This is a genomic window from Mesonia maritima (assembly GCF_042433895.1).
Classification (GTDB): domain Bacteria; phylum Bacteroidota; class Bacteroidia; order Flavobacteriales; family Flavobacteriaceae; genus Mesonia; species Mesonia maritima.
In genome coordinates this window covers 1-48,511 of sequence record NZ_JBHLUA010000013.1, presented here as the reverse complement: position 1 = coordinate 48,511, position 48,511 = coordinate 1, and the positions used below count along the sequence as shown (strand labels likewise).

Annotated in this window: 43 protein-coding genes and 1 pseudogene; 21 read left to right on the top strand and 23 right to left on the bottom strand. The window is 32.6% G+C overall.

Going from position 1 to position 48,511, the window contains the following annotated elements; genetic code table 11:
• Positions 1-41 precede the first annotated feature (41 nt).
• Positions 42-2,027: a putative porin gene (locus tag ACFFGL_RS12055; RefSeq protein WP_309730658.1), complete on the bottom strand. Its 1,986-nt coding sequence runs from the start codon at positions 2,025-2,027 to the stop codon at positions 42-44.
• A 97-nt stretch (positions 2,028-2,124) separates the two neighbouring features.
• On the opposite strand from ACFFGL_RS12055, the gene ACFFGL_RS12050 reads away from it, so the two are divergent.
• Entirely contained in the window at positions 2,125-2,724 is a 600-nt protein-coding gene (locus tag ACFFGL_RS12050) for a ribonuclease HII (protein WP_309730659.1), read from the top strand.
• A gap of 71 nt (positions 2,725-2,795) precedes the next feature.
• Complete coding sequence (locus ACFFGL_RS12045) at positions 2,796-5,270, top strand: ribonuclease HII (RefSeq protein ID WP_309730661.1); 2,475 nt, start codon at positions 2,796-2,798, stop codon at positions 5,268-5,270.
• Between the two features lie 27 nt (positions 5,271-5,297).
• Here ACFFGL_RS12045 and lipB read toward each other — a convergent pair whose 3' ends face one another.
• Both lipB and ACFFGL_RS12035 read right to left on the bottom strand, forming a co-directional pair.
• Positions 5,298-5,996 carry a lipoyl(octanoyl) transferase LipB gene (lipB, locus tag ACFFGL_RS12040; protein WP_309730662.1) on the bottom strand — a complete coding sequence of 233 codons (699 nt, stop codon included), beginning with the start codon at positions 5,994-5,996 and terminating at the stop codon, positions 5,298-5,300.
• 132 nt (positions 5,997-6,128) lie between these two features.
• On the bottom strand, positions 6,129-7,244 hold the full coding sequence (locus tag ACFFGL_RS12035) for a T9SS type A sorting domain-containing protein (protein ID WP_309730664.1): 1,116 nt from the start codon (positions 7,242-7,244) through the stop codon (positions 6,129-6,131).
• 144 nt (positions 7,245-7,388) lie between these two features.
• On the opposite strand from ACFFGL_RS12035, the gene lysS reads away from it, so the two are divergent.
• The 4 genes from lysS to ACFFGL_RS12015 all read left to right on the top strand — a co-directional run bounded on the left by lysS (position 7,389) and on the right by ACFFGL_RS12015 (position 13,025).
• The gene (gene lysS, locus ACFFGL_RS12030) at positions 7,389-9,083 is read left to right on the top strand and encodes a lysine--tRNA ligase (protein WP_309730666.1); all 1,695 of its coding nucleotides are present in this window, start codon (positions 7,389-7,391) and stop codon (positions 9,081-9,083) included.
• Between the two features lie 98 nt (positions 9,084-9,181).
• Positions 9,182-9,919 (top strand): hypothetical protein, encoded by a 738-nt coding sequence (locus ACFFGL_RS12025; protein WP_309730669.1) that lies wholly within the window; start codon positions 9,182-9,184, stop codon positions 9,917-9,919.
• A gap of 24 nt (positions 9,920-9,943) precedes the next feature.
• Positions 9,944-10,483, top strand: coding sequence for a hypothetical protein (locus tag ACFFGL_RS12020; protein ID WP_309730671.1), 540 nt, complete (start codon positions 9,944-9,946; stop codon positions 10,481-10,483).
• A 52-nt stretch (positions 10,484-10,535) separates the two neighbouring features.
• A complete protein-coding gene (locus ACFFGL_RS12015; RefSeq protein ID WP_309730674.1) occupies positions 10,536-13,025 on the top strand; it encodes a zinc-dependent metalloprotease in 2,490 nt (829 codons plus the stop codon).
• A 122-nt stretch (positions 13,026-13,147) separates the two neighbouring features.
• On the opposite strand, the gene ACFFGL_RS12010 is transcribed toward ACFFGL_RS12015, so the two are convergent.
• Complete coding sequence (locus ACFFGL_RS12010; protein WP_309730677.1) at positions 13,148-14,086, bottom strand: transporter substrate-binding domain-containing protein; 939 nt, start codon at positions 14,084-14,086, stop codon at positions 13,148-13,150.
• Here ACFFGL_RS12010 and ACFFGL_RS12005 point away from each other — a divergent pair.
• On the top strand, positions 14,085-14,267 hold the full coding sequence (locus ACFFGL_RS12005) for a hypothetical protein (RefSeq protein ID WP_309730679.1): 183 nt from the start codon (positions 14,085-14,087) through the stop codon (positions 14,265-14,267). The genes ACFFGL_RS12010 and ACFFGL_RS12005 overlap by 2 nt on opposite strands.
• Positions 14,268-14,288: 21 nt before the next feature.
• Here ACFFGL_RS12005 and ACFFGL_RS12000 read toward each other — a convergent pair whose 3' ends face one another.
• Positions 14,289-15,251 carry an endo alpha-1,4 polygalactosaminidase gene (locus ACFFGL_RS12000; protein WP_309730681.1) on the bottom strand — a complete coding sequence of 321 codons (963 nt, stop codon included), beginning with the start codon at positions 15,249-15,251 and terminating at the stop codon, positions 14,289-14,291.
• Positions 15,252-15,774: 523 nt separating this feature from the next.
• Between ACFFGL_RS12000 and ACFFGL_RS11995 the strand changes: the two genes are divergently transcribed.
• The 5 genes from ACFFGL_RS11995 to ACFFGL_RS11975 all read left to right on the top strand — a co-directional run bounded on the left by ACFFGL_RS11995 (position 15,775) and on the right by ACFFGL_RS11975 (position 21,944).
• The gene (locus tag ACFFGL_RS11995; protein ID WP_309730683.1) at positions 15,775-17,145 is read left to right on the top strand and encodes a tyrosine-type recombinase/integrase; all 1,371 of its coding nucleotides are present in this window, start codon (positions 15,775-15,777) and stop codon (positions 17,143-17,145) included.
• A gap of 899 nt (positions 17,146-18,044) precedes the next feature.
• The gene (locus ACFFGL_RS11990; RefSeq protein WP_309730686.1) at positions 18,045-20,189 is read left to right on the top strand and encodes a catalase; all 2,145 of its coding nucleotides are present in this window, start codon (positions 18,045-18,047) and stop codon (positions 20,187-20,189) included.
• 177 nt (positions 20,190-20,366) lie between these two features.
• Entirely contained in the window at positions 20,367-20,795 is a 429-nt protein-coding gene (locus ACFFGL_RS11985; protein WP_309730689.1) for a hypothetical protein, read from the top strand.
• 11 nt (positions 20,796-20,806) lie between these two features.
• Positions 20,807-21,331: a DUF421 domain-containing protein gene (locus ACFFGL_RS11980; RefSeq protein ID WP_309730690.1), complete on the top strand. Its 525-nt coding sequence runs from the start codon at positions 20,807-20,809 to the stop codon at positions 21,329-21,331.
• A 61-nt stretch (positions 21,332-21,392) separates the two neighbouring features.
• On the top strand, positions 21,393-21,944 hold the full coding sequence (locus ACFFGL_RS11975; protein ID WP_309730693.1) for a hypothetical protein: 552 nt from the start codon (positions 21,393-21,395) through the stop codon (positions 21,942-21,944).
• A gap of 1 nt (position 21,945) precedes the next feature.
• Here the strand turns inward: ACFFGL_RS11975 and ACFFGL_RS11970 are convergent, their stop codons facing one another.
• Together ACFFGL_RS11970 and ACFFGL_RS11965 are read right to left on the bottom strand one after the other, a co-directional pair.
• The gene (locus ACFFGL_RS11970) at positions 21,946-22,956 is read right to left on the bottom strand and encodes a helix-turn-helix domain-containing protein (RefSeq protein ID WP_309730696.1); all 1,011 of its coding nucleotides are present in this window, start codon (positions 22,954-22,956) and stop codon (positions 21,946-21,948) included.
• 263 nt (positions 22,957-23,219) lie between these two features.
• Positions 23,220-24,368, bottom strand: coding sequence for a zinc-dependent alcohol dehydrogenase (locus ACFFGL_RS11965; protein WP_309730699.1), 1,149 nt, complete (start codon positions 24,366-24,368; stop codon positions 23,220-23,222).
• 233 nt (positions 24,369-24,601) lie between these two features.
• On the opposite strand from ACFFGL_RS11965, the gene ACFFGL_RS11960 reads away from it, so the two are divergent.
• The 4 genes from ACFFGL_RS11960 to ACFFGL_RS11945 are packed head-to-tail and all read left to right on the top strand — an operon-like array spanning position 24,602 to position 29,010.
• A complete protein-coding gene (locus ACFFGL_RS11960) occupies positions 24,602-26,041 on the top strand; it encodes a glycosyltransferase family 2 protein (RefSeq protein WP_309730702.1) in 1,440 nt (479 codons plus the stop codon).
• A complete protein-coding gene (locus ACFFGL_RS11955; protein ID WP_309730704.1) occupies positions 26,038-27,120 on the top strand; it encodes a glycosyltransferase in 1,083 nt (360 codons plus the stop codon). The genes ACFFGL_RS11960 and ACFFGL_RS11955 overlap by 4 nt, the downstream gene beginning before the upstream one ends.
• Position 27,121: 1 nt before the next feature.
• Positions 27,122-28,150, top strand: coding sequence for a glycosyltransferase (locus ACFFGL_RS11950; RefSeq protein WP_309730706.1), 1,029 nt, complete (start codon positions 27,122-27,124; stop codon positions 28,148-28,150).
• 5 nt (positions 28,151-28,155) lie between these two features.
• Positions 28,156-29,010 (top strand): glycosyltransferase family 2 protein, encoded by an 855-nt coding sequence (locus ACFFGL_RS11945; protein ID WP_309730708.1) that lies wholly within the window; start codon positions 28,156-28,158, stop codon positions 29,008-29,010.
• Between the two features lie 367 nt (positions 29,011-29,377).
• Here ACFFGL_RS11945 and ACFFGL_RS11940 read toward each other — a convergent pair.
• The 14 genes and pseudogenes from ACFFGL_RS11940 to ACFFGL_RS11875 all read right to left on the bottom strand — a co-directional run bounded on the left by ACFFGL_RS11940 (position 29,378) and on the right by ACFFGL_RS11875 (position 43,996).
• Positions 29,378-30,644: pseudogene (locus tag ACFFGL_RS11940) on the bottom strand (chloride channel protein).
• Positions 30,645-31,234: 590 nt separating this feature from the next.
• Positions 31,235-31,468 (bottom strand): 2-dehydropantoate 2-reductase N-terminal domain-containing protein, encoded by a 234-nt coding sequence (locus ACFFGL_RS11935; protein WP_309730710.1) that lies wholly within the window; start codon positions 31,466-31,468, stop codon positions 31,235-31,237.
• A 445-nt stretch (positions 31,469-31,913) separates the two neighbouring features.
• Complete coding sequence (locus ACFFGL_RS11930; RefSeq protein ID WP_309730712.1) at positions 31,914-32,297, bottom strand: hypothetical protein; 384 nt, start codon at positions 32,295-32,297, stop codon at positions 31,914-31,916.
• Between the two features lie 8 nt (positions 32,298-32,305).
• Entirely contained in the window at positions 32,306-32,692 is a 387-nt protein-coding gene (locus ACFFGL_RS11925; protein ID WP_309730713.1) for a hypothetical protein, read from the bottom strand.
• Positions 32,693-32,694: 2 nt separating this feature from the next.
• On the bottom strand, positions 32,695-33,120 hold the full coding sequence (locus tag ACFFGL_RS11920; protein ID WP_309730714.1) for a GreA/GreB family elongation factor: 426 nt from the start codon (positions 33,118-33,120) through the stop codon (positions 32,695-32,697).
• Positions 33,121-33,131: 11 nt separating this feature from the next.
• Positions 33,132-34,433, bottom strand: coding sequence for a Glu/Leu/Phe/Val family dehydrogenase (locus ACFFGL_RS11915; RefSeq protein ID WP_309730716.1), 1,302 nt, complete (start codon positions 34,431-34,433; stop codon positions 33,132-33,134).
• Between the two features lie 305 nt (positions 34,434-34,738).
• On the bottom strand, positions 34,739-36,064 hold the full coding sequence (locus tag ACFFGL_RS11910) for a sigma-54-dependent transcriptional regulator (RefSeq protein ID WP_309730718.1): 1,326 nt from the start codon (positions 36,062-36,064) through the stop codon (positions 34,739-34,741).
• A 6-nt stretch (positions 36,065-36,070) separates the two neighbouring features.
• Positions 36,071-37,144, bottom strand: coding sequence for a sensor histidine kinase (locus ACFFGL_RS11905; protein ID WP_309730720.1), 1,074 nt, complete (start codon positions 37,142-37,144; stop codon positions 36,071-36,073).
• Between the two features lie 300 nt (positions 37,145-37,444).
• Positions 37,445-40,441, bottom strand: coding sequence for a DNA polymerase III subunit alpha (locus tag ACFFGL_RS11900; protein WP_309730722.1), 2,997 nt, complete (start codon positions 40,439-40,441; stop codon positions 37,445-37,447).
• Between the two features lies 1 nt (position 40,442).
• A complete protein-coding gene (gene dinB, locus ACFFGL_RS11895; protein ID WP_309730725.1) occupies positions 40,443-41,660 on the bottom strand; it encodes a DNA polymerase IV in 1,218 nt (405 codons plus the stop codon).
• A 151-nt stretch (positions 41,661-41,811) separates the two neighbouring features.
• A complete protein-coding gene (locus tag ACFFGL_RS11890) occupies positions 41,812-42,207 on the bottom strand; it encodes a hypothetical protein (RefSeq protein WP_309730727.1) in 396 nt (131 codons plus the stop codon).
• A gap of 1 nt (position 42,208) precedes the next feature.
• The gene (locus ACFFGL_RS11885; protein ID WP_309730728.1) at positions 42,209-43,084 is read right to left on the bottom strand and encodes a relaxase/mobilization nuclease domain-containing protein; all 876 of its coding nucleotides are present in this window, start codon (positions 43,082-43,084) and stop codon (positions 42,209-42,211) included.
• Positions 43,068-43,391 carry a plasmid mobilization protein gene (locus ACFFGL_RS11880; protein WP_309730730.1) on the bottom strand — a complete coding sequence of 108 codons (324 nt, stop codon included), beginning with the start codon at positions 43,389-43,391 and terminating at the stop codon, positions 43,068-43,070. Before ACFFGL_RS11880 ends, ACFFGL_RS11885 begins: the two co-directional genes overlap by 17 nt.
• Before the next feature lie 314 nt (positions 43,392-43,705).
• A complete protein-coding gene (locus ACFFGL_RS11875) occupies positions 43,706-43,996 on the bottom strand; it encodes a helix-turn-helix domain-containing protein (protein ID WP_309730732.1) in 291 nt (96 codons plus the stop codon).
• Positions 43,997-44,302: 306 nt separating this feature from the next.
• On the opposite strand from ACFFGL_RS11875, the gene ACFFGL_RS11870 reads away from it, so the two are divergent.
• From ACFFGL_RS11870 to ACFFGL_RS11855, 4 genes are all read left to right on the top strand, one after another.
• Positions 44,303-45,037: a hypothetical protein gene (locus ACFFGL_RS11870; protein ID WP_309730734.1), complete on the top strand. Its 735-nt coding sequence runs from the start codon at positions 44,303-44,305 to the stop codon at positions 45,035-45,037.
• A 2-nt stretch (positions 45,038-45,039) separates the two neighbouring features.
• On the top strand, positions 45,040-45,534 hold the full coding sequence (locus ACFFGL_RS11865) for a hypothetical protein (RefSeq protein WP_309730735.1): 495 nt from the start codon (positions 45,040-45,042) through the stop codon (positions 45,532-45,534).
• 15 nt (positions 45,535-45,549) lie between these two features.
• Positions 45,550-46,089: a hypothetical protein gene (locus tag ACFFGL_RS11860; RefSeq protein ID WP_309730737.1), complete on the top strand. Its 540-nt coding sequence runs from the start codon at positions 45,550-45,552 to the stop codon at positions 46,087-46,089.
• A gap of 76 nt (positions 46,090-46,165) precedes the next feature.
• Complete coding sequence (locus ACFFGL_RS11855; protein WP_309730740.1) at positions 46,166-46,624, top strand: hypothetical protein; 459 nt, start codon at positions 46,166-46,168, stop codon at positions 46,622-46,624.
• An 89-nt stretch (positions 46,625-46,713) separates the two neighbouring features.
• Here ACFFGL_RS11855 and ACFFGL_RS11850 read toward each other — a convergent pair whose 3' ends face one another.
• Together ACFFGL_RS11850 and ACFFGL_RS11845 are read right to left on the bottom strand one after the other, a co-directional pair.
• The gene (locus ACFFGL_RS11850; protein WP_309730743.1) at positions 46,714-47,286 is read right to left on the bottom strand and encodes a GIY-YIG nuclease family protein; all 573 of its coding nucleotides are present in this window, start codon (positions 47,284-47,286) and stop codon (positions 46,714-46,716) included.
• A gap of 196 nt (positions 47,287-47,482) precedes the next feature.
• Positions 47,483-48,037, bottom strand: a complete 555-nt coding sequence (locus ACFFGL_RS11845; protein WP_309730745.1) for a hypothetical protein — start codon at positions 48,035-48,037, stop codon at positions 47,483-47,485.
• 57 nt (positions 48,038-48,094) lie between these two features.
• Here ACFFGL_RS11845 and ACFFGL_RS11840 point away from each other — a divergent pair, with 57 nt between their 5' ends.
• Complete coding sequence (locus ACFFGL_RS11840; RefSeq protein ID WP_378928504.1) at positions 48,095-48,328, top strand: helix-turn-helix domain-containing protein; 234 nt, start codon at positions 48,095-48,097, stop codon at positions 48,326-48,328.
• Positions 48,329-48,511 lie beyond the last annotated feature (183 nt).

The following is a 48,511-nucleotide window of genomic DNA, read 5'->3' as shown; positions in this document are numbered from 1 at the left end:
GAAACAACCTTCTGGAAAACAAACTCCTAAACCCTTATTTTTTATAAAAAGAAATTCCAGACCAAACCAAAACGGATCGCAAAATCACGGTAAGGATGCAAAGGAGCTACGTAATTGGTATTCTGATCCAATAAGGATTGCGCATTCTCCAACTTGAAAAAAATACGGGTCTGACGGATTTTGGCGTTCACTATAAAATCTAAAATTGGAAAATTCCCGATCTCTTGTTCATCTTGTACAAAAAATTCAGCTAAAACAGGATCGTATGCATTTGCATTATAAGATGTGAAATATTTAAAGATAAAACCAGTTTGCAAATAAAGGTTTCTATCAAAAAAATGATTATCGTAATATAATGCTTGACGAGTAACCAAATCTGGCACCCTAAATACATCTTCACCATTTAGCACTCGTTGATACATAATTGTATTATCTAACGAAAAATGCCCCACAGTGAATTTTCTTTTCAGTTTAAATTTAGAGTAACTTACACTTCCATTATGTTGATAAGGTGTAACCAGCGAATCAAGAGCACTATTTTCAGGTAAATTAGTTCGAGTTCCGAAGTATGTATAATTATTTATTTGAGTAAAATCGGCTTGAAATTCAGCTATTTTTTTGGCGTTTAAGTTGATGTGAATATTTTGTGACTGAATATTATCGAAATTATTCCGCCAATTATAATTTACATAATCACTTTGAAAAAGCAAAAAATTAAAATCTGGTGTTCTAGAATTTATAGTTAAACCGGCATCTAACTTATAATTTTCATTTAAATTGTAACCTGCGTTTGCTTTTAAATAATTCCCAGATATTTCATCACTGAGATTAATCATCGCATCAGCGTTGAAATATACTTTTCCTATTTTTTTTTCATAAGCGCCACCTACCGAAAGAAAATTTCCTGTTAAACGATTTGGAATAACTCCGCTTTCAAGAATAAGTTTTGATCGGTATCCATAATTATAATCGGTAAATCGTGTTTTAAAAGTAAGATCGCCCAGTAAATTATTTTTATATCTTCCGTAGAAAGTATTGCTTACATTTTGATATTCTACTTCATCTCTAAGCGAAGTATTTTCATAAGTTGCGCCATAACCTGCAAACGCTGTTTCTTGACTAAAGCGAAATTCTTTATCGGTGAAGTTTAAAATATGCCCGACTCTTAATTGATTGTTTCCGGTGGAATCATTTCCTTTTGCGATTTTGTAATGATGCTTCAGAAAAAATCGCTTGGTATATAACATGGTTTCAGCATCTTCATAATTCACTTCTAATACTGAACGATCACCAAATTGATCATCGCCCGATTTATATTGTTGATTTGCCAGCGGAGTTAATCCACCGTTTTCTTCAGTATTTAAATCTTGCGAAACAAAATGTGTTTTTAAATCGTAGCGATTATTTTTTGTTTGGTAATTAACCGTAAAACGGAAACTACCTTGACTTGTCATTATATGCTGATATTTCCCCAATGAACGCAAACCACGATAAGCAATCGAAAAGTTTAAACGCGGTGTCATATTAGTAGTAAAAAAAGCATCTACATTTTGCCCTTGCTCGAAAGTGGTTTTAAAAAATAATTCGGTTAATGGCGTAGGAACGTGATAGTAATAAATATCGCCTACTTCATAATATGCAAAATGTTTTCCGCGCGCTCCAATATCGGGTAATAAAGAAACTTCGTTAAATGAATAGCCAAGTTGCGTATACGGTTGACCAACATTTGAAAATGGTATTAATTCAAAATTGTCTTTCCGCAGGTAATTATATTTGTAATCTTTATAAATACTTAATGTAGTATCGACATGCGTGGTATCATTTTCAACAGAAATAATTTTATAATCTTCAATAGGTGGTTTTTCTCGATTATCGACTACCGTTTTATTATCTCCTCTTCTATTATTGAGCGATTGATTTCTGGCATCTAATTGCCTAGAACTATTTCGATCTTGAAGTCCACGATTTTGCGCGAGTAAACTCAGCGGTAAAATTAATAGTAAAAATACAAATAGATACTTCCTCATTTCATCGTTTAATGCCACAAAAGTATAATTTTTTACTGAATGTAATTTTCATACGCAATCTATTCTAAGCATTGTTACAAAATAGTACCTTTACAGCATGTTACAACTCCAATTTGCAACCAATTTAATTGAATGCGGAACCGACGAAGCCGGAAGAGGATGCTTAGCCGGACCGGTAACTGCGGCGGCAGTAATTCTGAAAGACGATTTTTCGAATGAAATTTTAAACGACTCCAAACAATTGTCTTTAAAAAACAGAGATTTATTACGGGAAATTATTCAGCGAGAAGCGGTAAGTTTTGGTGTTGCACATATAATGATGGAAAAAATTGATGAAATAAACATTTTAAATGCTTCCATTTTAGCGATGCACAAAGCGATAGAAAAACTTCAGCATAAACCGGAACATATTGCGGTTGATGGAAATAAATTTAAACCTTTTGGTGAAGTTCCCCATAAATGCATTATTAAAGGTGACGGAAAATATTTGAATATCGCGGCGGCTTCCATTTTGGCAAAAACCCATCGCGATGAATTTATGGCAAAAATTCACAAAGAATTTCCGGCTTATAATTGGAAAAAAAATAAAGGTTACCCAACCAAAGAACATCGCGCGGCTATTAAAGAATTTGGCCCCACAAAATACCATCGGAAAAGTTTTAAGCTTCTACCCGATCAGCTTTTATTAGATCTTTAATTTCGGTTACTTTTTTTAATTTTGTTTAACATAAAGTAGAATTCAATACACGTATATTTGAGTAAGCAGCTATGAAAAAAATTATATTCTTATTACCCTTTCTACTTCTCTTGTTTTCTTGTGAAAGTGAAACGCAAGAAAAATCTGAACTGTTGAGTTTTGTTCCGCCAAAAACCGCAGCGATTATAAAAACAGATAATCTCGAAAAATTAAAAAAACAGTTTCATAAGAATAAACTTTTTGCCGAAAACAAAGATATTTCGCCTATTCAATTTTTTGCTGAAAATTTAGCGCTGCTCGATTATATTCAGCTAAAAGAGGAAAGTTTAATTTGTTACACCAAAAATGGAAGAAACGATTTCGGATTTACTTTAATTACTGAAGGAAAACCGAATATGGTAAATACCGATTCTATCGCAAATAAAAAAGTAGAATCGTTTACCTACGATGGTCAAGAAGTAAAAAAATACACTTTAGAAAATAAAATTGGCTATGCAACAACGTTGAATTCAATTTTCATTCTCAGCGATTCAAAATTGGTTTTAGAAAACATTATCCGGGTTTTTAATAATAAGTTACCGCAAAACGAACAACTCACCGAAATTTATAGCGTTGCCGGAAAAAATTCGTCTGCAGTTTTTATAAATCATCCACAATTACGAGAAATTTACGGCGAACTCACGCCAAATCGATCGGCTAGCTATTTAGCTAATTTTTCAGATTGGACCGCAGTGGACCTTGACATTCGAGAAAACGGCATTCATCTAAATGGGGTTTCAAAAGCGAATCCCCAAGAAAACAGAATTCTGAATATTTTTAAAGGAAACAAACCTCAACAAAACGACATCGCAAATATTACACCGGTAAATGCTTCAGGAATGTATTCGTTTACCTATAAAGATTATGAAAAACTACGCGAGAATATTTCCACTTATCGCGAAAAAGAATTACCTCCTGTTGAAAACGAACCACTTTTAAATTCAGCTAAAGAAATAGGCGCCATTTACGCTAATAACAGAACTGCGATTGTTTTAAATTCTATTGAAAATAGTCTCACGCAAGACGCGCTTTTGGCGAATCAAAAAATTGCAGAAGAATTTCGAGGTGTTTCGGTTTTTGAATTCGATGCGCCAAACTTCTTTTTCGATTCCTTTTTCCCGCTTATCAAACAAAAGAAATTAAATTATTACACGCAACTTGATCACTTTTTTGTCTTTGCTGAAGAAATGCAAGTTTTAGAAAATATAATTGCGAATTATCAAAACCGAAGCGTGCTCGGAAATCAAGCTTATTATGAAGCTACACGAGAAAAACTGAGTGATGAATCTTCCCTTTTATTTATTGGCATCAACAAAAACATTAAAACGATTTTAGCTGAAAGCGTTGAAGGAAAATACCAGAAAGAATTCGAAGAAATTAAGTTAGCAGAAAATCAATTAAGCGCATTACAATTTGTGTACGACAATAATTTTGCACACGTAAACGCGATAATTGAAAAAGCGGAAGCGGAAGAAAAAAGTGGCGGAAGTTCACAATTACTAAGCATAAAAGTGGAAGAAAAATTAGCCACACGCCCACAATTTGTGACCAATTGGCGAACAAAAAATGAAAATATTGTTGTGCAAGGCGTTTCTAATACTTTATATATTTTTAATCCTGAAGGAAAATTACGCTGGAAAAAACAATTAGACGGAAGAATTTTAGGCGATATTCAACAAATCGATATTTTTAATAACGGTAGATTGCAACTGGTTTTCAATACCCAAAATAGTTTCTACCTTTATGATATCGATGGCGATACGGTAAAACCATTTCCAAAGGAATTTTCTGAAACTATTACGCAACCGCTCGCCGTTTTCGATTACGATAATAATAGCAAATACCGTTTTATTGTTACCCGCGGAAATAAACTTACCATGTTTAATAAAGATGGAAAAGAAGTAAAAGGCTTTACCTTTAATAAAACAAAAAGCGAAGTTTCGCAAAGCCCAAAACACATTAGAATCGGTAGAAAAGATTATATTTTAATTCCTGAAGAAAACGGACAACTTCATATTTTAGACCGCGTTGGCAAAACTCGGGTAAACGTTGAAAAGCAAATCGATTTTACTGATAATGAATGGTATTTGTACGATAATCAATTCACTTCAACTACCAAAGAAGGAAAATTGATTCAAATTTCTGAAAGCGGGAAACAATCGACAAAAAATGCAGATCTTTCTGAAACGCATGCGATAGATGCCACAGCAAAAACTTTGGTTACTTTTTCTGAAAATATACTTCGTATAAAAGGAAAAAAAGTAGAATTAGATTTTGGTTTATATACCAATCCTAAACTATTTTATATCGATAATAAAATTTACGTGAGCATAACCGATACTCAAGCAAGCAAAGTTTATCTTTTTGATAGCAACGCGAATTTGCTTTCCGGTTTTCCGGTTTACGGAAATTCTACAATTAGTTTAGCAAATCTAGATAACCGCGGAGGTTTAGAATTTTGTGTTCAAGGTGAAGAGGATAGCGTTCTGATTTATTCACTGGAATAGATTTAAAGTTTAATTTCGGAAAATAATTTAAGTAGTTTCCACCTCAAATAATTCAACAAAATGTTTGAGTAATTTTTCTTTTACCTCGGTAATGGGAATTTCTTTTTTTCCTAATTCAACATTTAAGGAAGTTACCGCTTTATCTTTTATTCCGCAGGGAACAATATTGTCGAAATAGCCTAAATCGGCATTTATATTTAAGGCAAAACCGTGCATCGTTACCCAGCGACTCGCCCGAACGCCCATTGCACAAATTTTTCTGGCGAATGGCGTACCAACATCTAACCAAACGCCGGTTTCACCTTTGCTTCTTTCGGCTTTTAAACCATATTCCGCCAAAGTTAAAATCACCATTTCTTCTAGCAAGCGCAAGTATTTATGAATATCGGTAAAGAAATTTTCTAAATCTAGAATTGGATATCCAACAATTTGCCCCGGACCGTGATACGTAATATCGCCGCCACGATTAATTTTATAAAACGTTGCTCCTTTTTTTTCTAGTTCGGCTTCATTTAAGAGAAGATTTTTAAAATCGCCACTTTTTCCTAAAGTATAAACGTGCGGATGTTCTACAAAAAGTAGATGATTTTGTGTAGGTAATTCAAGTTCTTCTCTCCTATTTTTAATTTTCGTTTGTAAAATAGCCTGAAAAAGTTCCTCTTGAAAGTCCCAAGTTTCTTTATAATCTTTAACGCCTAATTCTTGTACTTTTATTTTTTTATTCATCACCAATAATTTGACGCTACAAAGTTACAATTATTATTAGCTGAATATAAAAAAGCCACAATCAAATACGATTGTGGCTTTTTCAACAAATCAACTCCACTCTACAAACGAGTTTTAAAATTTTAAAATGCTTTATTTAATCGAAAGTTTTTTTATGATACTTTCTTTTTTAGTTGAAATTTTTAAGAAATAAACACCCGTAGAAAATTCTGAAATTGAAACTTCTTGTTTTCGTGAAGCATTTTGGAATGAAAATTCTTTTATTAATTTTCCGTTCATATTAAAAAGTTGCATTTTTTCAACTTCAGTATTATTTAATTGAATTGTAATATTATCTTGAGCTGGATTTGGATAAATTGAAAAATCTATCGTTTCAAAATTCCCGGTAGAAAGTGCCACGCTTTGTTCTAAATAATCGGGCACATTGTTCGAATTAGTATCGTCATCTGTTGGGTCTCCATTTCCATTATAATCTTCATCCGCGGTTAAAACGCCATCACCGTCATCATCCTCATCTAAATAATTAGGGATATTATCGCCATCGGTATCGTCATCGTTTAAATTGCCATTGGTGTTTAAATCTTCGACAGAAGTCACTACTAAATCACTATCGGTATCTTGACTACAGTCTGTAGTTGAAATAGTAAAACTTGTCATTGCATAACAATTGGAATTGGCATTTTGTACTCGTACATAAATTGTTTGTGGATCATTTGTATTAGTAAAAGCTGAGGAATTTACTATTTCGTTGGTTTCTGCATCGGCATCTGACTGACTCAAATAAAAAGAAACATCAAACATACTAGGGTTTTGACTTCCTAACACGATAGATTCATTAAAGGTTAAATCAAACGTTCCGAAACCTTGATTTCCACAGACCACAATATCTTGAGCTGGATTAGCTATAGCTTCTTCTCCAACTTCTAGAAAAAGTAGTGATGTTTCAAAATTTCCGTTTCCTAGCTCTTCAACTCGAGCGTATAGTGTCTCGTTAAAAGGAGTTGTGTTTGTATAAGTTGGTAGTACTGGATTTACCGCATCTTGAGCATCATTTATTGTAACATGGTAACTCACTTGAAAATTCGATGCCGATTGACCGTTTAATACATCATTATCTGCTTGTGTTAAATCGAATGTGGCGAAACCATCTGTATTTACTTCACAGACAGTTAATGTAGCATCGCTTGCGGTAACTTGCGCAAATGTTGTGCTAGCCACTAGGCTAAATAATAGTAATAGTTTTTTCATGATATTGGTTTTTCGTTTTCATATATAAAACAAATCAACTAAAAAAAATCCTACTTTGCTATTAATTTAAAAAGCTTTTCCTTGCTTTTTTGATTGCTAACTTCTTTGTAATTATCTTTGCGCCTTTAAAAATAGAAATGACTTATGCAATTATCTGAACAAGAACTTGTACGAAGAGAAAAATTAGCTTCGCTTAGAAAATTAGGCATCAATCCGTATCCGGCAGATTTATTCCCGGTAGATCATACTTCTGCTAAGATTAAACAGGAATTTGAAGAAGGAAAAAAAGTGATTATCGCAGGTAGATTAATGTCTAGAAGAATTCAAGGTAAAGCTTCTTTTGCTGAATTACAAGATTCTGAAGGACGCATTCAAGTTTATTTTAATCGTGACGAAATTTGCCCGGGAGAAGATAAAACCCAATACAACGATGTTTATAAAAAATTGTTAGACTTCGGAGATTTTATTGGAATTGAAGGAGAATTATTTACCACGCAAGTAGGTGAAAAAACTGTGATGGTGAAAAAATTTACGTTGCTGAGTAAATCGTTAAAACCGCTTCCGTTACCAAAAGTTGACAAAGAAGGAAAAGAGTTCGATAAATTTAATGATCCTGAAATGCGTTACCGTCAGCGTTACGCAGATTTAGCAGTGAATCCCAAAGTAAAAGAAATCTTCAAAAAGCGTACAAAATTATTTACCGCGATGCGAAATTTCTTCAACGAAAAAGGATATTTTGAAGTTGAAACCCCAATTTTACAATCAATCCCAGGCGGCGCTGCTGCAAAACCATTTGTGACGCATCATAACGCGTTAGATATTCCATTGTATTTACGAATTGCGAACGAATTATATTTAAAAAGATTAATTGTTGGCGGTTTTGACGGCGTTTATGAGTTCTCTAAAAACTTCAGAAATGAAGGAATGGATAGAACGCACAATCCTGAATTTACCGCGATGGAAATTTACGTAGCCTACAAAGACTACAATTGGATGATGGACTTCACCGAAAAATTGCTCGAATATTGCGCATTAGAGGTTAATGGAACTACCGAAACTACTTTTAACGAACACAAAATAGATTTTAAAGCGCCGTATAAAAGAGTAACGATGACCGATGCCATTAAAGAATTTACCGGTTTTGATATTACTGGAAAATCTGAAGCTGAAATTAGAAAAGCAGCGGAAGAAATGGATTTGGAAGTTGACGAAACGATGGGAAAAGGGAAATTAATCGATGAAATTTTTGGCGAAAAATGTGAAGGAAATTACATTCAGCCAACTTTTATTACCGATTACCCGAAAGAAATGAGTCCGCTTTGTAAAGAACACCGCGACAATCCAGAGTTAACCGAACGTTTTGAATTAATGGTCTGCGGAAAAGAAATTGCCAACGCTTATTCTGAATTAAATGACCCGATCGATCAGCGTGAGCGTTTTGAAGAACAATTAAAATTATCTAAAAAAGGTGATGATGAAGCAACCGAATTTATCGACCAAGATTTCTTACGCGCCTTAGAATACGGAATGCCGCCAACTTCTGGTTTAGGAATCGGAATGGATCGTTTAATAATGTTTTTAACCAATAATCCATCAATTCAAGAAGTGTTGTTTTTCCCGCAAATGAAACCGGAACGTAAAAAGATAGAATTAACCGAAGAAGAAAAAACGGTCCTAGATATTTTAAAGAAAGAATCTCCACAAGAATTGGAAACTATAAAAGGAAAATCTGGACTTAGCAATAAAAAGTGGGACAAAGCCATTAAAGGACTTCGCAAACATAATTTAGCTACGGTAAATAAAACCGATGAGGGTTTGTTTGTGGAATTGGATGAGTAAAAGACAAGAAAACTTAAAAATATTATTTTAAAAAGGAATCATTCTTAGTTGGGTGATTCCTTTTTTATATTTTACTTTTAAATTGCAAAATAGTATTTATGAAATATCTTAGACCTCTTATTTTAGTTTTTATTACTTGTACTTTTTTTTCTTGCAATTCATTACTTCTAAAATTAATAACCTCAAAAAAAGTTAAAACAGAAGTTTTTTATAACCAAGAAAAAGATAAAACGCTAGTACTTTTTCCGATGGTACATATTAACCGTCCAGAATTTTATGCAGATGTAAAAACGAAGTTAGAAAAACTTCGGGAAAAAGGATATACTGTTTTTTTAGAAGGTGTGGCATTAAAAGATTCTACTGCTTTTTCGCCAGAAGAAATAGATACCATTACACGTAAGATGAGAAAAATTACAGGAATGTACTTGAGTAATTATAAAAATCAGCAAAATAAATCTATTCCAAGAGCTATTAGAAATAGTAAATACAGCTCTGAAAGTTATGAAAACATGGGGTTACAACCTGAAGACATTAACGTCGATATTCCGATGAACGAGTTAATCGAAATCTACGAAGAGAAATACGGTACCATAAAATTAACCAATTGTGATTGGCAAACCAATTATTTAGAAAAATATGAATGCGAAACTGTTCCTCAAGTTCGCGCTGATGATATTATTGTTTACACTAGAAACGACACTATCGAAAAGCGGGTCTATGAGTCTAAACTAAAAAAAATAGCTTTAGTTTATGGTGGTAAGCACTTTGATTTTATAAAAGGTGGCTTTCTAGGAAATGGTTATAAAGAAATTGATACGATAGATTTATTTGATTAGATTTTATTTTTCTATTTTAGAAAAATGAACCTGCAAAAACTTCCGAAGCAACCGTCGCTGTTTATATCGTATCTTCACGTAAGTAAATGGCTATTGATTTCCCAAGGACTTTTTATCGCAGAATCTGTTATTTATGGGTATCAATTACAGCAAGCGCAATTATATAATTCTACTATTTGGATAGCTTTTTGGTTGAGCTGTTTTCTGTTTGCATTTATGCATATTTTCTTAGTATTTATGGATAGCTGGTCGCGTTTTCAAAATTATAAACGCATAAAAGATCAACTTTTTGAATATGGTTTTCAACCGAAAATAGCGAATAATTATATTTCCTCTAAATGCCAACGTCACGCACTTAAAATTGCCGCGAAAGAATTAGGCTTATTACCAGAAGTTGATCAATTTCTAAATCGAATTGGGATTCGCTGGTATCATTTTATTCCAAAATTCGTGGCAAAAGATCCTTTTTTTCTTTTCAAAAAACATTTTTGGAATCGAACTTTCCTTGAAAAATATTATGCTCCAAAATTTTCTTATCGAAAATTGTACAACCTTTCAGTTTAAACCATTTCAGTAAAATTAGGTCAAAGGTGTAACCGACATTAATTTCATTCCTATGAATCAACGAATTATTTTAAAAACGTGTTTTATTTTTCTTGCACTATCACTTTCCAGTTGTGCAATTTTTCAATCACAAGAGAAAAAAAGTACTTCAGAAAAAAAATCCTCTAAAAAGGATGGCGATATAAAAGCCTACAACAAAGTAATTACAAAAGAAGCAAAGTCTGATGATGGTCTTTTTACCGTCCATTACCTTGATAAAAAATATTTCTATGAAATTCCAGATTCGCTTTTCAATAGAGAGATGCTCATGGTTACGCGAATTGCTAAAACTGCAAGTGGTTTAGGTTTTGGTGGCGGCAAACAAAATACCCAAGTTTTACGTTGGCAAAAGAAAAACGATCGCGTTTTGCTTCGCGTGGTTTCGCATGAAGTTGTAGCAGCAGATTCATTACCGGTTCATGAAGCGGTTATAAATTCTAATTTTGAACCGATTTTATATTCTTTTCCTATAAAAGCTTTTCATAAAGATTCGCTGAATAACGCTACCGTTATTGAGGTAAGCGATTTATTTGGAAAAGATGTAAAAGCCTTAGGAATAAGAGAATCACAAAGAGAAAATTATAAAATTTCACGTTTAGATGATGACCGTTCCTACCTCGACACCATAAGAAGTTACCCAAGAAATATTGAAGTTCGGCACGTAAAAACCTATAATGCGAGCAAACCGCCTTCTAATAAAAGTACCGGTTCAATTTCTGTAGAGCTAAGTAACTCGATGGTTTTACTTCCTAAAGAACCTATGAAACGTCGCTATTTCGATCAGCGAGTTGGTTGGTTTGCCAGAAGCCAAACCGATTATGGGTTAGATGCGCAAAAAAGTAAAAAAGTCCGTTATTTAGATCGGTGGCGATTAGAAGTTAAAGAAGAAGACATTGAAAAATTTAATCGCGGTGAGTTAGTTGAACCGAAAGAACAAATTGTCTATTATATAGATCGGGCGACTCCCGAAAAATGGCGCCCTTACATAAAACAAGGAATTGAAGATTGGCAAGTTGCTTTTGAAGAAGCGGGTTTTAAAAATGCCATTATTGCCAAAGACGCGCCCACAAAAGAAGAAGATCCCGATTGGAGTCCAGAAGATGTTCGCTATTCGGTGGTGCGTTATTTAGCGTCTCCTATTCCAAATGCAAACGGACCGCACGTGAGCGATCCGCGTTCCGGAGAAATTTTAGAATCTGATATTAATTGGTATCATAATGTGATGACTTTATTGCGCAATTGGTTTTTTGTACAAACCGCTGCCATTAATGAAAATGCGCGTGGCGTAGAATTTAAAGATGAAATTATGGGAAGATTAATTCGTTTTGTTTCTTCCCACGAAGTTGGTCACACGTTGGGTTTACCGCACAATATGGGAAGTAGCGTTGCGTACGATGTAGAAGATTTACGCGATGCGGAATTCACCAAAAAATATGGAACTGCACCTTCCATCATGGATTATGCAAGATTTAACTATATCGCTCAACCGGAAGATGGCGATGTGGCGTTAATGCCAAATATTGGTCCGTATGATAAATACGCGATAAAATGGGGCTATAAACCCATTCTCGATAAAACTGCAAAAGAAGAAAAAGAAATTTTAGACGATTGGATTCTTGAACACGCCGGCGATCCTATTTATCGCTTCGGAAGCCAACAAAGCGGAAGTGTAATCGACCCGAGTTCGCAGACGGAAGATTTAGGAAACGACGCGATGAAAGCGAGTATGTACGGAATTAAAAACTTAAAACGTATTGTACCCAATCTAATTGAATGGACAAAAGAAGACGGGAAAGATTATGAAGATTTAAATGATTTATACAAGCAAATTTTAGCGCAATACAATCGTTATATGGGACACGTAACGGCTAATATTGGTGGCGTTTACGAATATTACAAAACCTACGATCAAGAAGGCGCGGTTTACAAGCATGTTTCAACTGAAAAACAACAACGCGCTATGCAATTTTTACAAGAAAATTTATTTGAAACGCCAGATTGGCTTCTAGAAAATGAGATTTTTAATAAAATTGAATTCGACGGAAGCGTAGAGCGGGTTCGCCAATACCAAGTTAGAACGCTAAATAATTTATTGGAGTTTGGCAGAATGGCGCGCTTAATTGAAAATGAAACCTTAAATAGTGAAGAAGCTTATGGTTTACTTGATATGATGACTGAACTTCGTGAAGGAATTTTCGAAGAATTAAATTCAACTGAAAATATTAATACGTATCGAAGAAATTTACAGCGCGCATACGTAGATAGAATGGAATATCTTATGAAAAATGAGCAGAAAGAAATTCCGGCGCGTTATAGAAATTACATCAATAGAAGTTCAATTAATGTAAGCCAAAGTGATATTCGCCCGGTTGTGAGAGGTGAATTAGAAGCTTTAGAAAATGAGCTTCAACGTAGTTTACGTAGAAATAGAAACACGATTACAGAATATCATTTAAAAGATTTGCTCAAACGAATCGATTTAATTTTAAATCCGAAGCAATAAAAAATAAGGGGCTAAAAATCCTATTCTCCTCATCCTGAACTTGATTTAAGTTTTCTATTCTGATTTAGAATTCAGCATTAAGAGATTTTGAATCAAGTTCAGAATGATGTTTTTAATTCGTTTTAAAAATCTTTCAGTAATGTATTCCACTCCATCGTTTTTAATAATGCGATTAATGCGGGATCAAACTTTTTTACTAAAGGCGAATCTTTCGGAAAAGCGTAACTAAAATAATCTTTTTTCAACGTTTTTTGAAGTACTTCTAAATCGGTTTCTTTTCCGTTTTTTTCAATTAAATAATTTAAAATAGGCTGATCGTAGACAAATAAATTCGTTTTTCCATCGATTAATTGTTGTATTCCTTCTTCACCACTTTTTACTTTTTCATGCTGAATATTATAAAGATTTAAAAATTCTTGTGAACTCGAACTTTCTACCGTAGCCACAGAAAACCGTTCTAAATCTTGCACATTTGTAATTTCATCATTTATACTTTGCACGGTTAACGCCGATGCGATTCCTGCGGTTAAACTGGAAATTAAAATTATGGCTAAAAACATCCAGATTAAACCTACAATTCTTCCGCCGGTTGTTCTGGGAGATTTATCACCATAACCGACGGTTGTCATTGTTACGGCGCTCCACCAGAAACCTTCTTTAATTCCGCTGAATCCTTTTCCGCCAAATTCATCGTGATTATGCTTTCGTTCAAAAAACCAAACCAATAATCCGAAAATGAAAATAATTCCGATGAGTAATAAAAGGGCTGAAATGAAGTCCCAACTCCATAAATTTTTGAGAAAATGCCAAGCCTTAGATTCCGTTTTTTTCGCAACTGCGGTGTGAGAAATAAAATAGGGTTGAGAAAAATCGAGCGTTTTCATTCGATTGTCGGTAACCGTTATGGGGTTTATGCTTAAATCTACTTCTTTATTTTCAATTCCATTTAGTAGTTCAGCAAGTGAATTGTAGAGTTTGTATTCGTAATTATAAGATAAGTCTTCGTTTAACATTTCCCACGAAGAAATACTTAACCCCGAAAAATTATTTCCTTTTTTCATGACAAAAGGAGGCGTTTCGGTAATGCCAATAATGAGTTTTTTTGGCGAATTATTTTGTAGAGAATCTTGTGAATTAGCCGAAAATGCAAACGAAAAAAATAATAGGAAAAATAGAAACCGAAAAAAATTCATAATCGCAAATAACTTTTTAAATTCTGCTGAAAAAGCTACAAGAAATTAAAATAGTATGCAACTTAAATTTTTATTCGAAATACTCGTAAGCATCAATAATATCAAGATAAACACCTTGAAAACCGGCATTCATTATTTTTGAAAGATACGCTTCTTCATTTCCATATATTATTTCCTGCCATTCTTCTTCCCAATATTTAACTTTAAAATTTCCTTCCCATTCAGGGTTTTCAGCTTCAATAAAATCGGGGAAATCTCTATTCCAACTTTCTTTCCAGTAATAGCGGTAATCTTCAGCTTCACCAATTGAAAGATACGCAATTACCAATCGTTTTCCTCCATTAGCTTTTTGTTTGAGTTGCTCAATTTCTGCGGAAGAAAACTCGGTCTCTGCTTGAAAAAATAAATCGGTTATTAACAAATCATAATTGGTTAGCTGAACTTGCTGAATAAAATCTGCTTTTGAATTAAAATTTTCTGTATTCAAAAGGTATAAGAAATTTTGAACTTGCGAAAGTGAAGTTACATTTTCATTATTTTCTCCTGGTAGTTGTTGCAAAGGAATTTTATTCAACTCTCGATCTGGCGCAACAAACGGAATATAATTTTGCGACATATTTTTCTGATAAGCCAAACTCACTTTTTCCGGACTGAAACAATAATCGGTTACTAAAATTTGTTTTCCTTCAGCTTGAATTTTTTGCAAGAATTGATTTAGGTTATTAGTTTCTTCAACTGGCGTTTGTTCATTGATTAGGTTAAACCCAAAATATAAATCTTCTTGACCTACTCCGTCGATCGCTTCTAAATATGGTTGATTTAAATCTCCGGTCGCCTCTTGATTATTTGCAACTAATGCTATTCCATTCTGCGGAATAATAATAAATTCAGAATTTTTATCAATCGCATCTTCATGAATATTGATGACAAAATTCCGCATTTCTTGCGCATAATCTATAGAAGATTCATTCTTATCATTATCACTACAACTCAAAATAAATAGCAATCCCAAACCCCAAAATATCTTTTTCATTTTTTTAAAATTCACAATCTAAATATACGAAAGGAAGGTTTGTTTGAGAGAAAAAAAATAAAATCCCGAGCATTAAAACTTTTCAAATTACAACCTGTTAGTTATGCATCTTCTTTAAAAAAATTAAATAGTCTCGGGATTTCTCTTTTTTGATTGATGAGAACTGTTAATTAAAACTATAAATCAAAAGTATAACAACTTTGAACACCAAATTATACCTTATACTGGGTATTTTTTTAAATTTAAAGCACAAAAAAACCCTCTAAAATCAAAAGATTAAAGAGGGTTTGAGTACTCGGGACGGGACTTGAAATGTACGATTTCTTACTTTACTAAAACCCTATATTTTACAGCAAAAGCATTAATAAAATCAACACTTTAAAAGAATTATTGTCGAAATACACTATTGAAGTAGATTGAATAAAATTGCATTAAATTGAATATTTGCGTACAAATTGCGTACAGGTTTTTAAAAATTGTACGTCAGAAATATTTATATTTGAGTGTTCAAATATTCAAAAATATGGCAACCGTTTATTTTTTATACCGTTCTACACGTAAAAAAGCACCGTTGACTATCCGTTTACAGGATAATAATGCTAAAGGGCAAAAATTTCAATTTCAAGCAAAAACAGAATTAGAAGTAACCAAAGAATTTTGGGAAAAGACAAGGCACAAAAAAAGAAACGTTACAGCATCCGATAAAAAGATTATTTCAGATGTAAACAATGAACTTTCAGAATTAGAAGAAAGTGTTTTAAAAGTTTACAAAAATGAAAAGCCGAACCCCGAAATTAAAGACTGGCTAAAAAATACCGTTCATAATTACTTCAACCCAATAAAAGAAGAAAAGAGAAGCGATTTAATAACGGACTGCATAACTTATGTAATTGACACCGCCAATATTAGAGAAAACAGCAAAAACGGCTTAGGCTTATCTAAAAGCCGTATTAATTCCTATAAAAATCTTTTAAAGATTATTGAGAAGTACCAAAAAGATAAAAGCCCGATTAAAGTTAAAAATGTAGATATACGTTTTGGCAAAGACTTTTTAAACTGGCTTATCAATAAGCAATACTATTCAGAAAGTTATGCACGAAAAAAAGTAGATGACTTAAAAACAGTTTGTCGAGATGCAGAAATTGACGGAATAGAAACAAGCACCCAACTAAGCAAAGTTAAAGGTGGGAAACCCCAAAAAGAACACATCATTTATTTAAGTCAGCAGGAATTAGAAATAATAGAAAATATACACATAGTTAGTCCCGCGTTACAAAACGCCCGCAAATGGCTTTTATTCGGTTGCCACATAGGACAAAGAGGTAGCGACCTATTAACAATAAACGAAAATAATTTTGTAGAACGTCAAGGCTTGGAAGTTATAGAACTGAAACAAAAGAAAACAGGCAAAAACGTAACGATACCTATACTTGAAAAAACTAAAGAAATACTTAAAGAGGGTTTACCAAAAAAAATATCTATTCAAAAACTAAATACCTATTTTAAAGATGTTTGTAAACTGGCAGGAATAGACCAACTAACAGCAGGCAGTAAAATTGTAATGGTAGATAAAAAAGGTAATGAAATCTCTAAAAATGAGAAAGGTAAGTATATTGAAAAAGGAGTTAAAAGAACCGTTGTAGGCACGTATCCTAAACACGAACTTGTAACCTCACACGTTTGCAGGCGTTCATTTGCCACTAACTTATATGGCACACTACCAACCGCCCTAATAATGCAAATAACAGCCCACAGCACCGAAAAAATGTTTTTAAAGTATATTGGTAAAAACGCATTAGACTATGCGCAACAAATAGCTGATTTTTACGAATTACAGAAACTTAAAGAGAATAAAGAACCTCAATTAAACATAATTAAAAATGCATCAAATTAATTATAGTATATTATACACTCATCATCTCCGCTAGATATCTTTCTGAAACCACAAAATATTACAAAAAATTGGCTGAATGCCCCCTTATATTTCGGAACTTAAATGGCTTCTAAAAAAATTCTCAATCTTATGTGCAAACTATAGAATGCTAAAAGTCTCAATTAATTTAGTATAGATGTTTTTAAATATTTCAGAAAATAAGCATATTAAAACTTTTAAATTCCCGCACAATTTATTAAAAACCCTCTATTAGAATGAATGTGCAATGGGTTATCTTTTGGCAATTAAAAAAAGTTGCACAACGAGATTAATAAAGAACAAAGTTAACCTCGTCAGAATGAACATCTCGAAATCCCACAACTAACTAAAACCAATGACTTTAAACGGTTGAAAACTGCTAAACTAAATAACAAAAGAGCTGTCGAATTTTAAATACGAATCAATCAACTAGACACCCCAAATCGATTTATTGGTTTACAAATTGCAGGGCTTCCATAAGAAAGAAATTGAAATTGTAGACAAAATTTGACATTCCCCAACACCTTAAATCCATAGATTGATGCAAGTAATGGAGTTATACTATAATTATCATTAATTCCAAAATAACTTATCAATTTTTATTTCGACTCCCTTATCATATAAATGGAGTGAATACTGAGATAAAATTACTTTATTGAGCAGCTATTTTTTGGCATTACAATGCTCTATTAACTCTATTGCAATTCGTATTGATTTAATAAGTAGCAGAAAAGTTAATTACTTATTAAACTATCTAAAATATCAGTTTTAAATAACAATTATCAATAATTTTAAAAAACTTGTAGAAGATTTAATTGATATAGCTCTTTGTGCAAATCAATTAGGTTTCGGGATTATTATTTAATCAATTTAATTACGTCATGAAAAATTCTAACAAAAACCAAAAACAATCTAATTCATCTAAAGACAAGAACTTAGAGCAATTCAGAGAAGAAGGAAAAGACAAAAAAATGACCACGAACCAAGGAGTTAAAGTAAATGACACCAACAACTCTTTAAAAGCAGGCGAACGCGGTGGAACTCTTTTAGAAGATTTTATTTTACGCGAAAAAATAACACATTTCGATCACGAACGCATACCAGAACGTATTGTTCACGCTCGTGGTAGTGGAGCGCACGGTTATTTTGAATTATATGAAAGTCAAGAAAAATATACCAAAGCCGGAATATTTACCGACACTAAACGTAAAACGCCTGTATTTGTTCGTTTTTCAACCGTTGCCGGTAACAAAGGATCTGCAGATTTAGCAAGAGACGTACGTGGGTTTTCTACTAAATTTTATACAGAAGAAGGTGTATTCGATTTAGTGGGAAACAACATGCCGATTTTCTTTATTCAAGATGCGATGAAATTTCCGGATCTAATACATGCTGTAAAACCAGAACCTGATCGTGATATTCCACAAGCTGCATCGGCACACGATACGTTTTACGACTTTGTCTCGTTAACCACGGAAACTTTGCATAACCATATTTGGGTAATGAGCGACCGTGCCATTCCTAGAAGTTATAGAATGATGGAAGGTTTTGGAATCCATACCTTTCGCTTAATTAATAAAGAAGGAAAATCGCACTTTGTAAAATTCCATTGGAAACCCTTATTAGGCGTTCATTCTGTAACTTGGGATGAAGCTGTAAAAATACACGGTGCCGATACCGATTTTCACAGACGCGATTTATGGGATGCTATTGAAGCTGGTCATTACCCAGAATGGGAACTTGGTTTTCAAATAGTACCCGAAGAAGATGAGCATAAATTTGATTTCGATTTATTAGATCCTACGAAATTAATTCCCGAGGAAATGGTGCCGGTACAACGTATTGGTAAAATGACTTTAAATAGGAACCCAGATAATTTCTTTGCGGAAACCGAACAAGTAGCTTTTCATCCGGGACATTTAGTTCCAGGTTTAGACTTTACTAACGATCCTTTATTACAAGGACGCTTATTTTCATATACCGATACACAGTTATCACGTTTAGGTAGTCCTAATTTTCATGAAATTCCAATTAATCGTCCTGTAAATGAAGTTCATAATAATCAACGTGATGCCCATATGCGAATGACGGTAAATAAAGGGAAAACTGCATATTTCCCTAATTCTATAGGAGGTGGTTGTCCGCATTTGGCAAAAATGGCAGAAGGTGGCTTTACTTCTTATGAAGAACGTATCGATGCAAAAAAGGTTCGTGAACGTAGCGAAAGTTTCAGCGATCATTTTAGTCAACCTGCTTTATTCTACAGAAGTTTAAAAGAATGGGAAAAAAATCATATAGTAGATGCTTATACTTTTGAGATTGGAAAATGTACCTACGATCATGTTAAAAAAAGAATGTTATATGTAATTGCTGAAATAGATAAAGACTTAGCAAAAAAAGTGGGTAAAGGTTTAGGCATGGAAATTCCTAAAGAAATAGAAGAACCCGTAAATCAAGCAATTGGTGCAGATGCTGATGTTAAGAAACATCAACCCGGGAAAAAGAAAAATTACTTAGAAAAATCGGATTCTTTAAGTCAAACACATCTTAAAAGCGATAGTATTGTAAGCAGAAAAATTGCTATTCTTGTTGGTGATGGCTTTGATGGTGAAGCTACTATGAATATGAAAAAAGGCTTAGAAGAAAAAGGCGCAATGCCAAAAATCATTGCTACTCACGGCGGAACAGTTAAATGTGATAAAAATAAAGACCATAAAGTTGATGCGGCTATTCTTACCACAGAGAGCGTTTTGTTTGATGCCTTTTATGTACCGGGAGGAGAAAAAAGTGTAAAAGCACTTTTAGATGAACCTAAAGCAAAAAAGTTTATTAATGAAGCTTTAAAACACTGTAAGGCAATTGCGGTAGAAAAAGAAGGAGAGCAGTTATTGGATGAAACCTATGGCAAAGATTTTAAAAACGATGCTTGCGTATTTATCAATAAAAAGGTAGCTGATTTTGCCCACGGAATTGCTCAACATAGAAATTGGGAGAGAGAGGAAAAAGCTAAAAAAATTCCTGCATAACTTAACTCATTGCCCAACTATATTTTATTGAAAGCTATGGTTATCTTTATCATAGCTTTTAATTTTTATAAAATCTTTTTGATAGTTTTTATCGGTTTTTTGGTATCTTAAGGGTTTATACATTTCCTTTTTTTACGGAAGATAAAGCTAATTTTTAAATCTAAAAATCTATCAACAATGATGTTATTTTTTTCGAGCATTACAGCGACAACCGTAATGACGTTTTTTAGCTATTTTTATTCTGAAGTAAAAAATGAAAAGTTTAAAGAACCGCAATTAATTAATATATTGATCAATCGACTTCCGAATTTTTCGACTGCTATTGGGAAACACCATATTTTAGGATGGTTCTTACATTTTTTAATCGGTTTTATTTTCACAGCTTTATTTTTCTTAATCTGGAAATATATTTCTATTTCGTGGTTAAGCGGAATTGTATTAGGATTTTTTGCTGGCTTACTCGGTGTTTTAGGTTGGCATATTGCATTTTCTGTACACCCGAACCCACCTGAAATTCAGTTTTCAAAATTTTATATTCAGCTTATTGTTGCGCATTTTTTATTTGGTTTAAGTTGCGTTGCTTTTCTTAAAATTTTTCAACCTTAAAACTAATTACCATGATTCAAAAACTATTTTCTATTTCAACCGAAACATTTTTATTTATTATTTTCTGTTCGGTAGGCATTTATTTCGGTATTATTCTATTCACCAAAATAGCAGGAAAACGAAGTTTTTCTAAAATGTCCAGTTTCGATTTTGCGATGACTGTTGCTATTGGTTCCCTTTTTGCCAGCGTCATTCTATCTTCAACCATTAATCTAACTGAAGGACTTTTAGGCTTGGCGATGTTGTATATTTTACAAATGCTCATTGCCATTTTGCGGCGTTTTAAAGTTGTGCAATCGGTAGTGGACAACAAACCTTTATTACTGATGGACGGCGAAAAAATATTAGATGATAATCTACGAAAAGCACGCGTAGCAGAATCTGATTTACGCGCAAAATTAAGAGAAGCGAACGTGATTGAATTAAGCGAAATTAAAGCGGTTATTTTTGAAACGACCGGCGATATTTCTGTACTTCACACCGCAGATGACAGTAAAAAAGTAAATGATTTTTTATTAAAAGATGTGAAAAAATAATACCTTGTTTTTTCATTTGTGTTCATATTTTTTTTCATTCGGTTAAACTTAGTCAGGAATTATGAAGTCATTTGTGAGCAAAAAGATGGATAAATTCAGTAGAAACTCTTTAATTGGTGGAGTTGTTGCTACCGTTATTACTTCTACAGGAATGATTTTAATGGGTCACGTTTCTGGTTTAGAAGCGAAAGATTTAATTATTTCTTCGCTACCGAGACTGAATACTTTTTTTAATACTGTCGTGCTTGCTTCAGCAACTATTTTAACACTATTGCTCACGATAACCAATATTAGTCACGGTTCTAAATCTACATTAAAAAAGACCTATTATATTCGAATTCTAAAAATCGCAAAGTTAGACGCTACGGTTTTTATTGTAAGCGTGATAACTTTTTTGCTGATGAACAATCCGCTTACGGAAGCGGAAAGTATTAACACCAGTTATTACAGCTATCTTTATTATGTTTGGTCTTCGATTTCGAGTATTGTTTGTGGGGCGATTGTAGCGGTAATTATCATGCTTTATTATACCATTACTACGCTAATTTCTATTGTTGGTTTGAATAAAGAAGATCATCCGCTACTCCATAATGAAGAGCCGGAAGAAGCTTAAACTACTTAGAACTTAAATAGGTACTAGGAGCGACTTTGTATTTTTCTTTAAATATTTTTGAAAAATAACTGCGGCTGGATAAACCGATTTCATAGACGATCTCACTGATATTTTTTTCACCCTCATCCAACAATTTTAAAGCCAGTTCTAGGCGTTTATTTTTAATATATTCATTAATGGAGTGCTGATGTTTTAGCTGAAAACCTTGCTGTAACTTTTGTTTGCTTAAACCGAATTTTTTAGAAATTTCATCAATAGTTTCGATATTCATTAAATGCTGATCGATGTAATTCTCTACATCATTTACAATCTCAAACTCACTTTTTCGAAGAATACGTTGCTGGTTATTTTCTTTTAAATCGTCTTCATATTTTGTGAGCATTAACGAAAGTGCTTCTAACGCTTTTGCGCCTAAAAAATTAACGCGAACTAAATTATCTTTATCAAATTCTTCAATTTCCTTAATCACTTGCGCCAAATGTAAAGTGTAATTGCTTTTGTAAAAAACTTCTCGCACGCCTTCAACATCGGCAAAAAGTTTATAAAAATAATACGGAATATCTTCTAATTTATAATTAATGTGTTCCCGAAAAGCTTTCCGATCGATTTCTACCAGTTGAAAATTAAAATATTCATCTACCGGAAATTTATAAATATGACCGAAATGATAATATGAAGAAATAATCGCGCTTTGGTATTGCTGAATTTTTCTGCGCTCACCATCCGGTTTTATAGAGTGAATGAGACTTCCTTCTAAACAATAAAAGAACTTTAACGGATGTACTTTTTTGCTGGTAAAATTAAAAACGACTTGCTTTTTGAATTTTCCCTTAAATTGAAGTAAACCCACACCATTCGGAAAATTTATTCCTTGTATAAATCCTTCGCCTAACGATTTTGGAAGTTCTAATTTATATTCAGAAAGGCTTTCGGTTAAAGACGTTTCGAATTGCGCAGCTAATTCGCTTAAAATATCTTTTACAAAAATTCCTTGAATGTTAAACACCTCCATATTTACACGTATTTTATAAGCCTAAAATTACTTATAAAGACATTTTGGAATTCTTTAAAAAAAGTTAAGCTTTTTTAAAAAAATGTTATGAAAAAAATATAACCGAATTTTTTTAGCTAAGATTTATGTAATTGAAAGGAATAAGGTAATTTTTAAATTCCATTTCATCTCGACTTCATTAAATCATTTCTTTATATATAAAATCCTTTGCAAAATTTTACAAAGGATTCTATACATAAATGAAAGGTTTTATTTTTAAAAAATTAAGGGGTCAAAACCACTTTCACACAACCATCTTCTTTATTTCTAAATTTCTTGTAAGCTTCCGGAGCTTCACTTAATTTCATTCTGTGTGTGATAATAAAAGAAGGATCTATTTTTCCTTCTTCTACTTTTTTAAGTAGAGGATCTAAATAATGTTGCATATGTGTTTGTCCCATTTTTAAATTAAGGGATTTATTCATCGCCATTCCCATTGGTAGACCATCAACCTCTCCTACATAAACGCCGGGTATAGAAACATTTCCTCCTTTTTTACAGGATTTAAATATTTGAGCCAACGCATGTGGCTGTGCTTTATCAAGATCTTTTTTGAAACCCTCTGTACCGTGAGCTTCTGCACCAACCGCATCAATACAACAATCAGGGCCCTTGCCACCTGTCATTTCCATCAGTTTGGCATATACTTCATCTGCATCTACAGTTCTAATAACTTCAGCCTTACTATGTTTCTCAGCCATATCTAGACGTTCTTTAATCACGTCTATAGCAATTACACGTTTTGCTCCTAGCATCCAAGCACTTTGTATTGCAAATTGGCCTACTGGTCCACAACCCCATATTGCAACGGTGTCACCTTGTTTAATATCAGCATTTTCAGCTCCCATATAACCGGTTGGGAAAATATCAGAGAGAAATAAACTTTGTTCGTCACTTAAAGAATCCGGAACTTTAATTGGTCCAAAATCTGCATAAGGAATTCTTACATACTCAGCCTGTCCTCCAGAAAATCCTCCCAACATATGCGAAAATCCAAATAGCCCGGAAATGGAGTGTCCTAAATTTTCTCTACAAAGTTCTTCATTCGGGTTAGAATTGTCACAAAGAGAATATTTGTGATCATCACAATAATCACAATTTCCGCAGGCAATCGTAAACGGAACTACAACACGATCTCCTTTTTTTAATTTTTTGACATCTTTTCCTAATTCTACAACCTCTCCCATAAACTCGTGACCAAGGACGTCACCATCCTTCATTGTAGGCATTAGATCGCCATAAATATGGAGATCGGATCCACAAATTGCGGTAGAAGTCACTTTAATAATAACATCTCTTGGATCTTCAATTTTTGGATCGGGGACATTATCAATTCTTACATCCTCTTTCCCATGGTAACACAGTGCTTTCATAATGATTTATTTAATTAGTTATTAATTGAGTACTGTATTAAAGATACTTAATTAAAAGGTTTGAAATGAAAAAACTATTGAAGTTTAACAAGTTTTATGAATATTACAAAAACTATATACTATTTTTCATAAAATAATTAAATAAATTGTCTGCAATACAGTCAAGTGTTTTCCGTATAAAGCACTTTATACCTACCCACATTCTTTAGTTTTATCATCTTAATAAAGTTTTTATGAGAAGAGGTTTTCTGTATTGTTTTATATTCTTAGTTGGTTTATTTTTAATGTGGTACGATTCTTCAATTTTTGTGTTTTTATTACTTATTAATTTTGGGTTTCACTATTTCCAATTAATAAGTCAGCTATGGCTGGCATATAGAAAAAAAAGTATGTGTGCTCCTTTAAAAAAGAAAAAAACTCCTCCATTTATTTCAATTCATATCCCTATTTGTGATGAGCCTCCAGAAATTGTAATTCCTGTAATTGAGAGTTGTTTAAATCAGACTTATTCAAATTTCGAAATTATTGTCTTCGATAATAATTCATCCCAAGAGGCTAATTGGAAACCAGTACAAGAATTTTGTGCCTCACATAATAAAGTTAAGTTTTTCCACCAGAAAACGCTTAAAGGGTTCAAGGCTGCCGCGTTAGATTTTTGTAGAAAAAAATCCCATCCTTCATCGCAATACGTTTTTACGGTTGACGCCGATTATAGGTTAGATAGCACATGTTTATCTACCGCAATTCGCTATATTACCAATTCTAAATTAGCAGTCGTACAATTCCCTCAAGCTTATTATAATGCTTCGGAGCAAAATTTTCTTGTAAAAGAACTTGAACATTACTTTAATATATACGCTAATGGTGGAAATAAATATGGCACAGCTCTACCAACAGGTACACTTTCATTAATCTCTGTAAAAGCTTTAGATAAGGTAGGAGGCTGGAAATCTTTTTCTCTTACCGAAGACGCTAGTTTAGGGATTAAATTGCGAGCCAAAGGTTATAAACTACGGTATATCCCTAAAATAGTAGGTAAAGGTTTAGTACCTTCTACTACCATAAGTATTTGTAAACAACGTAATCGATGGATTTACGGCAATATGCAATGTTTAATTAGTTTGATAAAAAACAGTAAATTACGCTTGAATGATAAGTTTATCATTAGTGTACAACTTAGTGCTTGGATAAATTTTTTAGGTTTTCCTAGCTTGATGCTTTTATTATTGCTTATTTCTAGGCCTTTTAATCAAAGTTTACCACTGCAAACTATGGTACAAATTTGTTTGGGACATTACTTACTATTTATCCTTGTTAAATTACTTATTTTTAAAAAAAGCAAGAGTTCCAATAATGAATCATGGATAGGAGCCTTCTTTGTTCATTTATCTGTTGCCAGTCTTGGCGCATTTGATTGGTGGCCTGCGGTTTTTGGCTATTCTAAACGATTTATAAGAACCAATAAAAAAAAGAAACGAAGTAAGAAGTTTAATATATTTCCTGCCTTTTTTACGAGTATTTTATTATGTACTAACATTTTCTTTTTTTATCAGCTCGAATTTTTCACCCAATTTCTCTTTTCTTTAATAACATCCTTATGGGTAATTAGTAATCTCGTTTTTTACAAACAATTTTTAAATACCTCACATTCCTTAAAGAAAGTTATCTCATGAAAATAGCCCTATTAGGACATTCAAAGCATCCTTTAAAAGAGCCTTTTGCCGGCGGTTTAGAAATGATTCTTTATGCGTTAGCTGAAAATTTATTGCAACGGAATATTTCGGTAGATGTTTATGCTTTGGAAGGATCTGACCCAAAACTGAATGTAAAAGCTTTAAAATCAATTGAACCGGTATTAGAGAAAAAACCTTTTCAGTCTTCAGAAAAAGAGTTTTTAAACGAACACTTTACTTATAGTGAGGCGCTTCGTAAAATAAAGGAAGGAAACTATGATTTAGTACATAATCACTCCATGCATTATCTACCTCTAACTGAAGGAAAAAACTTTCCTATTCCTTTTCTTACAACCTTTCACGTCCCTCCGTTTCCTCTTATACAATTAGGCTTAGAATTACGCGGAAAACAACCGGGGAACGACTACTTCAGTTTTGTAAGTAATAATTTATCAAAACAATTTGAAGATTTAGTTGAAGAACATTCCGTAATTTACAATGGAATATCGACCGAGTTTTGGAAGCCTACCACTCAAAAAATTGAAACAAATTTAGTAATGTGGTATGGAAGAATTTGTAAAGAAAAAGCTCCACATCTTGCTATAGAAGCTGCTATTAAGGCTAATAAGAAAATAATTGTTGCCGGGCCTATTTCGAATACTACATACTACCAGAAGTATATTGAAAAATCTTTAACGCATCCCAATGTAATATACAAAGGACATTTAACCCAAGTTGAAATTCGTAATTACCTTCAAATTAGTTCCGTTTGTTTATTTACGAGTGTTTGGGAAGAACCGTTTGGGTTAACCCTTGTAGAAGCTTTGGCCTGCGGAACGCCAGTTATCGCATGGAAAAAAGGTGCTGCAACCGAAATATTAGATGATACCTGCGGAATTTTAATTCCGGATGTCTGCACAAATTCAATGGCAGCTGCAATTTCAGTCGCACAAAATTTAAATCGAAATAAATGCCGTGAAAAAGCAGTTCAGTTTTTTAGTATCGATAATATGGTAACTAACTATATCAGACTTTATCAACATTTAATTAAACATCACCAAATAAAAATAATGTCTTAATATGATTGGGTATTATGCACATCATCACGGTTCGGGACATTTAACAAGCGCTAATTATTTTGCAAAAAAATTAAAAGGGAGACTTAAAATTTTTAGTAGTCTCGAAAACAATAAAAATAAAGAAATAAGTTTTTTATTACCTACTGAAGATCCCGATGGCACAGCTTTCCATAATAGCACTGTAGAGTTACCTTCCTATTTACACTATTCCCCTGTGGGGCAGCAGTCTATTTACGAACGAAGCTTATTATTGCTAAACTACTTAAAGACCTTTGCTATACAATTAATGATAATTGATGTAAGTGTAGAAATTGCAGCTTTATGTAGAAGTAGTTCTGTACCCTATGCATATGTAAGATTACCAGGAAACCGAAATGATAAACCTCATTTAGATGCTTTTAAAGGAGCTATAGTTTTATTGGCTTATTTCCCTGAAGCCTTAGAGAGTTCCAATACGCCCAATTGGGTTAAAGAAAAAACCATTTATACCGGTTTTTTATCTTCAGAAAATAGGAAGTCGGTTTCTTTACCGAAAATTGAAACAACCAAACGTGTTTTAATAATTAGTGGTAAAGGCGGAAATGATAAATTAGAATCAAGCGCTGAAATAATTGCTGAAATATTTAAAGGATATGAAATTTTAGCTGCCGGAAATTTCAATAAAAAAGTGAAAGGAATTCGCTATTTAGGCTTCGTTAACAATTTACCTTCTTATTTGGTAAAATGTGACATCATAATTTGTAACTGTGGGTTAAATACAATAGCTACAGTGCTTCCTATTCATAAACCTACTGTTTTAATCCCAGAAGAACGTCCGTTTTCAGAACAAATTACAATGTGTAAACAATTGCTAAAATACAATCGTTTTTATACTCTAAAAGATATTGAAAGTGATTGCAGCGTACTATTTAAAGATGTTGAGCCTCTTATTTTTCCCTCTGCTTTAAAACAAGATTTTTTTAAAATTTTAGCCGAAAAAAATAACACTACATCTCAATTACTAACCAAGCTTATTGATATAAAAAAGTAAATAAAATGAAGAAATTTTCTTTAATTACGATTACCTCCGGTAGAAAAAAGCACCTTTTCAACATGTTAAGAGGCATTCAAAAGGCAAGTATTCTTCCTACTGAAGTTATTATAGTTGCCATAAACCTTACACTTGATCTTAAAGAATTCACCAATTTGCCTATAAAAATAATTACAATTGAAACTTCAGTTGAAGAAAATGTACCTTTAGCTAGTGCAAGAAATTTAGGGGCAAAATCAGCCAGTACAAATAACCTACTTTTTCTTGATGTAGATTGTATTCCTTCCCATACCTATTTTGAAGAAATGCTAAATGCGTTACAAGATAAGAAAGGATTAATTATGGGGACGCCTCGATATTTAACTCAAGAAATTAAAAAAATCAATAATAAAGAGTTAAAGGAGAAAAGCGTATTACATCCTGATAGAAATTTTAGTCCAACGCTATATTCCGAAGAAAATTACTCGCTATTTTGGAGCCTTTGTTTTGCGATTGAAAAGAATAATTTTGATAAAATTGGCGGTTTCGATGAGAGTTTTAAAGGTTACGGAGCAGAAGATACCGATTTTGCTTGGACGTGCAATAGGAGAAATATACCTTTTTCTATTTCTCCTGCGGTAGCATTTCATCAGCAACATCCAGTTTATAAACCGCCATTACAGCATTTTCATTCTATATTACAAAATGCAGAAGTTTTTTTTAAAAAATGGGGTTGTTGGCCCATGGAAGAGTGGCTTAAAGAGTTTGAGAATTTTGGATTGATTATATGGGATATAAAATTTAACAAGATAACCCTGAAAAAAGTTCCTTCGCAAGAAATGCTTAAAAGAGCTTATAAACCAAAAAAAGCTTTTGTATAGATATAAATTATGTAAAAAAATATGATTATAAATTTTTAACTCACGAATTATATTTATTAAAGACCTATATTTCATTCGGTAAATTGAGGTGTTTTAAATATAAGTAACTGTCTAGTAAAAGAGCTAAAGCGGATTAAAGACTCCTGACATTTCGGAATGTAAGATGATCCTTAATTGAACACAAAAACAGTTCAGTTCGTGCTCAAACCGCTATTGCCGTAAAACATTGTTCTAAGCAGTTATTATCTACTTATTTTACACTCTCCTAATATTGCTTTTCCTGCTTTTTGCTCAAATTTTTTATTAAAAGTTAACATATCCCAATCCTAAACTCTTTGCGCTATTTTCAATTCTAATTTTCGTTCAGTTATTTTTCCATTTGTGAACTAATAAAAGGTATTTTCGGAGCTAAAAAATAGCCTGTTAAACTTGCAAATAAGATTGGAATAAAATGACCAAACCCTGTCAATGTAGCAAGTAAAATTGTTGTACCCATTGGTGTTCGAGTTACGCAAGCGTTAATTGCAGCCATACAGCTAACTATCGCTAATGTTAAATTTATTGTTGGGAAAAGTTTATGTATAATTAGTCCTAATGTAGCTCCTACAAAAAATAATGGAATAATAAATCCACCTCTCCAACCTGATGTTACTGTTATTGAAATGGCTATGATTTTGAAAATTAAAATTGCAAACAATAAAGTCATTGAAAAATTTCCTGACAATAGTTCGTTAATTTCGTGATGTCCAAAATACCTTGTTAATGGAAAGTAGAATGCGATTATTCCAAGTAAAATACCTCCAATTAGTGTTTTGATATAAATGGGAATTGGTCTTTTCTCAAATAAAGATTTAAAAATTTAGTGCAAAAAATAAAAGCCCACCCAAAAGTAGCTCCAACTACTGCAAATATAACGGAATAGCCAAAATCAAAAATCCCTGAATATTCATATGCTGATAAGTCCCATATTGGGCCAAGTCCTAAATGAATGATTAATGCAAAAACCAAGTAACTAAAACAGCTTGCAACAAATGCAGGAATAATAGCTTTGTAATATTCAACTGCGTGTTTATGGTGCAGAATCTCCAACGAAAAAAGACTTCCACCTAAAGGAGCACCAAATAACGCTGTAAACCCTGAAGCCATTCCTGCTATACTTAATGACCGTAATTCTTCTCCTTTAAGTCTTAATAATTTAACTAACCAAGATCCTGTTGAACCTGTCACTTGAACTAACGGTGCTTCAGGTCCAAGACTTCCACCTGACGCGACACATAGCAATGAAGAGAAAATCATTGATGGGTTGTTTTTAGGCTCAAGTTTACCTTTATTAAACCGAATATTGTTTACGATTAAATGTATTTCTCCCGGATCTCCAATGAAATGAATTACCAAGCCTGCTAAAAGTCCGCAAATTGCCATTAACGGAATAACTTGCCAATCATTAAAAAAAAAATTAATTGATGAGTCAGAAACTCAAGTCCAATCCAATAAATTCCTGCAATTATTCCTCCGATTAATCCGAGTAAAGCCCATAATAAAAAAGTTCGACTGAAAACGAATGGATTAAATCGGACAGGTTGGTCTAAAATATTTAAGTATGTTACTAATTTTCTTCTTCTTTTTAATTTCACTATTTCGTATCTGTTTTAAATTGCTTACAACGTGTTATTTAGTGGGTAATGAATGTTTTAAAAAAGAAAACGAGGAGACCTATAATGTGTTTTAGAATTACAATTTTTCAATATGTTTCAGCGCTTTCTATCTATACAGATATAAAAAGCAATTTGGTATAACAAAATATAATTCCGATAAAATAAGTAATTTGGTATCTCTATATTCATTTCAATTGTAAAAATATGGAAAACTATTAGAAAGACGTAGAAATTGATATATCAAAAAAACATTTGATTGTTATGGTTATCCAGTTTTAACTAAACTAAGATTCCTCATTGGTTATAGAAAGGTTATAAGATAGTTTCTAAAAAATTGTAAAACTATCTCGATAGTATTTTAATATTTAGAGAATACAAATTATTATTTTTTTAAAATAAGCACTTCATTTTAAATAGCGAACAGATTATTTATAAAAATGAAAGAAGCTTAATTAAATTAAGCTATCATTAGAGATTGCTAAAAACCGACCATTTAAATTCTAGTCTATGAGTACGCTACACTTGAAGTATAGAAAAAAATTAATTCGAAGTATTTTTAGGAGTACGCATCAGTATAGTTTATAAAAACCATTAGAGATAAAAGGTTGTTCAATACCCAAGCCATTTTGTAGAATAACAATTGGCGTATACGCTGCTTTCGCCTTTAATTTTTCAGCTAAGGCTTTGTTGCCAAAAGATTTAGTGGTCAGAATAATAATTCCCTCAAAAACGGAAAAATTATTCAGATAATTGAATTTAATAGTTGAAGTTAAAATTGTTCCTGTTTTTAGTTTTAGGGTCAATTTTTCACTGTATTCCTTTCCTTTAGCTACACTTCCACGAATAAGCTCTACATTTTTCCCATGTCAGGCTAAACATGCTGCAAGGGCTTTTCCAATCGCGCCGGCGCCAATAATATATAGTTTCATATTACAAGGATTAATGATCAGTAAATTACGCCCAAAACACACTTTTTTGAATAGTATAAGATGGAGATTTTTGCAAGGTATTGTATTAAAGAAACTATCCGCATGGTTAATTTTATGAAATAGGTTTTCATATCCTATTGACTGCTTATAAATCAGCGTATTTAGCTTGCTATTTTTAGTTCATCGTTAGCTATTTTAGTGAAAATTTATTGTTCTTCAAAAATAGGAGGCGGAACTATCCAGCACAATAAAACGATAATAATAATACCAATAATAATAGCGATGACTGCGTACTTTCGAAAACTCATTCCTCTGCTTTTTATCTAATATTATACTTGCTTAACTTCTTGTAAAAACGTATTTTAAAATCATAAAAATGCTTGTCGCTGTTTATATACTCAACTCTTTTCTTTTCGTGACGCTTAAAATCATACATTTCATGACTGTATTCCAAATTTTTTTTTAATTCTTGTTCATACTTACAAAAACTGGCGAAAACCAACGTATTTATACGCCTTACTTGTTGTAAACCGTATGCTGTTTCTGAATCTTGAATAATCTTTTTATGGATTAACTGAAGGTAATCCAATTCGTGATGGTTTTCTTCCAGTTTTGTCAGCCAATGTTGAAGCTCCATTAAATCTTTTTTTAGACATAATTTTTTGGTGTCACTTATTTTTTCAAGATTAGAATTCAAGAGCATAGCATGAGTTAGGTTATTAAATTAAATAGCTTTTCTTTTACCGCTCGATACTCAGAAATAAATCGGAAGTATTTACTTCGGTAAATTTCATGGTGGTGTATAAAAAGCCGATCACATTGCATATCATCACATTCATTAAGCAAGTCTCGGCTTTTACTATATTTTACCAAGGTTGATAGAAGTTGCTTATTTCTATTTTTCTTTCTATCGAGTTCTATTTCTAAAAAATAACATTCCTTTCTTTTATCTGCTTTACACAATTTGTGTAAATAGTCTATTTCTTTCGCAATAAAAATGAGATGACTTATCCAGTGTTCTAATTCTTTAGTATTTCTTTTATGCGAAATACTATGTTCGTCCTCGTGCAAAAAAATTGCTTGTGATTTATCATTCATAACTATATAGGGATATCTATTTTATTGGCTTCTATATCTTGTTTCACTTGCTGGATAACATACGGGGTTGGGGTTTCAAGGGTAAACGCTAACTCCAGAACGTCCCCTTCAGAATAGCCCATTAAGGCTATAGGAAGGGGGCTAAGTACAGATAACTTTTGCTTTCGAATGTTTTGTTCCATCGGGATAACTATTTGTAAAGGCATTGTAGAAGAATTGGAAATGGATTTAATAGTTAACTTGCTGTTTAACCTTACAATATCCGCAGGCATATCTTCTTCATCTACAATAATGGAATCCTCCAGTTTGAGCGCAAGCTTTTCTAAAGCCATTTTATGGGCTATCGTGTGGTCATATCCAGAGATATTAAGCAGTCTCTTCATGTACACATACTCCTTTTTTTCTATGATGTGGCTACCGTATTTCATAAGATTTGTTTTTAAGGAAAAAGCCCTCTTTGTATATAGGCCTTTTCTATTCGTTTAATCGCAATACAATAAGCGGCTTTCCGCATATCGATACCTTCTTTTTGCGCGTAGTAAAAAACACTATTAAAAGATTCTTCTAATTTTAGATCTAGCTTTTTTAAGGTATCGTCTAACTGCCAAATCTCTCCATTTTTGTTTTGAAGCCATTCAAAATAACTGGCAATCACTCCGCCAGAATTACAAAGGATATCAGGAATAATCGTAACGCTATTCTTCAACAGAATTTTCTCTGCTTCGTTGCTAATAGGGCCATTTGCACCTTCTGCGATAAGTTTAGCCTGAATCGTATCGGCGTTTTCTTCTGTGATTTGATTGCCTAATGCTGCCGGAATGATGATATCACAATCGAGCTGAAAAAAATGAGCACTATCGATAATTTCGGCTCTTGGAAACCCTCCAATGCGATTTTCATTAATATTTACATAGTCATTTAGCGAAGAAACATCAATCCCTTGTAGATTATATAGAGTCGCCGAAGCATCTTGTACACCTACTAAAATCGCTCCTTCTTTTTCTAAGAAGTTAGCTGCCCAATAGCCTACATTTCCAAAACCTTGCACGATAAATGTTTTGTTGAGCAAAGACTGGTTTTGCTTTTTTAAATACTTTTTAATACTTAAAAATACCCCGTAACCTGTTGCACGGTCTCTACCTTCAAGTCCACCTATGCCGTCTGGTTTTCCGGTCACCACATGCTGGTTGACAGATCTTTTAGCAGGTAAACGTGTACTCATAAATGTATCTGCCATCCAAGCCATAGTTTGACTGCTGGTGTTTACATCTGGCGCAGGAATATCATGATCCGGGCCAATATTATCTCCTAACGCATAGGTAAAGCGTCTTGTAATTCTTTCTAATTCGGTAATAGAATAGTTAGAAGGGTCTAGCTGAATTCCTCCTTTACCACCACCAAAGGGTAGCCCTGCCAAAGAGGTTTTCCATGTCATCCACATGGCCAAAGCACGGGCAGCATTAATATCTACTGTGGGGTGATAGCGCAATCCTCCTTTATAGGGGCCTAAAGCATTATTGTGTTGCACACGGTATCCCGTGAAAATTTCAACAGAGCCATCGTCCATTTTCACAGGGAAATGAAGTACGAGTTCGTTATTGGTAATTTTTAGAATTTTTTGAATATCACGATGTAAATTAATGTATTGAGCCGCGCTTGTAAACTGCTCCAATACGTTTTCCATCATTCCCTGAGAAACTTTTCCCTCAGGTTTTTGATCGTTTATTAAAGTTGTGTTCATAAATTTTTACTTAAATAATTAGGCGTTTTTAGTAGAGTGTTCATCACAAGACCAAACTTGATCTTTATGAAGGGTAAGCACACAGTAGTTTTTATGCCTACAGTTTTTACAAATAGAATGAATAGGGTCGATCATAGTACATTTAATTTTGATGTACTAAAGTCAATGGCTATACCAAATAAAAACGAATTTATATAAGAAGAGGGTGAGTTATTGAAATACAGTTAATTATAAATGATAAGGTATTTCAACCTAAGAATAAGAGTGGGTAAAAAAGTACCGTCTGGTACTTTTTTACCCGTTTTCTATTGATCGAGTTTTAACCGAATGGTCTTTCTATCGATCCCTAATATTTGGGCGGCTTTGGTTTTATTTTGATCGGTTGCCCGCAATACTTTTTGAATGTATTTTTTTTCCATCTCTTTTAAAGTGATGAACTCATCCTTGGGAAAGTCGATTTTATATTTTAAATGTTCGGGAAGATGATGAACATCAATAATTTTATCTGATAAAATAACCGCTCTTTGAATTACATTTTCTAATTCTCGAATGTTACCCGGCCAATGATACCTTTGTAAAACATTTAATGCTTCTGGGCTAATTTTTACAAACTTATCTTTATACTCTAATCCATATTTTAATAAAAACTTATCGACCAATAAGGGGATGTCTGCCTTTCGTTGACGTAGCGGCGGCACTTCGATTTCTACCACCACGAGACGGTAATACAAATCTTCCCTAAAAAGATCTTTTTTACTCATTTCTTTTAGGTTGCTATTGGTGGCTGCAATGATTCTTACATCTATTTTCTCGGGCTTTTGTGCACCCACTTTTATCACTTCTTTTTCCTGTAATACCCTTAGTAACCTATTTTGAACATTTAAAGGAGCATTACCAATTTCATCTAAAAAGATAGTTCCGCCATTTGCCGCTTGAAAGAAACCATTTCTATCAGTTTCAGCTCCTGTAAAGGCACCTTTTTTATATCCAAAAAGTTCAGCTTCTAATAAATTTTCGGGGATGGCACCGCAGTTAACCGCTATAAAAGCTTGTTTAGAAAATTTCCCTTCATAATGGATCGCCCGTGCCAAAAGCTCTTTTCCGGTTCCGCTTTCACCATGAATAAAAACGGTAGCTTTATTATCTTTTACACGCTCTATAATTTCAAAAATCTCTTGAATAGCCTGAGATTCACCGATGATTTCTTTCGGGAGTTTTTTAGCTGTTTGCGCTTTGTCTTTGGTAAAAGCAATGTGTTGTGTTTGCGACTGCATCGATTTTTCTACCGCCAACCTTAGCTCCTCTTTGGTAAAAGGTTTGGTAAGATAATCTGCAACTCCATTTTTAATAGCTTTTAAAGAATCTTGTACAGAAGGATAACCGGTCACAATTAATTTGGGTAGGTGAGGGTAGTGCTCACTTACAAATTTAATAAGCTCAAAACCATCTATTTGTGGCATTTTTAGATCGGTAATCAAAAGATCGATGTTCGTATCTTTTAAAATATTGACTGCTTCTTTAACAGAGACTGCTTTGAATACATGAAAATCCCAAGAACTCAAATGTCGGTGCAATAGCTCAACGATAGAAAGATCGTCATCTACCACTAATATATTTTCTCTTAATTTCATAAGATGTTAGTTGATCGGTAGTTTAATCTCAAAGGTAGCTCCTTTTTCTGTATTGTTTTTAGCACTAATACTTCCTTGATGACTCGCGACGATCCCGTGAACTACGCTTAACCCCAAGCCGGAACCCTCGCCAATAGGCTTGGTGGTAAAAAAGGGCTCAAAAAGTTTTTCTTTTGCTTCAGCCGTAAGTCCGCTTCCCTCGTCTTTCACGTTAATTATGATCTGTTCGTTCTTTTGAAATGCATTTATCTCTATAGTTCCTTGTTCCGGGGTAAAATAAATAGCATTCATAACTAAATTGAATAGTACTTGGGTAATTTGTAATGCATCTGCCTTTAAAAATAATTCTTCATTGGTTTTTAAAATACATTCAATTTGTTTTTTCCTAAGCGTGGGCCTTAACAAGTCGATGGCACTTTTAATGGTAGGGACAATATCAATGGTTTCCCGTGCTTGAGGCATTTCACAAGCAAAGAACATTAATTTTTTGACGACTTCCCTAGAGTAAATCGCATTTTGAATAATTTTATCTAAGTCTTTACTTTCTTCTTCTTGCTTACAGTTTTCTTTAAGAAGTTCTGAAAATCCTAATATATTCGTCAATGGAGTATTGAGTTCGTGGGCGATTCCTGCGGTAATTTCCCCTAAAATATTTAACCGGTCGGTACGTTCTACCTGGCGCCGTAAAGAATTTTCATTGTTTTTAACCTCAATTCTTTCCAATAGGTTACTAATTTTTAAAGCTACACTATCTATCAGTTGTTTCTCTTCTTTTAAAAAAGAGCTTTTTTCTTCTTTTAAGCTGGCTGTTAGGCTTCCTTTAGATTTATTAAATAGTTTGAGGGGACTGGTAATCTTAACCTCATAATTCATAGTACCGGTGGTATAAGAAATTCCTTCATAGGCAATTTCTATTTCGGTAAACTTAGGGTATTGAAAAGCTTTTTTTAAGCTCTTTAATATCGCGTTGAGGCTGTTGGGTAAAGAATGTATATCGGTATTCCCAATAATGGAAGAGATTTCATAAAGACAAGTAAGCTCTTTTATTCTTTCCCTTAATTTAAGTTCTGTACTGTTCATCAAGCTTAAGTTTTGCGATACGTTGAATAATATAAAATTAATTTAGATAATACTTATTAAGAGGAGAAGTAAAATTAAAAGTTTTTTAAAGTGAAAACAATTTATGTTGAAGTATAGTTGGTAATTAATCCAACTGAAGAAAAAGGAAAAACAAAAAAACTTTTATAGACAAAAAGTGTATAGATTGTTCTTTTAATGTCTATCTTTTACTATCACAGGGTATCGAATTTGTTCAATTTTGTTAAAAAATAAAATAACGAATAATATGAAAAACGATTAACGAAACACAAAACCTTCGATTTACTTATTCTGTCGTGGATCAGTAACAACTTCCATTCGGGAAATTGAGGTGATTTGAATATAAACATACCCTAAATCATTTTTTAGAACTCCTGTACAACGATAAATTCCTTTTCCACGAATTGGAAATTTTTCCGCAACTGTGGGAAAATGAACCGTATCAAAAATTGTAAACTCATAATCGTAAAATGTTCCGAAGTACATTTGTTTACCATTGCTTGTTTTTGTGCCTTTTAGGGTGATCAAATAACCGTAAACCGTAACGGTTGAACCGTCACAATTCATTAATGAACCGTCTTTTTGAACTGTACGGTTCATAAGACGGTTCATCGTCATTTTACTGGTTAATTTATACTTTAATAACTTAAATGGATGGTATAAATGAAAGCCTAATAATTCCAATTGATCATAAGCGTGCGTTAAAAAATTATGCTCAAAAGAAGGAAGCTGAAATTGTTTTGGTGGATTAGAAAATAACCGATTTTGATGTTCGTTTACTTTTTGTTTATTTAAAATAAAATGGGCTTTCCATAGCAATTCGTGTTTCTCTTTTTTCAGAAAACGAAACGCATTTATCTTTATTAAAATGCTGATTTGTTCAATAGAAATTAATATACGATCTAAAAAGTTTTCCAGCGAGGTAAAACTTCCATAAAACTGACGGTTTTCTAATATTCGTTGAATGGTCTTTTGTTCCAATTCTTTTAAATAACCAAAACCTAAATAAATAGCTTTCCAGTGAATCGTAGTAGGATGATCACTTTTATTAATACAAGGCGGATGAACCGTTCCGCCTTTATTCCTAATTTCTTGTAAATAAGTTTCAATAGAATAAAAACCACCGCCATTATTAATCGCAGCGACCATAAATTCTAGTGGAAAATAACATTTTAAATATAAACTCTGATAACTTTCTACTGCATAGGAAGCAGAATGTCCTTTTGGAAATGCATAACCGGCAAATGAGGAAATTTGCGTCCAGATTTCTTCAGTTAACGCTTCAGCATAATTTCTGGCTTTACAATTTTTTCGAAACTTCTCCTCTATTTTTTCCATTTGCCCTTTGGAAGTTTTCTTCCCACTCATTCCCCTTCGTAATACATCGGCATCATCCAAATCTAATCCTGCAAAATGATGAGCTACTTTCATCACATCTTCTTGATAAACCATTACACCGTAAGTATCTGGCATAATTTCATATAAAACAGGATGCGCTTCTTTTCGTTTCTCAGGAAAGCGATGACGTTGGACAAATTCTTCTTTCATTCCCGCGCTGGAAACCCCAGGTCTAATCACTGAACTTGCAGCCACAAGGTTTAAATAATTATCGGTTTGAAGTTTCGTGAGTAAACCACGCATTGCCGGTGATTCTACATAGAAAACGCCCATACAATCCCCAATTTTTAGTAGATTATTGATGTTTTTATCATTTTTAAAAGCTTGAATATTTTCAATATCTTCTAACCTAGCTTCAGGTTGATTTTCTTTAATCAATTCAATCGCATCGGTAATTTTAGAAAGTCCTCGTTGTGCTAGAATATCAAATTTGTGAATTCCGACATCTTCAGCAATGTGCATATCAATTTGAATGGTGGCAAATCCTTTAGGAGGTAAAATAGTAGCTGCATATTGATGTACCGTTTCATTTAAGATTAAAATTCCGCCGGAATGAACACTTACATAATTCGGAAAACCTTCTATGTAAGAACTGTATTTCAAAACGAGTTTTTCTAAATGATCGAGTTGCTGAAAATTATAATATCCTGAAGAAAGTTTATCGATATTTTCTTTAGGTAAGCCAAAGACTTTTCCCAATTCTCTAGCGACCGCTTTTCGTTTAAAGGTAACATAGGTTCCCATTAACGCGGTATGTTTATACCTTTTAAAAATATATTCCGTAACATCATTGCGATCTTTCCAAGAAAAATCAATATCAAAATCGGGTGGTGAGCTTCGGTTCGGATTTATAAACCGTTCAAAATATAGATCGAGTTCAATAGGATCTACATTGGTAATTCCTAAAATATAAGCTACAATCGAATTGGCTCCGCTTCCTCTACCGATAAAAGGATAGTTCTTTTGTTTTGCATATTCTATAATATCTAAATTGATTAAAAAATAAGAGACAAAACCGAGTTTAATTATGGCATTTAATTCCCGTTCCAAACGTTCTAATATATAAGTTGAGGGATTTGAATAACGTTTTTCTAACCGCTTTTGACAAAGATTTTTAAGTAGTTGCTCATCTTCGGTTTTAGAACTAGTATAGACTTTTAAATTCTGGTTTAATCCTTTTCCGAATTCAAATTGAACATCACAATTGTCAACAAGTGCTTGCGTGTTTTGTAGAATCCAGGGATAATCTTCAAACTGTTGAATAAGTTCATTTTGAGGAATCATTTTATCAGCTTCATTCGCCTGTTGATCTACCGGAAGTTTGCTTAGAATTGTATTTAAATCGATAGCACGCAATAATCGATGAGTATTGAAATCTTTTTTATTTCGAAAAGTAACCGGTTGTTGAAAAACAATTTTTGACTGAAAATGTTCTTTGGTATACTTTGAAAATTTAAACTGATTAAAGTTCTGAAGACTTATTCCTATTCGTTCAAATTCTGTAAAGGTGGTTTTCTGAAGTTTTAGAGCTTTTTCAAAAGGATAAATAAAATAGCAATCCTTTAGATTTGGGGCTTCATCTGGAAATTCTTTTTTATGATGCAGGTGTTCTGATAAAAAGTTGTTCAACTGCAAATAACCGTTACGGTTCATCGCGATTCCTACATAACATTGGTGATGCTCGTTTCTAAAATCAATTCCTATTAAGGGTTTAATTCCATAGCTGGGAGCAATTCGTAAAAAATTAAGGCAAGCAGATGTATTATTAATATCGGTAATTGTGACGGTTAGTACACCATTTAATTGTGCAAGTTTACAGAGCTGTTCTTCAGAAAAAGTTCCGTAGTGAAGTGAAAACCAAGTATGACAATTTAAATACATGTTATTGTTTCCGATGTGCTAAAACAATGGGTGGTTCTCCATTAAACGGGTTTTGCATTCCGCCAATGGTACGGGTTCCTAAGGTGGAAGCGCGTAGGACACTTTTTTCACCAAAACGGTTCTTTATTTTATCTAAGGATTGATAGAGATCAAGCATTTTTTGAGAATCGTCAAATAAATTGATTTGATAATTTCCACCTACAATTCCTGAATATCGAACCCCGATTAACCGAATAAGTATTCTTCGATGATAAAGTTTATGAAAAAGCTCTAAAGCTTTTGGAATTAAAATATGATCTGCACTGGTATAAGGTATTTTTACTTGTTTAGAATAGGTTTGATAATCGGAATACCGAATTTTAACGCTGATCGTGGAAGTTAATTTATTTCCGTTGCGAAGTTGATAAGCTAAACTTTCTGCCATCGCTTGAATGGGAGCCGTTAAACGGTTCATATCAATGGTATCTTTATTGAATGTGCGCTCGGTTGAAATGGATTTGCGTTCGTGAAATGGAATAATGGGTGTATTATCAATCCCTTGCGCACGTAACCAAATGGTTTTTCCATTTTTACCTAAAACACTTTCCAACATTTCTACCGGCATTTCTTGAATGGTATGAATATGTTGTACCCCTAACTGAATTAATTTTTGATAGGTTTTATTCCCTACCATGGGTATTTTTTTAACCGATAAGGGAGCTAGAAATGGTTTTTCGGTTCCAATTTCAATAATACGTTGATTATTTGGTTTGGCTTCTCCGGTAGCAATTTTGGAAACTACTTTATTTTGAGAAAGTCCGATGGAAATAGGTAAGCCACTTTCTTTGATAATTTTATGACGTAATTCTCCGGCAAATTTATAGGTTCCAAAAAAACGATCCATTCCGGTAAGGTCTGCATAAAATTCATCTACACTTGCCTTTTCAAAGGCAGGAACTTCTGATTTAATAATTTCAGTAATAAGATGTGAGTATTTTGTATAAGTGGATGCATTTCCTTTAATAACCGTCGCATGCGGACATAAGTTTCGTGCAACTTTCATTGACATTCCGCTGTGAACGCCAAACTTCCGTGTTTCGTAACTACACGCTGCAACCACGCCACGATCCCCCAATCCACCCACTAAAAGTGGTTTATTCATTAATTCACTATTAATTAAACGTTCTACAGATACAAAAAAGGTATCTAAATCGAGATGGAGAATGGACTTGGTTTTCATAATTTGGATATTTTCCTTTTTTAAGGATATTTTCCAAAATTAGAAAATTATATTTTAAATAGGAATGAGTAAATTCTTAAAATTTAGGAAATCTATTTATGCTACTGAAACCTAAATAACTTTCGTTTTTATGCAAATATTTATCGAGCAGTTATACGCATTTGATCCATACAATTATTGTTGTCAAAATGGTAAAGAAGATGATATAAAACAATGAAATAGCTCTTTTATAGGAAAGAGGGTCGAGGGTTATATGCCTTATGCATTCAATTTCTGTGGGTATTTTATTCATATAATACTCCACACTATTATTATATTTATTCATTTCTTGAAAGTGACTTTCCACAATTATACGGTGAGATTTTAAAACTTCACCATGATTTACTAAATCTTCATAAACCTTATGAGAGACTTCTTTTATTTCACCCGTTAGTTCTCCTACTTCCTTATGATCCTTTAGCAATTCTTTTTTCTCCTTTTCCTCCTGTTGCAAATAATCAATTAGTAAATTTAATTTTTGCTCGATATTTCTTATTTCTTTTTCCATATTAGAGAGTTTTTCCTTTACGTTTATTTTTTTTCTTTTTCTTTTTTCGGTTTAGTTCTTCTTGTTCTTCGTGATATTGTGTTTGTTGAGAATTTAAAAGCTCTTCTGCAGTCCCCAGAACTGTTTCTGTTAGATCTTTTAAACTCCTACTGGGCTCAATTAGATAATAAGAGTTTGAAATGTTTTGCTGATTTAAACTTAGCCGATCCTTAATACCTTGTAGACTGTATTCTCTCGCTATAGCGCTTCCCTTAACTTTTGCTCCATTTGTCTTATTTACAAAAGTGATTCCTCGCCCTGTAAGTACTTTATAATTAGATTTCAAAAGCTCGTTTTTAAAACTTTCCAACTCCACACAGTCCTGTAAAGCTTGCTCAATGATAATTTTCAATTCACTTTTCATTTTATTTTTATTTTTCCCTTTGGTATTTGAGAGTTGTTGCAAACCATATTTGCTTTCTAATTTTCTACAGATTTCTAATGAGCGCCTTCCTGTGTAACTTGTTTCCAAAGCTTTTCCATCTCTCGTAATTCGGTTGAGGGCTATATGTATATGTTTATGTTTCTGCGTGTCGGGATGGCGAATAGCTATCCATTGTTCCGCTTTTCCTTCAAAAAAACTTTTTATAAAATCACGACAAATCGTATCAAGTTTTTCATTATCAATTTTGTCCTTATTACCGAATGAAAGAATGATATGAAAGTTTTGTTTTTTACATCTTGAATTAAAATATTGCCTTTTTTTAAATTCTTTGGAAATGTATTTAGGGTCAGAAATTGGTAAGACTTCATTGCTATCCATCACTAAATGTTTCTTATTAGTTAGGTAATTCATCAATCCAGAAATGCTATGATTGAGTTCAACTTTTGCGATCATAATACTGATTGATTTTTTGTACGAGCTGTAACAGTTCATTAATTATTTCTTGAATTTTAAATTGTTCAGAAAGCTGAAATTTCTTCTTATACTTAATCAGCATCCAAAGGTTTCTTCCAATTATGGAAAGTTCGTTTTTCAGCTTTTCTGCATGTTCATCAGGCTCCCATTTGATGGGAATTGGTTTATTTAAAATAGCTGAAATTACTACTTGTGTAATAGAGGTTTCATACTTTTTAGCTTTCATTTCAATGGCGGTTTTTTCAATTGCCGTAAGGCGTAATTGTATTCGATGATTTTTTTTCATTTGTATGAGCTTTAGCGAATAATCTTAGTTTTGTACTCACGTTAAGGAGTGCAAAAACACCACTTGCTGCAACTAAAAGTTGCCCAAGCTTTATAAAAGCTTGTTTATTCCCTTTTTGTTTAAATAAAGTCCATTTTCGAAAACAAAATTCTTATTAGAACTTTTACCAAAGAGTCTATAATAATTTTAAAAGGGAAAATTTATAAATGATTATTCAGTAGATTTAAAATCGTAATTTTAGGTGCTATCTTCTTCAGAAATTCAGTTTAAAAAAGTTTTCTGAATTTGCTTCGGAATAACAAAAGGGAAATAAATCACCTTTTTGAATCTATCATTTTATCCAAATCGTCAGCTTTAAAGTAAACCCGACCTTCGATTCGAATAGGATGTAGAATTCCTTTTTTCTCCCATGCGTAAATGGTAGGTCGACTGGTTTTAAAAATTTTTAAAACTTGTGTCATGGTATAGAGTTTTTCCTTTTCCGCTTTTTGAGTTTTTTCTTCGTTCGATAGTTTCTCAAATCGTGTTTGCAATTCTTCATATCGTGTGAGCGGTATAAATTCTTGCATTCCTTTCTCTGTTACGAGCATTAATTTTGGCTTCATAATTCAAAATAATTTGTTGTTAATTGATGTCAAATGTAGGCGCAAGTAATAGTGAAGAACAAAGGTTAGGGAATTGCAAATTTCAATTCCCTAACCTTTGGATTTTTAAAACTTTTATAAGAAAACGGATATCAAAGGTTTACAGTCTTACTGACCTTAAATAGATAAAAAAAATGAAAAAAAAATTTCTTCAGAAAATATTAATTACATAAGTTTGAATTGATAACTAATTGAATATCAATAATATGTGTATCAGGTTAAAAAAAACACATATTATTAATATACATACGAAAAACAATTGAATAAATGAAAGATTATCTACCTAATGTTTTTTTTAATAAAAATAATTTTGAAAATTTTTATTCAAATTTTAGTATTCCTTTATCTTCCCAAGATGACAAGTCGATTATCTGCAACCTAGCTTACCACCAGTTATTTTATTCAAATAATGACAAAGAATTTAGTTTAACCTATTTTGAATACGCAGCTTTATGCTTTATGTATAAATCTTTGGACGAACTTGATTCTTATAAAAAGTCATTATTAGAAGGTTTGAGAAAAGAAAAAATAAAATTTAAAAACATAGTGTTCAACGAAGCCTATCTGAATGTAGCTACTGAGTTACTAGTTGAACCTATTACGGGTATTAGAATGTTCCAATTCGGAAATTATATTTCTAAATTTCTATCAACTCTTTTATTTAAAAACATTAACACCGAACATAAAAAATCTTTTTTAGTAGAAGCGAAGTCTAACAATAGAACCCTACAAAATCATTTTTATAATGCATTAGATAGATGTGAACGATTTCATTCAGATATGTCAAAAAAAGAATTTTTATTCATTTCTCAGGCTTTTAAAAACGAATTCAGGCAAAATTCTACATATGGAAGACAACTATTACTAGGACTTGAGTTTCTTGAAAACCCTCATCTATATAATGAAAAACTAGGTGTGTACTCAAAGTTTATTTATGAAATCATCAGAAATGGTATGCAACAAAAAATTGAAAAAAATATTTCAAAAGGACCAAATTTATAATTATGAACGCAAAAATTAAAGAACAAATAAAATATGAAAAAATGGTCGATAGCTTTACAAATTTAATTAATAATAATAAGGAAGTTTTCTCGATGGAGGAAATGAGAAATGCAATGGAAGAAGCATTTAAAATAAAGGAAGTCTCTACTAAATTACCTAAGAAATTAAAAATCTCAGCTCGAAAGGGTATAATTGTTTATATGGAAAGGATGTTTCAAAAGGGAAGTATCCGATCGGATTTTACTCTTGACCAATTAATCAGAAAAGTTAAGGTGATTTATAATATCACTTCTGCTGATAAACAGAAACTTAAAGATGTAGATCACATCCACCCCTACGATCCATGCTATAAATTTAAAGAATGTTACCATTTGAAAAGAGGCTACCGAGATGCATTAAACGATATAATCGTCCTTGAGAAAAGCTTAAAACTGGAAGAAGAGGTTTATGAATCCATAGATTCAATTCTAGAGGAAGTAATAATTTGTTCAAAATAACTTAAATGTAAAGAAATGGAAAATAATATAGAGAGACTGGAGAGAAAAATTGACTTATTAATCCAGAGAACTCATCAAAAAGATGCATCGATTAATAAAGTAGCAAATGCTTTTAAAGGAATAAAAGCCCACGAATTGAACAATGAATTTAAAAAGTATAATAAAAAAATAGAAAATGATCAGAAGTTTTATCGTGAACTTTTAGAAATTCAAAATGAAAATCTGAATTCCCACAAAAAGCTAAAAGAGGAGCTTAGAAAGCTTATAAACCTTATCCCAAAACGTCCCAACAAAAGAGAAATTATTTTTAATGAAGATTCTAAAAAAAATTTAAAATCCCTTTTATATTCGATTTCTATAACTACTGTCATTGTGTTCTATGGTTTTACTTTTATTGAACAAGCAAGAGAAAAAACTATGTATCAAATAGCTTATCTACAACTTTATCATGAATCTTCAGAGGAAGGTCAAATTAAGTTAGAGAATCGGTTAATTGAAGCTGCAAATAAGCATAGCTGGTATGAGAATGCTCTCATTTATATCGAGAATTGGTAAATTTTTATTTTACATAATAACGTTATTTCTTTGCGGTACTACTCAAAAAGTTTTATCTTGATAAAAAAGGTTAGCTATGTTTACAAATGCAGAAATAGATTGGTTATACCGAGAATACCTTGACAATTATGAAGAACACGAAGATTATTACCAACTAGAGGAACATACCGGTAAAGATCTTTACCGTTTTATTGTGAGTTATTTAAATAAAGCTCATCCCAAATGGAATACAAATAGTGAACTTGGTCGGTGTGCTGCAAGCGCTGTATTAAACTTAATGAACAATTTATCTGAATATGAAGAAAAATACTCCCGAAGTGAATTAGAACAGGAAATAGAGTATGAATATCAATCAATGAAAACTTTTCATCAAAATTGTTTTATCGATGAATGTTTAGAAAAAATAAGTAGAATTGAAGAAGAAAGCAAACACATTCAGGGGCGTGATCCAATTGAAATTAATACTGACCAGTTTATTGAAAAAGCTAAGGAAAAGGTAATTTACAATTTTAAGGAACCTTTTCTAGCTCTTTAGATTATTTTCATAGGGTTTACCTAAACTAATCAAAAAAGAAATATAATCAATTCTCTTGGATGATTTATTAGACAAGGGAAAAGAATGCTTTATACTTTAAAAAAATGCTGATAATCTTGGATTGGGTTATCTTTCCGATCAAAACCATTTCTGACTGCATATTCGTATATAGCCTGATTATATATTTCTAATACATTTAAATCGTTTTCGTTGCAATACTCAACAAGATCTTCTGCAAGTACGCGAGAAAGTAAATTTAAGGTAATTTCTATCGGAAAATAAACTTTAGGAAGTTTATGATTATACAAACCACAAGTATCAATTCCTTTGTAAATTTTATATTTCATTCCATAATCTTTCTGATCACTTATATATTGTAAGATTAAATTAAGGCAATTGTCTTGTCTGAACTCCTGCTTTCCCGCAAAATCAATATCCTTGCTAAAATGATACTTAAAATCCAAGGTGATCTCTAAAAGGTTTCTTTCTAATAATGTTATTTTTCTTTTGCTAGAATTGGTGACTATTCTAGATTGATAATAATCAACGTTAAATCCAGTCTTTTTTTCGATTTGAGATATTCGATAAATAAGATTAGTAGTGACCCCGATTTTTATTTTCTTATGGTTCTTAAATTTTAGGATATAAAGTAATGTACTCATGCTGACGATTTTAAGGATTTTCATTATTTAAAAAGCGTGGAACTGAACTCGCTGATTCCAAAGGTATCGCCAGACACCTATCACTAAACAAGCACAGCCCACGCCGTTTTGTAATCTATTTATCTTGAATTTAATGATTAAATATTGGCGATATTCTGGAATCAATTCATAATAAGATGCTATGTTATTTTAATTATTAATTCCAATCCACAGATATGTTTCTAATTTCAATTCTATAATTTTTTCGATCTCTATTTCCTCTTAAATTCAGTAAATAATAATTCAATCCTATATAGGATAATTGAGTGGTACCGGGAAGAACATTTTGAAATTTAATTTGCCCTTGAACCGCAACGTTGGTTGGTACTTTTACGCTTATTACTCCCCGATGAAGTTGGTTCGGAGAATTAGGAAAAGTGGCCGATTTAAACTCTAGACCTTCCCCTACAATATTATATGCTATGGGTTTTCCCGACGCGAGATGAAGATCAAACTCTTTATTAACAAGTTCATGTTTTATTAAAAACTTGAGCGTGATAGTTTGTGCATCTGTAGATCCCGTTACAGAAATAACTTTAAAATCTAAATCATCATTGCTGTTGACTATTTCTATATCTGCATTGGTATTTAAGAGACTACACGTGGAATTAATCTCCTGCAAATATTCAATTTCGTTTTGTAATTCTTCAGTGGTTTGAGCTTTGAGCAAAGATGAAGCACATAGCAAGATAGATATAAAAATTTTCTTCATATAAATGACGTTTTTGTCATTACAAATATTAATAAAAATTTCCATTTTCCCAAATCAATGGGAGAACAGATTAGAAATATTGAGTTACTAGAAAAAATTGCTTTAAAGATTAAAGCATTACGAAATGAAAAAGGGCTTACTCAAGAAGAAGTCTATAATGATCTCGGAATCCATATTGCAAGAATTGAAGCTAACAGATCCAATATTACGGTTAGTACCCTTTCCGAAATCTGTAAGTATTTTTCAATTTCTTTGAAAGATCTTTTTGGAGAAATTGAAAACACCAAATAAATCTTCCAGAATTTAGTCATTGAAATAACAGGTAATTTTCAATAATCAACCTTAAATGTTTCTTAAATAATTAATCAGTCTGAAGGCTTCCCTGTTTTTCATACAGTTTAAAAATCAACTATTTTTAAGTTATGAAGAAAAGCAGATTTACAGAAGCACAAATAATTGCAATGCTTCAACAGT

Bases quoted from the DNA above. Each gene is read 5' to 3' on its own strand.
- ACFFGL_RS12055 (WP_309730658.1), bottom strand. From the start codon at position 2,027: ATGAGGAAGTATCTATTTGTATTTTTACTATTAATTTTACCGCTGAGT.
- ACFFGL_RS12050 (WP_309730659.1), top strand. From the start codon at position 2,125: ATGTTACAACTCCAATTTGCAACCAATTTAATTGAATGCGGAACCGAC.
- ACFFGL_RS12045 (WP_309730661.1), top strand. From the start codon at position 2,796: ATGAAAAAAATTATATTCTTATTACCCTTTCTACTTCTCTTGTTTTCT.
- lipB (WP_309730662.1), bottom strand. From the start codon at position 5,996: ATGAATAAAAAAATAAAAGTACAAGAATTAGGCGTTAAAGATTATAAA.
- ACFFGL_RS12035 (WP_309730664.1), bottom strand. From the start codon at position 7,244: ATGAAAAAACTATTACTATTATTTAGCCTAGTGGCTAGCACAACATTT.
- lysS (WP_309730666.1), top strand. From the start codon at position 7,389: ATGCAATTATCTGAACAAGAACTTGTACGAAGAGAAAAATTAGCTTCG.
- ACFFGL_RS12025 (WP_309730669.1), top strand. From the start codon at position 9,182: ATGAAATATCTTAGACCTCTTATTTTAGTTTTTATTACTTGTACTTTT.
- ACFFGL_RS12020 (WP_309730671.1), top strand. From the start codon at position 9,944: ATGAACCTGCAAAAACTTCCGAAGCAACCGTCGCTGTTTATATCGTAT.
- ACFFGL_RS12015 (WP_309730674.1), top strand. From the start codon at position 10,536: ATGAATCAACGAATTATTTTAAAAACGTGTTTTATTTTTCTTGCACTA.
- ACFFGL_RS12005 (WP_309730679.1), top strand. From the start codon at position 14,085: ATGACAAAAGGAGGCGTTTCGGTAATGCCAATAATGAGTTTTTTTGGC.
- ACFFGL_RS12010 (WP_309730677.1), bottom strand. From the start codon at position 14,086: ATGAAAAAAGGAAATAATTTTTCGGGGTTAAGTATTTCTTCGTGGGAA.
- ACFFGL_RS12000 (WP_309730681.1), bottom strand. From the start codon at position 15,251: ATGAAAAAGATATTTTGGGGTTTGGGATTGCTATTTATTTTGAGTTGT.
- ACFFGL_RS11995 (WP_309730683.1), top strand. From the start codon at position 15,775: ATGGCAACCGTTTATTTTTTATACCGTTCTACACGTAAAAAAGCACCG.
- ACFFGL_RS11990 (WP_309730686.1), top strand. From the start codon at position 18,045: ATGAAAAATTCTAACAAAAACCAAAAACAATCTAATTCATCTAAAGAC.
- ACFFGL_RS11985 (WP_309730689.1), top strand. From the start codon at position 20,367: ATGATGTTATTTTTTTCGAGCATTACAGCGACAACCGTAATGACGTTT.
- ACFFGL_RS11980 (WP_309730690.1), top strand. From the start codon at position 20,807: ATGATTCAAAAACTATTTTCTATTTCAACCGAAACATTTTTATTTATT.
- ACFFGL_RS11975 (WP_309730693.1), top strand. From the start codon at position 21,393: ATGAAGTCATTTGTGAGCAAAAAGATGGATAAATTCAGTAGAAACTCT.
- ACFFGL_RS11970 (WP_309730696.1), bottom strand. From the start codon at position 22,956: ATGGAGGTGTTTAACATTCAAGGAATTTTTGTAAAAGATATTTTAAGC.
- ACFFGL_RS11965 (WP_309730699.1), bottom strand. From the start codon at position 24,368: ATGAAAGCACTGTGTTACCATGGGAAAGAGGATGTAAGAATTGATAAT.
- ACFFGL_RS11960 (WP_309730702.1), top strand. From the start codon at position 24,602: ATGAGAAGAGGTTTTCTGTATTGTTTTATATTCTTAGTTGGTTTATTT.
- ACFFGL_RS11955 (WP_309730704.1), top strand. From the start codon at position 26,038: ATGAAAATAGCCCTATTAGGACATTCAAAGCATCCTTTAAAAGAGCCT.
- ACFFGL_RS11950 (WP_309730706.1), top strand. From the start codon at position 27,122: ATGATTGGGTATTATGCACATCATCACGGTTCGGGACATTTAACAAGC.
- ACFFGL_RS11945 (WP_309730708.1), top strand. From the start codon at position 28,156: ATGAAGAAATTTTCTTTAATTACGATTACCTCCGGTAGAAAAAAGCAC.
- ACFFGL_RS11930 (WP_309730712.1), bottom strand. From the start codon at position 32,297: ATGCTCTTGAATTCTAATCTTGAAAAAATAAGTGACACCAAAAAATTA.
- ACFFGL_RS11925 (WP_309730713.1), bottom strand. From the start codon at position 32,692: ATGAATGATAAATCACAAGCAATTTTTTTGCACGAGGACGAACATAGT.
- ACFFGL_RS11920 (WP_309730714.1), bottom strand. From the start codon at position 33,120: ATGAAATACGGTAGCCACATCATAGAAAAAAAGGAGTATGTGTACATG.
- ACFFGL_RS11915 (WP_309730716.1), bottom strand. From the start codon at position 34,433: ATGAACACAACTTTAATAAACGATCAAAAACCTGAGGGAAAAGTTTCT.
- ACFFGL_RS11910 (WP_309730718.1), bottom strand. From the start codon at position 36,064: ATGAAATTAAGAGAAAATATATTAGTGGTAGATGACGATCTTTCTATC.
- ACFFGL_RS11905 (WP_309730720.1), bottom strand. From the start codon at position 37,144: ATGAACAGTACAGAACTTAAATTAAGGGAAAGAATAAAAGAGCTTACT.
- ACFFGL_RS11900 (WP_309730722.1), bottom strand. From the start codon at position 40,441: ATGTATTTAAATTGTCATACTTGGTTTTCACTTCACTACGGAACTTTT.
- dinB (WP_309730725.1), bottom strand. From the start codon at position 41,660: ATGAAAACCAAGTCCATTCTCCATCTCGATTTAGATACCTTTTTTGTA.
- ACFFGL_RS11890 (WP_309730727.1), bottom strand. From the start codon at position 42,207: ATGGAAAAAGAAATAAGAAATATCGAGCAAAAATTAAATTTACTAATT.
- ACFFGL_RS11885 (WP_309730728.1), bottom strand. From the start codon at position 43,084: ATGATCGCAAAAGTTGAACTCAATCATAGCATTTCTGGATTGATGAAT.
- ACFFGL_RS11880 (WP_309730730.1), bottom strand. From the start codon at position 43,391: ATGAAAAAAAATCATCGAATACAATTACGCCTTACGGCAATTGAAAAA.
- ACFFGL_RS11875 (WP_309730732.1), bottom strand. From the start codon at position 43,996: ATGAAGCCAAAATTAATGCTCGTAACAGAGAAAGGAATGCAAGAATTT.
- ACFFGL_RS11870 (WP_309730734.1), top strand. From the start codon at position 44,303: ATGAAAGATTATCTACCTAATGTTTTTTTTAATAAAAATAATTTTGAA.
- ACFFGL_RS11865 (WP_309730735.1), top strand. From the start codon at position 45,040: ATGAACGCAAAAATTAAAGAACAAATAAAATATGAAAAAATGGTCGAT.
- ACFFGL_RS11860 (WP_309730737.1), top strand. From the start codon at position 45,550: ATGGAAAATAATATAGAGAGACTGGAGAGAAAAATTGACTTATTAATC.
- ACFFGL_RS11855 (WP_309730740.1), top strand. From the start codon at position 46,166: ATGTTTACAAATGCAGAAATAGATTGGTTATACCGAGAATACCTTGAC.
- ACFFGL_RS11850 (WP_309730743.1), bottom strand. From the start codon at position 47,286: ATGAGTACATTACTTTATATCCTAAAATTTAAGAACCATAAGAAAATA.
- ACFFGL_RS11845 (WP_309730745.1), bottom strand. From the start codon at position 48,037: ATGAAGAAAATTTTTATATCTATCTTGCTATGTGCTTCATCTTTGCTC.
- ACFFGL_RS11840 (WP_378928504.1), top strand. From the start codon at position 48,095: ATGGGAGAACAGATTAGAAATATTGAGTTACTAGAAAAAATTGCTTTA.